This is a genomic window from Floridaenema fluviatile BLCC-F154 (assembly GCF_041929135.1).
GTDB classification, from domain to species: domain Bacteria; phylum Cyanobacteriota; class Cyanobacteriia; order Cyanobacteriales; family Aerosakkonemataceae; genus Floridanema; species Floridanema fluviatile.
Genome location: NZ_JBHFNS010000076.1, coordinates 1 through 56,623 on the forward strand (window position 1 = coordinate 1; position 56,623 = coordinate 56,623).

At 39.7% G+C, this 56,623-nt stretch carries 56 protein-coding genes, 2 pseudogenes and 1 riboswitch (1 of these 59 cut by a window edge); of the genes and pseudogenes, 38 read left to right on the forward strand and 20 right to left on the reverse strand.

What is annotated here, in order from left to right; translation table 11 throughout:
* Positions 1-625 precede the first annotated feature (625 nt).
* From ACE1B6_RS20030 to ACE1B6_RS20040, 3 genes are all read left to right on the forward strand, one after another.
* Entirely contained in the window at positions 626-1,372 is a 747-nt protein-coding gene (locus ACE1B6_RS20030) for a hypothetical protein (protein ID WP_413259029.1), read from the forward strand.
* 69 nt (positions 1,373-1,441) lie between these two features.
* Positions 1,442-2,239: a lytic transglycosylase gene (locus ACE1B6_RS20035; RefSeq protein WP_413259030.1), complete on the forward strand. Its 798-nt coding sequence runs from the start codon at positions 1,442-1,444 to the stop codon at positions 2,237-2,239.
* 69 nt (positions 2,240-2,308) lie between these two features.
* Positions 2,309-3,439: a pentapeptide repeat-containing protein gene (locus ACE1B6_RS20040; RefSeq protein ID WP_413259031.1), complete on the forward strand. Its 1,131-nt coding sequence runs from the start codon at positions 2,309-2,311 to the stop codon at positions 3,437-3,439.
* A gap of 104 nt (positions 3,440-3,543) precedes the next feature.
* Here ACE1B6_RS20040 and uvrA read toward each other — a convergent pair whose 3' ends face one another.
* The 4 genes from uvrA to ACE1B6_RS20060 form a co-directional block, all read right to left on the reverse strand.
* Positions 3,544-6,507 carry an excinuclease ABC subunit UvrA gene (uvrA, locus tag ACE1B6_RS20045; protein WP_413259032.1) on the reverse strand — a complete coding sequence of 988 codons (2,964 nt, stop codon included), beginning with the start codon at positions 6,505-6,507 and terminating at the stop codon, positions 3,544-3,546.
* Positions 6,508-6,568: 61 nt separating this feature from the next.
* Positions 6,569-6,826, reverse strand: coding sequence for a ParE family toxin-like protein (locus tag ACE1B6_RS20050; RefSeq protein ID WP_413259033.1), 258 nt, complete (start codon positions 6,824-6,826; stop codon positions 6,569-6,571).
* Complete coding sequence (locus tag ACE1B6_RS20055; RefSeq protein WP_413259034.1) at positions 6,804-7,025, reverse strand: hypothetical protein; 222 nt, start codon at positions 7,023-7,025, stop codon at positions 6,804-6,806. The genes ACE1B6_RS20050 and ACE1B6_RS20055 overlap by 23 nt, the downstream gene beginning before the upstream one ends.
* Positions 7,026-7,088: 63 nt before the next feature.
* A complete protein-coding gene (locus ACE1B6_RS20060; RefSeq protein WP_413259035.1) occupies positions 7,089-7,220 on the reverse strand; it encodes a hypothetical protein in 132 nt (43 codons plus the stop codon).
* Positions 7,221-7,591: 371 nt separating this feature from the next.
* On the opposite strand from ACE1B6_RS20060, the gene ACE1B6_RS20065 reads away from it, so the two are divergent.
* The 5 genes and pseudogenes from ACE1B6_RS20065 to ACE1B6_RS20085 all read left to right on the forward strand — a co-directional run bounded on the left by ACE1B6_RS20065 (position 7,592) and on the right by ACE1B6_RS20085 (position 9,822).
* Positions 7,592-8,512 carry a hypothetical protein gene (locus ACE1B6_RS20065; RefSeq protein ID WP_413259036.1) on the forward strand — a complete coding sequence of 307 codons (921 nt, stop codon included), beginning with the start codon at positions 7,592-7,594 and terminating at the stop codon, positions 8,510-8,512.
* 53 nt (positions 8,513-8,565) lie between these two features.
* On the forward strand, positions 8,566-9,012 hold the full coding sequence (locus ACE1B6_RS20070) for a hypothetical protein (RefSeq protein ID WP_413259037.1): 447 nt from the start codon (positions 8,566-8,568) through the stop codon (positions 9,010-9,012).
* Positions 9,013-9,095: 83 nt separating this feature from the next.
* Positions 9,096-9,300, forward strand: a pseudogene (locus tag ACE1B6_RS20075) (hypothetical protein); the annotation flags it as partial.
* A gap of 29 nt (positions 9,301-9,329) precedes the next feature.
* On the forward strand, positions 9,330-9,497 hold the full coding sequence (locus tag ACE1B6_RS20080) for a hypothetical protein (RefSeq protein WP_413259039.1): 168 nt from the start codon (positions 9,330-9,332) through the stop codon (positions 9,495-9,497).
* A gap of 95 nt (positions 9,498-9,592) precedes the next feature.
* Positions 9,593-9,822: pseudogene (locus ACE1B6_RS20085) on the forward strand (hypothetical protein).
* A 63-nt stretch (positions 9,823-9,885) separates the two neighbouring features.
* Here the strand turns inward: ACE1B6_RS20085 and ACE1B6_RS20090 are convergent.
* On the reverse strand, positions 9,886-10,131 hold the full coding sequence (locus ACE1B6_RS20090) for a hypothetical protein (protein ID WP_413259041.1): 246 nt from the start codon (positions 10,129-10,131) through the stop codon (positions 9,886-9,888).
* A 58-nt stretch (positions 10,132-10,189) separates the two neighbouring features.
* On the opposite strand from ACE1B6_RS20090, the gene ACE1B6_RS20095 reads away from it, so the two are divergent.
* The 5 genes from ACE1B6_RS20095 to ACE1B6_RS20115 are packed head-to-tail and all read left to right on the forward strand — an operon-like array spanning position 10,190 to position 12,329.
* The gene (locus tag ACE1B6_RS20095; RefSeq protein ID WP_413259042.1) at positions 10,190-10,567 is read left to right on the forward strand and encodes a DUF433 domain-containing protein; all 378 of its coding nucleotides are present in this window, start codon (positions 10,190-10,192) and stop codon (positions 10,565-10,567) included.
* The gene (locus ACE1B6_RS20100; RefSeq protein WP_413259043.1) at positions 10,564-10,956 is read left to right on the forward strand and encodes a DUF5615 family PIN-like protein; all 393 of its coding nucleotides are present in this window, start codon (positions 10,564-10,566) and stop codon (positions 10,954-10,956) included. Before ACE1B6_RS20095 ends, ACE1B6_RS20100 begins: the two co-directional genes overlap by 4 nt.
* A 57-nt stretch (positions 10,957-11,013) precedes the next feature.
* A complete protein-coding gene (locus tag ACE1B6_RS20105; protein ID WP_413259044.1) occupies positions 11,014-11,286 on the forward strand; it encodes a hypothetical protein in 273 nt (90 codons plus the stop codon).
* A complete protein-coding gene (locus ACE1B6_RS20110; protein WP_413259045.1) occupies positions 11,283-11,654 on the forward strand; it encodes a clan AA aspartic protease in 372 nt (123 codons plus the stop codon). Before ACE1B6_RS20105 ends, ACE1B6_RS20110 begins: the two co-directional genes overlap by 4 nt.
* Positions 11,655-11,711: 57 nt before the next feature.
* Complete coding sequence (locus tag ACE1B6_RS20115; RefSeq protein WP_413259046.1) at positions 11,712-12,329, forward strand: hypothetical protein; 618 nt, start codon at positions 11,712-11,714, stop codon at positions 12,327-12,329.
* A 46-nt stretch (positions 12,330-12,375) separates the two neighbouring features.
* Here the strand turns inward: ACE1B6_RS20115 and kaiC are convergent, their stop codons facing one another.
* The 3 genes from kaiC to ACE1B6_RS20130 form a co-directional block, all read right to left on the reverse strand.
* On the reverse strand, positions 12,376-13,941 hold the full coding sequence (gene kaiC, locus ACE1B6_RS20120; RefSeq protein WP_413259047.1) for a circadian clock protein KaiC: 1,566 nt from the start codon (positions 13,939-13,941) through the stop codon (positions 12,376-12,378).
* A 95-nt stretch (positions 13,942-14,036) separates the two neighbouring features.
* On the reverse strand, positions 14,037-14,354 hold the full coding sequence (gene kaiB, locus ACE1B6_RS20125) for a circadian clock protein KaiB (RefSeq protein WP_413259048.1): 318 nt from the start codon (positions 14,352-14,354) through the stop codon (positions 14,037-14,039).
* A gap of 57 nt (positions 14,355-14,411) precedes the next feature.
* A complete protein-coding gene (locus ACE1B6_RS20130; RefSeq protein ID WP_413259049.1) occupies positions 14,412-15,377 on the reverse strand; it encodes a circadian clock protein KaiA in 966 nt (321 codons plus the stop codon).
* A 366-nt stretch (positions 15,378-15,743) separates the two neighbouring features.
* On the opposite strand from ACE1B6_RS20130, the gene ACE1B6_RS20135 reads away from it, so the two are divergent.
* On the forward strand, positions 15,744-19,121 hold the full coding sequence (locus ACE1B6_RS20135; protein WP_413259050.1) for an ATP-binding protein: 3,378 nt from the start codon (positions 15,744-15,746) through the stop codon (positions 19,119-19,121).
* A gap of 164 nt (positions 19,122-19,285) precedes the next feature.
* Positions 19,286-19,915 carry a 4Fe-4S single cluster domain-containing protein gene (locus ACE1B6_RS20140; RefSeq protein ID WP_413259051.1) on the forward strand — a complete coding sequence of 210 codons (630 nt, stop codon included), beginning with the start codon at positions 19,286-19,288 and terminating at the stop codon, positions 19,913-19,915.
* Between the two features lie 91 nt (positions 19,916-20,006).
* Here ACE1B6_RS20140 and ACE1B6_RS20145 read toward each other — a convergent pair whose 3' ends face one another.
* From ACE1B6_RS20145 to ACE1B6_RS20155, 3 genes are read right to left on the reverse strand one after another with little or no spacing between them, the layout of a single operon-like run.
* A complete protein-coding gene (locus ACE1B6_RS20145) occupies positions 20,007-20,582 on the reverse strand; it encodes a Uma2 family endonuclease (RefSeq protein WP_413259052.1) in 576 nt (191 codons plus the stop codon).
* A gap of 27 nt (positions 20,583-20,609) precedes the next feature.
* Positions 20,610-20,876 carry a type II toxin-antitoxin system RelE/ParE family toxin gene (locus ACE1B6_RS20150; RefSeq protein ID WP_459563068.1) on the reverse strand — a complete coding sequence of 89 codons (267 nt, stop codon included), beginning with the start codon at positions 20,874-20,876 and terminating at the stop codon, positions 20,610-20,612.
* 2 nt (positions 20,877-20,878) lie between these two features.
* Positions 20,879-21,085 carry a hypothetical protein gene (locus ACE1B6_RS20155; RefSeq protein ID WP_413259054.1) on the reverse strand — a complete coding sequence of 69 codons (207 nt, stop codon included), beginning with the start codon at positions 21,083-21,085 and terminating at the stop codon, positions 20,879-20,881.
* A 99-nt stretch (positions 21,086-21,184) separates the two neighbouring features.
* Here ACE1B6_RS20155 and ACE1B6_RS20160 point away from each other — a divergent pair, with 99 nt between their 5' ends.
* Positions 21,185-21,529, forward strand: a complete 345-nt coding sequence (locus tag ACE1B6_RS20160; RefSeq protein ID WP_413259055.1) for a hypothetical protein — start codon at positions 21,185-21,187, stop codon at positions 21,527-21,529.
* Positions 21,526-21,711: a hypothetical protein gene (locus tag ACE1B6_RS20165; protein ID WP_413259056.1), complete on the forward strand. Its 186-nt coding sequence runs from the start codon at positions 21,526-21,528 to the stop codon at positions 21,709-21,711. The genes ACE1B6_RS20160 and ACE1B6_RS20165 overlap by 4 nt, the downstream gene beginning before the upstream one ends.
* Before the next feature lie 89 nt (positions 21,712-21,800).
* Here ACE1B6_RS20165 and ACE1B6_RS20170 read toward each other — a convergent pair whose 3' ends face one another.
* Positions 21,801-24,401 carry a dynamin family protein gene (locus ACE1B6_RS20170; RefSeq protein WP_413259057.1) on the reverse strand — a complete coding sequence of 867 codons (2,601 nt, stop codon included), beginning with the start codon at positions 24,399-24,401 and terminating at the stop codon, positions 21,801-21,803.
* Between the two features lie 138 nt (positions 24,402-24,539).
* Between ACE1B6_RS20170 and ACE1B6_RS20175 the strand changes: the two genes are divergently transcribed.
* The 4 genes from ACE1B6_RS20175 to ACE1B6_RS20190 all read left to right on the forward strand — a co-directional run bounded on the left by ACE1B6_RS20175 (position 24,540) and on the right by ACE1B6_RS20190 (position 27,116).
* Positions 24,540-24,776: an AbrB/MazE/SpoVT family DNA-binding domain-containing protein gene (locus ACE1B6_RS20175; RefSeq protein ID WP_413259058.1), complete on the forward strand. Its 237-nt coding sequence runs from the start codon at positions 24,540-24,542 to the stop codon at positions 24,774-24,776.
* Entirely contained in the window at positions 24,763-25,128 is a 366-nt protein-coding gene (gene mazF, locus ACE1B6_RS20180) for an endoribonuclease MazF (RefSeq protein WP_413259059.1), read from the forward strand. The genes ACE1B6_RS20175 and mazF overlap by 14 nt, the downstream gene beginning before the upstream one ends.
* Positions 25,129-25,183: 55 nt before the next feature.
* Positions 25,184-26,584 (forward strand): hypothetical protein, encoded by a 1,401-nt coding sequence (locus tag ACE1B6_RS20185; protein WP_413259060.1) that lies wholly within the window; start codon positions 25,184-25,186, stop codon positions 26,582-26,584.
* 301 nt (positions 26,585-26,885) lie between these two features.
* Positions 26,886-27,116 (forward strand): hypothetical protein, encoded by a 231-nt coding sequence (locus tag ACE1B6_RS20190; RefSeq protein WP_413259061.1) that lies wholly within the window; start codon positions 26,886-26,888, stop codon positions 27,114-27,116.
* 144 nt (positions 27,117-27,260) lie between these two features.
* On the opposite strand, the gene ACE1B6_RS20195 is transcribed toward ACE1B6_RS20190, so the two are convergent.
* Together ACE1B6_RS20195 and ACE1B6_RS20200 are read right to left on the reverse strand one after the other, a co-directional pair.
* On the reverse strand, positions 27,261-27,656 hold the full coding sequence (locus tag ACE1B6_RS20195; RefSeq protein ID WP_413259062.1) for a hypothetical protein: 396 nt from the start codon (positions 27,654-27,656) through the stop codon (positions 27,261-27,263).
* A 309-nt stretch (positions 27,657-27,965) separates the two neighbouring features.
* Positions 27,966-28,976, reverse strand: a complete 1,011-nt coding sequence (locus tag ACE1B6_RS20200; RefSeq protein WP_413259063.1) for a phosphoribulokinase — start codon at positions 28,974-28,976, stop codon at positions 27,966-27,968.
* Positions 28,977-29,525: 549 nt separating this feature from the next.
* On the opposite strand from ACE1B6_RS20200, the gene petH reads away from it, so the two are divergent.
* The 5 genes from petH to ACE1B6_RS20225 all read left to right on the forward strand — a co-directional run bounded on the left by petH (position 29,526) and on the right by ACE1B6_RS20225 (position 34,662).
* Positions 29,526-30,740: a ferredoxin--NADP reductase gene (gene petH / locus ACE1B6_RS20205; protein ID WP_413259064.1), complete on the forward strand. Its 1,215-nt coding sequence runs from the start codon at positions 29,526-29,528 to the stop codon at positions 30,738-30,740.
* 350 nt (positions 30,741-31,090) lie between these two features.
* Positions 31,091-32,422, forward strand: coding sequence for a homoserine dehydrogenase (locus tag ACE1B6_RS20210; RefSeq protein WP_413259065.1), 1,332 nt, complete (start codon positions 31,091-31,093; stop codon positions 32,420-32,422).
* A 173-nt stretch (positions 32,423-32,595) separates the two neighbouring features.
* Positions 32,596-32,844 carry an Asr1405/Asl0597 family protein gene (locus ACE1B6_RS20215; protein ID WP_413259066.1) on the forward strand — a complete coding sequence of 83 codons (249 nt, stop codon included), beginning with the start codon at positions 32,596-32,598 and terminating at the stop codon, positions 32,842-32,844.
* Positions 32,845-32,905: 61 nt separating this feature from the next.
* Positions 32,906-33,514: a (2Fe-2S) ferredoxin domain-containing protein gene (locus ACE1B6_RS20220; protein ID WP_413259067.1), complete on the forward strand. Its 609-nt coding sequence runs from the start codon at positions 32,906-32,908 to the stop codon at positions 33,512-33,514.
* A gap of 44 nt (positions 33,515-33,558) precedes the next feature.
* Positions 33,559-34,662: an S-layer homology domain-containing protein gene (locus ACE1B6_RS20225; protein WP_413259068.1), complete on the forward strand. Its 1,104-nt coding sequence runs from the start codon at positions 33,559-33,561 to the stop codon at positions 34,660-34,662.
* A gap of 109 nt (positions 34,663-34,771) precedes the next feature.
* Here ACE1B6_RS20225 and ACE1B6_RS20230 read toward each other — a convergent pair whose 3' ends face one another.
* Positions 34,772-35,050: a hypothetical protein gene (locus ACE1B6_RS20230; protein ID WP_413259069.1), complete on the reverse strand. Its 279-nt coding sequence runs from the start codon at positions 35,048-35,050 to the stop codon at positions 34,772-34,774.
* Positions 35,051-35,148: 98 nt separating this feature from the next.
* On the opposite strand from ACE1B6_RS20230, the gene ACE1B6_RS20235 reads away from it, so the two are divergent.
* Together ACE1B6_RS20235 and ACE1B6_RS20240 are read left to right on the forward strand one after the other, a co-directional pair.
* Entirely contained in the window at positions 35,149-35,403 is a 255-nt protein-coding gene (locus tag ACE1B6_RS20235) for a YgiT-type zinc finger protein (RefSeq protein ID WP_413259070.1), read from the forward strand.
* 243 nt (positions 35,404-35,646) lie between these two features.
* A complete protein-coding gene (locus ACE1B6_RS20240; protein WP_413259071.1) occupies positions 35,647-37,107 on the forward strand; it encodes a TIGR04222 domain-containing membrane protein in 1,461 nt (486 codons plus the stop codon).
* 80 nt (positions 37,108-37,187) lie between these two features.
* Here the strand turns inward: ACE1B6_RS20240 and ACE1B6_RS20245 are convergent, their stop codons facing one another.
* The 3 genes from ACE1B6_RS20245 to ACE1B6_RS20255 all read right to left on the reverse strand — a co-directional run bounded on the left by ACE1B6_RS20245 (position 37,188) and on the right by ACE1B6_RS20255 (position 42,491).
* On the reverse strand, positions 37,188-38,813 hold the full coding sequence (locus ACE1B6_RS20245) for a pentapeptide repeat-containing protein (RefSeq protein WP_413259072.1): 1,626 nt from the start codon (positions 38,811-38,813) through the stop codon (positions 37,188-37,190).
* A gap of 196 nt (positions 38,814-39,009) precedes the next feature.
* A complete protein-coding gene (locus ACE1B6_RS20250; RefSeq protein ID WP_413259073.1) occupies positions 39,010-40,926 on the reverse strand; it encodes a protein kinase domain-containing protein in 1,917 nt (638 codons plus the stop codon).
* Between the two features lie 155 nt (positions 40,927-41,081).
* On the reverse strand, positions 41,082-42,491 hold the full coding sequence (locus tag ACE1B6_RS20255; RefSeq protein WP_413259074.1) for a CHAT domain-containing protein: 1,410 nt from the start codon (positions 42,489-42,491) through the stop codon (positions 41,082-41,084).
* Between the two features lie 370 nt (positions 42,492-42,861).
* Between ACE1B6_RS20255 and ACE1B6_RS20260 the strand changes: the two genes are divergently transcribed.
* A complete protein-coding gene (locus tag ACE1B6_RS20260) occupies positions 42,862-44,109 on the forward strand; it encodes a protein kinase domain-containing protein (protein WP_413259075.1) in 1,248 nt (415 codons plus the stop codon).
* 372 nt (positions 44,110-44,481) lie between these two features.
* On the opposite strand, the gene codA is transcribed toward ACE1B6_RS20260, so the two are convergent.
* Positions 44,482-45,726: a cytosine deaminase gene (gene codA, locus ACE1B6_RS20265; RefSeq protein ID WP_413259076.1), complete on the reverse strand. Its 1,245-nt coding sequence runs from the start codon at positions 45,724-45,726 to the stop codon at positions 44,482-44,484.
* Between the two features lie 162 nt (positions 45,727-45,888).
* The gene (locus tag ACE1B6_RS20270) at positions 45,889-46,047 is read right to left on the reverse strand and encodes a hypothetical protein (RefSeq protein WP_413259077.1); all 159 of its coding nucleotides are present in this window, start codon (positions 46,045-46,047) and stop codon (positions 45,889-45,891) included.
* A gap of 44 nt (positions 46,048-46,091) precedes the next feature.
* Positions 46,092-46,177: riboswitch (Glutamine riboswitch) on the reverse strand.
* A gap of 124 nt (positions 46,178-46,301) precedes the next feature.
* On the opposite strand from ACE1B6_RS20270, the gene smpB reads away from it, so the two are divergent.
* From smpB to ACE1B6_RS20315, 9 genes are all read left to right on the forward strand, one after another.
* Complete coding sequence (gene smpB / locus ACE1B6_RS20275) at positions 46,302-46,769, forward strand: SsrA-binding protein SmpB (RefSeq protein ID WP_413259078.1); 468 nt, start codon at positions 46,302-46,304, stop codon at positions 46,767-46,769.
* A gap of 308 nt (positions 46,770-47,077) precedes the next feature.
* Entirely contained in the window at positions 47,078-47,446 is a 369-nt protein-coding gene (locus ACE1B6_RS20280) for a ferredoxin thioredoxin reductase catalytic beta subunit (protein ID WP_413259079.1), read from the forward strand.
* Complete coding sequence (locus ACE1B6_RS20285; protein ID WP_413259080.1) at positions 47,443-47,859, forward strand: DUF309 domain-containing protein; 417 nt, start codon at positions 47,443-47,445, stop codon at positions 47,857-47,859. The genes ACE1B6_RS20280 and ACE1B6_RS20285 overlap by 4 nt, the downstream gene beginning before the upstream one ends.
* Before the next feature lie 281 nt (positions 47,860-48,140).
* The gene (locus ACE1B6_RS20290) at positions 48,141-49,793 is read left to right on the forward strand and encodes an SBBP repeat-containing protein (protein ID WP_413259081.1); all 1,653 of its coding nucleotides are present in this window, start codon (positions 48,141-48,143) and stop codon (positions 49,791-49,793) included.
* Between the two features lie 185 nt (positions 49,794-49,978).
* A complete protein-coding gene (locus ACE1B6_RS20295) occupies positions 49,979-50,506 on the forward strand; it encodes an LptA/OstA family protein (RefSeq protein ID WP_413259082.1) in 528 nt (175 codons plus the stop codon).
* Between the two features lie 59 nt (positions 50,507-50,565).
* On the forward strand, positions 50,566-51,294 hold the full coding sequence (lptB, locus tag ACE1B6_RS20300) for an LPS export ABC transporter ATP-binding protein (RefSeq protein WP_413259083.1): 729 nt from the start codon (positions 50,566-50,568) through the stop codon (positions 51,292-51,294).
* Between the two features lie 105 nt (positions 51,295-51,399).
* On the forward strand, positions 51,400-52,512 hold the full coding sequence (locus ACE1B6_RS20305) for an LptF/LptG family permease (RefSeq protein ID WP_413259084.1): 1,113 nt from the start codon (positions 51,400-51,402) through the stop codon (positions 52,510-52,512).
* Between the two features lie 266 nt (positions 52,513-52,778).
* Positions 52,779-53,978 carry a hypothetical protein gene (locus ACE1B6_RS20310; RefSeq protein WP_413259085.1) on the forward strand — a complete coding sequence of 400 codons (1,200 nt, stop codon included), beginning with the start codon at positions 52,779-52,781 and terminating at the stop codon, positions 53,976-53,978.
* A gap of 162 nt (positions 53,979-54,140) precedes the next feature.
* Positions 54,141-56,623 carry the 5' portion of a two-partner secretion domain-containing protein gene (locus tag ACE1B6_RS20315; RefSeq protein WP_413259086.1) on the forward strand. Its footprint extends 28 nt past the window's final position, so the window shows 2,483 of its 2,511 coding nt (coding positions 1-2,483); the start codon lies at positions 54,141-54,143; its stop codon lies beyond the right edge, outside the window.

The window sequence follows — 56,623 nt, forward strand, 5'->3', positions numbered from 1 at the left end:
AATACAAATATGCTTGGGAAACAGTTCTGTAATTGAGTTTAATACTAAAACCGGGTTGATTACCCTTTTTTTGAACCACGTTCGCGTAGCGGTGCGTAGCACTTAGACACGAAGAACACGAAGAAAGAAGAAGAAAGAAGCCAGAGAAGATAAAGATTGCACTTTTCCCACCCTAACCTTCGACGCACCGAGTCAGGAATAGTTAAGTATCAATTCAGATGGAATCAGGTAATTCAGCTAAAGATTTATGATTCAACTGGGTAAAATTTACGGGTCGCTCATTTAAAAATGAGTGAAGATTTGTTAATCAATGAGAAAATTTTTAAAGTAAAGCTTTGTGTCTAAGTATATCTGTACTTTGGATAACAGAGTAATAATTAAACTAAGTTGATGCTCAGAGAAGAAAAATTAGAAACTTAACCTCTGCTAGTTGATAACGTGGGAGAGAGTGTATTTGCTTGTCAGTCTGAATCTCTAAATGAATTGCCCAATTTGATGTCCTCTGAGCAATCTTCTCACTTGAATACAGTGTAATACGATTCGCAGATTTTTTAGTGAGTATGAGGGAATCTAGCTTCCTGTTTAGATAGATGAATTGAACAGGGAAGAATCTAGGAGGTCTGCAATGTTGACTAATGATTTGACAAATAAAGAAGCTCAAACAGTTGATACTGAAAAGGTACGAGATCCAGAGGAAATTGTTCTCGATCTCTATAGAGCTTATGAGCCATTAATCGATCCCCATCTTTGGCCTTGGGAAACCAAGCGTTGGCATGAATTAGTGTTTTGCTTATTAAACACAATCGCAGAGCCAGACATTTTACCTGAAACAACTAGGGAAGTTACCAGAGCATTATCTGAGTGGCGTTTGTTAGAAGTTGACGTTCTTGGCAGCTTGAATCCAGCGAAAAACGAGCCGGATGCTTCAAATCCTATCCTGGTAACTATTATGACAATACTACAACAGTCAGGGTTTGATGCTGATAAAGCTAGCATAGCAGTGACCACAATTTGCGAAACTGCTGCTGGTTTGAAGCAAAGGTATAACGGCAAAGTGCAGAAGTATTTTCGTAAATATGGTGCGCTTATGTTGGATGAGTTAGCGGAGAATTTCTCGTTTACTCAACTAAACAATGAGGTTACTAGAAAAGCCTTTTCAATCTGGTTACAGAACACACTGAATATGCCAGTTCCAGCATCTAATCCTATTGCTGACAAGGTATGTGAAAAGCTTGGTGTTGAATACAATACTCTTGTAGATGCGGCTGACAGGCTAAATATTAATACTGCTTTGCTAGACGAGGCGTTGCGCGGTTATTGGGAAGACAAGCTTGAGGAGGAAGATTTTATACCTGCTGGAGAAGAGCAGTAAAAATAGCTGCTTACTAAGTAGCTACAAAATATAGAGAAAAAACGTTTCTGAGGCGCTAGGAGGAGATCTATGACCAACTTCCAAGGACGACTATCAAGGGAATCTAGAGGATATGTTAAGACTGCTTTAACCACAGCAGTCAAAACTGGTATCCGTAAATGGAGTACCAGCAAAGGTGTTGGATGGTTGTTAGGTAAAGCTGTGAGTGGGCCGATGGGAGTAGCGTTGGAAGTTTTCTGGCCAACTAACACTATTGTCTCAGGCGCTGAAGAGATGCGTATGCTCCGAGAGTACCGTATGCGTATGCTCCAAACTCCACATCCATTGGAAAAGTTACCTCAGTCTATCGTTAAATTTCCTGTAACTCCTGAGCCAATAATCAGAGACACTTATATTTCAGTTAAACCTGATTTTCAAGATCGTCTTAATTTATCGAATCATAGGAACTATCGGGTTCATAGCGGTGACATACTATCGAAACTCGCTCCGAAATTTGGCTATACCAATCTACGTGAGTTTGTGCGGGACTTTCAAAGACATAATCCAGGTGTTAACCCTAATCATATTTTTGTTGATAAAACTTACAAGATGCCTTTCATAACTCAACCAGGAATGGGAGGGTTGACTAGCACTTCTGGGAAACCGTCTTTGTCAGATTATGTTGGAGTACCAACTAATACTACTTACCGAGTCAATCAAGGAGATACACTGTGGAAGTTAGCTCCTCAGTTTGGATACAAAGATATAAGACGATTTGTCAAGGACTTTCAGACTCTAAATCCAGGCGTTGATCCAAATCGAATTTATGCAGGTAGAAACTATAATATGCCAAACAAAGCACAGTTTGTATTACCCATATTTCCATAGTTTATAGGAGAGTAAGCTTTTACTCTTTATTGCTGTTAAATTTGAGCCAGAAGGAGGTAAAGAAAGTCAATGAATAATTCATTTCATGATTTCCTAACTTTGCACTGGAAACCTAACCTACAAACAAATATTGTCAATTGGTTAAACAGAAAAGGAGTAAGAAACAGGCAAATAGCTGACGAAAAACACAGAGCTAAAATCAAACAAAAAACTGAAGCTGAAAAAGAATACAGAAAAAGTATTGAGAAAGAGGCTTATCTTCTTTGGGAAGCTGATGGAAAACCAGAAGGTAGAAATGATTACTATTGGACAAAAGCGATAGAGGAGATAACTCGAAAGAATCTTCCTTGTATTTATAAGTTCTATTACTGGTTGGAAAAGCGTATTCTGGAGCCTAGTGAAGCTTGGATAAGTAAACAAGCTTTATTCAGTATCCTTGAAAGGCTTGGGTATCTAGCAATTATAGTTGCTGTAATAGAATTTATAGGAGGGCAACAAGTAAGACGCAATAATGAAGTCTTTACAGCTTGGCAAACCATAACAAATGTTGATGCTGAAAAACAAAGTGGTAGTGGTGGTAGGAAAGAAGCTTTAGAATTTCTCAACTCTCGACCTTTGCGGTTTTCTTGGATTGGTTGGACTAATGAAGATTGGTATTGGGACAAACAAGAGAAAAAATGTAAGCAAAAGCGTTTACTTGGACAGAGATGGCCACGTCAAAGCTTACAAGGTTTATCTGCTCCAAATGCTTATTTACAAGGTATTGTTTTATGTGGAGCTAATTTGGTAGGAGCCAATCTGAGAGATGCCAACTTGGTACAAGCCCATCTGGAAGGTGCAGATTTGTGGAAAGCCAATCTGGGGGGTGCTGGCTTGAAGTTAGCTAATTTGAAAGATGCCAACTTGATGGAAGCCAATTTACAATATGCTTTCTTGTCTGAAGCTAACCTCAAAGAGGCTAACCTTGAAGGTGCTAACTTGTCCTACGCTCAAAGTGTAACCCGAAAGCAAATAAAGTCTGCCTGTAACTGGGAAAAAGCTATTTACAAAAGTCACTACGATAAAGATAAGTATGAATGGGTGGTTGAGGAGCCAGCTAACCAGCAATATATTGAGCAACTCAAGCAAGACAGAGTCTCAGATCCTCAAGAGCCAGTTAATTGTATTAAGTGGCAAAAGGTGGTAATTTCCGATAATTAGATGATTTTTGAGCTTTGTCTAAACTCCAGTAGACTTAGGATTGCTAATAGTAGATTTAGGTATTTTTTCGTTAGATTTCCTGATTTTAAGTGACTACTAAACACTTACCTTACACTTACCTTTGGCGGATGCTGCAACAACACCTCCTTCAAATACTGCCCCGTATAAGACCGATCGCACTCCCCCACCAATTCCGGCGTTCCCACAACAATAATTTCCCCCCCTTTATCGCCACCTTCCGGGCCTAAATCAATCACCCAATCGGCGCAACGAATTACATCTAAATTATGTTCAATCACCAAAATTGAATTACCTTTATCTACCAATCTTTGCAAAACATCCAACAATTTGTGAACGTCATAAAACGATAAACCAGTGGTAGGTTCATCGATTAAATAAAGAGTTTTCCCCGTCGCACGGCGCGAAAGTTCGGAAGCTAATTTGACTCTTTGCGCTTCCCCTCCTGAAAGGGTGGGTGCAGATTGTCCTAAACGGATGTAACCTAAACCGACATCGACTAAAGTTTGCAACCGAGTCACCGCTTTGGGGATGTTTTTAAATACCTCTAAAGCTTCTTCGATCGTCATATTCAGAACATCTGCGATCGAATAACCTTTATATTTAACTTGCAAGGTTTCTCGGTTGTAGCGATCGCCTTTGCAAACCTCACATTGCACGTAAACATCCGGCAGAAAATTCATTTCAATTACATTTACCCCTTGACCTCCGCAAGCTTCACATCTGCCACCTTTGACATTGAAGGAAAATTGACCGGGTTTATAACCTCTGGCTTTGGCTTCAATTGTTTGGGAAAAGATTTCCCGAATTGCATCGAAAACTCCGGTGTAAGTTGCGGGGTTGGAACGGGGAGTTCTGCCGATCGGAGATTGGTCGATGATGATTGCTTTATCGATCGCATTCAACCCTTTAATTCCATCCATCTCTTTTGGTAAAGGCACTTTTTTCGTGAGGTGATGTTGCAAACTTGGATAAAGCAACTCATTGATTAAAGTAGATTTTCCCGAACCAGAAACACCCGTGACGCAAACGAGTTTTCCTAACGGAATTTCCACATCTATATATTTAAGGTTGTTGCGATGGCAGTTTTTCAGAATCAAACTTTTCCCATTACCTTCTCTGCGAGTTGCGGGAGTTTCAATAACTCGTTTTCCCGACAAGTAAGCGCCAGTCAAAGACTCTTCTGCTGCCAACAAATTCTCTAAATTTCCTTGGGAAACAATCCTCCCTCCATGAATTCCCGCACCGGGTCCGATATCTATAATATAATCTGCTTCCCGAATCGTTTCTTCGTCATGTTCGACAACGATTAAAGTGTTTCCCAAATCCCGGAGTTTGGTGAGAGTTTTCAACAATCTGCTGTTATCTCTTTGATGCAAACCGATGCTTGGTTCATCTAAAACGTAGAGAACTCCGGTTAATCCCGAACCGATTTGTGTTGCTAGGCGAATCCGTTGCGCTTCTCCTCCCGAAAGTGTCATTGCTGGACGATCTAAAGTCAGATAATCCAACCCAACATCTAATAAAAATTGCAACCGGGCGCGAATTTCTCTAAGAACTAAGTCCGCGATTTGAGATTGTCTTTCGCTCAATTTTAAACTGTTGATTCGTTCTTTGCAAATGGCGATCGACACTCCGGTTAAATCCAGAATTCGATATTGCCCTAACCTCACCGCCAAAGCTTCCGGCTTTAACCTTTTCCCCTGACAAACTTCGCAAGGTCGATCGATTAAATAAGGTTCCAACTTCTGCTTTTGCAATTCCGAACCTGTCTCATCGTACTGCCTTTGCAAAATCGGAATTACTCCTTTAAAACTGCGGAAATCATCGCGGTTTTCCATCCAAATTGCCTTGTCGGAACCGTACAAAACGATCTGTTGTTGTTCCGGCGTTAACTGATTCCAAGGAGTATAAATTTTAAACCCGTGCGCTTTGGCGACACTCTGCAATAAAACCGTGTAATATGAATCTTCCTTATCCGCCCAAGGTGCGATCGCCGAAATCAAATCCGCCTCCGGGTCAGGTATCAACAACTCCGGCGCAAAAGTTCGCAAACTCCCCAAACCATGACAATGAGGACAAGCACCATAAGGCGAGTTAAAAGAAAACAATCTTGGCGATAATTCTTCCATCACCGCCCCATGTTCGGGACAAGCAAAGTTTTCCGAAAATACCAATTCTTGCGGTTGTTCCTGATAGGAATTCACCGGGTTTGTGGTATCATTTAAGTTATACATATTGTTTTCCCGCGACGCGGATACCCTACCCGATGTATTATTTAATATATCAATAACCGCAATTCCACTGGAATGACGCAAGCAAGTCGCCAGAGAATCGGTTAAACGCTCTTGAATTCCAGGTTTTTTCACTAACCTGTCAACGACAATTTCAATAGTGTGGGTATAATTTTTATCTAATTCGATATTTTCATCAAGCTGTCTGACCTCATTATTTACCCGAACTCGCGCAAATCCTTCGGAAATTAAACTGGAAAGTAGCTTGCGGTGAGTACCCTTTTTTCCCCGCACAACAGGCGCGAGAATTTGAAAACGAGTGCCATCGGGAAGGTCGAGAATGCGATCGCACATCTGATCGATCGTCTGCGGAGAAATGGAGCGATCGCAAATCGGACAATGAGGTTCACCCGCCCGACCAAACAACAACCTGAGATAATCATAAATCTCCGTCACCGTTCCCACCGTCGAACGCGGGTTGTGCGAAGTAGATTTTTGGTCGATTGAGATTGCGGGACTCAAACCTTCGATCGCATCCACATCCGGCTTATCCAACTGTCCCAAAAATTGCCGAGCATAAGCACTGAGAGATTCCACATAACGCCGTTGCCCTTCCGCGAAAATCGTATCGAAAGCCAGGGAAGATTTGCCGGAACCGGAAACGCCAGTGAAAACGATTAGGCGATCGCGCGGCAACTCCAAATCGATATTTTTCAGATTGTGCTGCCTCGCACCCCGAATGCGAATCAAACTCAGATTATTCAGATTTATTCCCGTAGAAAGATGACCGTTTTTGGTGTTGGCAGCGTGGGACATAAGACAGAGCGTAATGTTGCTTAACGATTTTAACGCTGTCGGGATTTTTGGGTGGAGTGCATCAATTCAGAAAAGCATCATATTCATCGTGAGAGCCAATCCACAGCCAGTAATAATCGTCCCCTTTTTTTAAAGCCAATGCGCGGTAGTCTTCGGTAATCCGAACCGACCATAAGTTTTTGCCCACCTTTTTGAAGTGCAAAGATGGATAAAATTGGTTCTGTTTCCAAAGCTGATAGACTTTTCGAGCTTGCTGTTTCATTTCGGGAGATAAGGCTGCATAAGCTTTCCAAAAATCAGAAGTTGTCAAGGATTTCATCAAGATCCCTCACGTTATTTTCTGCTATATCTGCTTCTGCTTTCGCAATCAGAGCATCTAATTTCCCTGCTGCCAAATCCTCTTCCATTTGTTTATCCCACTTCTCATTTAAATAGTTTTGAATCCACCCAGCCAATTGACGAACATCATTTTCTGGAAGTTGTTTAATAGCTGCTTCAATTTCTGGCAAAGCGTTCATAGAGGAAAATTTGTTTTGTTATAAGCCTAGATTTCATTTTAACTCAGGATTTGTAGTATTCCATTACCGATCTAAATCTAATTGTTTAACAACTTCCTCAAGTGGAATTCCACGTTCTCCCGCTTCTTGTCGCTTCATTTGCTCAAAATGCCGAATCTTGAGAGTTCTATTTTTACTAATAGTAATGTAATACAAATTTTACTTTAATTATGCTAAAGTTTGTAATTATTCCGGTAAAAAATCTTCGTCAAGAGATCGTTCCAATTTCAATCAACATTCTTAACTTACGCAACGTACATGATTATCTCACCTCTAGAATGGTTCTTTGGTGGAACAAAACAATACATAGACTATATCTGCAATGACGACAATGAGGACGACATATTTTAGCTTTTTGCGATCGGAAATTCAGTATAAGCTTTCCAAAAATCAGCATTGTCAAGGATTGTATCAAGATATCTCACATTATTTGTGCAGTAATCACCCGCTTGCCGGACACTAGGCACTGAGAAAGTATATCGCCTATAATGTGCTGATAGCTACCTCCTCTCACAGTCAATACTTAAATGAAAAATAAGGAAAAATCTGCTAATTCTCAATTCTCTGCTGGTGTTAGTTTTCAAGCCAATGGGGATGCTCGATTCGTATCGCAAAATGTTCGAGATATAGGTTCTCAATTCAAAGCAAAAATGTCTCGGATGGCAAATTCTCCAGCTTCTTCTAGAGAGGGATTTGCTTTTGAGTACCTTGACGCGATCGATCAGCAGTTCAACTTAGGAGGCGGATATAAGGTTGAGGTTCCTGATATTAACGGCAAAAACTCACCTGATATTCTAATTAAGTCTAGAAGTTCAGGCAATGTAGTTAAAGAACAACAGCTAAAACTTAATTCGCGGACAGCAGATAACGCTGCTAACAGTGGAGCTTACGGAAAACAGGAAATTAGAACTCCGAAAGGACAAACCCGAAAACCAACAAATTCCAAAGTTAAAGAATCCAACGTTTCCACTTCTGAAGTTAGTAAAGGGGCTAAAAATCCTCATCAAGCAAATAGCAACTATCAGTTTAAAGCTGCAATGGCTGAAATTGCTAATGCTGCTGCTATAGGTGCAATCACTGGCGCTGTTGCTGCCACGCTGATGTCAAGTTTAGTGCATTTTTTGGCGGTTGAACGTGGTGAAATGGAAATCGATCATGCCATTTCAGCAGTTTTTATAAATACTATTGAAGGCGCTGTTATAGGATCGGCGAGTGGCGGATTGTTTGCAGCTATTCCTGCATTTATTCCTGCTTTAATTCCTGTCTTAAATATCATTTCAGTACCTCTTTTAACTGTTGGTGCATTCCAACTTATTAATCAGGTTGGTGAAATTATCGATCGTCATACCTTTGCCAAGCGTAATGCACTGCTTGAAGAAGTTCATCGACAAGATGCTGCATTCTTTGAGAGTTTTGACCAGCAAGTTATGGCATATCTTCAAAGTTAGCTTTCTCTTTTAGTTCTGAAATAAACAATCTTTAAATTATTAGGTGACTTGTGATGAATATTGTACAAGCTCGTTGTCTTCTGAACGAAATTGAAGCTCTGCTTTACTCTGGTTCAAATTGGGATATATTTTGGCGAAATGTTTTGAATGAAATTCGCGGCGGAGATGTAGACGGTCTTTTTTATGAAGCTCTTGCTAAACTTCATGCTTTGGGTGCGTTAGACGTGGAACTCAATAACTTTATCAACATCTTCATCCGATCGCAAATTCAGCGATTTTACGATCGACTTTATAAAACTCGTAGATGGCATCTAATTAACGGTCATGTTTATACTTATTCAGATGTTGTACACTTCGTTAGAGAAAGTCAACCGCTAATTCAACTTCTTCGCAAAAAAATTGAGCAAATTCATGCTGAGTCTTGCAAACTTTCTGAAGAATTCTACAAGCATAAGCATATAATAATTTGTGGAACAGGACTGTTAATTCGGGATGAATAGTTTAAAGTAGCAACATAGGGTTTCTTGGGTTTTCAGGTGCGATCAAACCAGAGAAACCCAGTGTTATTTAGGAGGTTAAACTAATGGCAGCCCAGCAACCCCGCTATAGTAAAGAAGAATTTGCTGAAAGGGGCGATCGAATTTACGAAACTCAAATTCGCCCTTTAGTTGAAGCTGGCAATCATGGCAAAATAGTAGCGATTGCCTATGGCACGCTACGCGATCGACATCGAAACCGGAGCTTTTGAAGTTGATGCTAGTGAAATAGTGGCTTGCGATCGCCTAGAATTCATATAGTTAGTAAATCAAATTTAAAAATGAAATACCCACTCCATACAGTTTCCAAACCAGTTTCAGGTAGCGAAGTTGAAAAACTTGCCAATGCTATTAAAAGTGGCGGTTATGTTGCTAATGAAGCAGCTTTGGCTTTAGCTAAAAAAATTGCCGATCGTCGCCATAGTCAAAAAGCTGCCAATGCCGTCTAAAGCCATTGATCGATCTGTTGAGTATCCCAGATATTGAACCAAGCAAAGATTAACTTCGCCTCACCTTTAAAGAAATTCAAGCATCGGAGCCATCTATGTTGCTACAAGAATTGAAGGAGCAAATCTACAAGCTATCGCTGATCGATCGCCTAGCACTACTAACCGCAATTATTGAGTCCCTGCAAGAAACACCAATTTCTCAATCCGATCGTTCAGCCGCGATTAAAAGAATGCGAGGTTTGTTAAAACAGACCAAGCAGCACCAACAGATGAAGAAGTAGCTGCAATGTCAGAAGAACGACGAGTAGAGAAGTTTCTTCAGTGATAATCTTGGGACGCAAGATAGAGAATAGTTGGGACTTCTGCTTTTAATTCAACAGAGTAGTCATTACCAATCTAAACCTAATTGTTTAACAACTTCCTCAAGTGGAATTCCACGTTCTCCCGCTTCTTTTCGCTTCATTTGCTCAAGTAACTGTTGCCTGACTTCTTCTTTAATTTCCTTTCCCTTGTCAGGATCTTCAAAATATTCATCTAGACATTGTTCGACAATATGCCGAATTAGATCGCTAAGTTGTTCAACTGTCATATCTTTGACTTGCATTTCTATCTTCTTGGCTTTGTGAATATTCATATTTTATCTTTTTTGATGTAATTGGTATGATAGAAAAGAAAACTAGTAAACTATGGATATGACGATCGCATCTAATCACAATTCAAGCATTATTCGGACAGAGCGAGGATTGACGATCGCAGGTACGCGAATCACGCTTTACGATGTAATTGATTTGTTAAAAGCTGAATATCCACCTAAACTAATTCGTGATAAGTTCAACTTGACAAATGAGCAAATCAATAGTGCTTTGTCTTACCTAAAAATCAATCACGATCGAGTAGAAGCAGAGTATCAAGAAGTTTTAGCAAACAGACAAGAAATTCGCCAATATTGGGAAGAACGTAATCGAGAACATTTCACTCAAATTTCTAGTATGCCACGTAAACTAGGTAAAGAGGCTTTGTGGGCAAAACTTGAGGAACAAAAAGCAAAACGTGCCTCAGAACAACCATGATTTTCTTAGTCGATTACAATCTTGATGGTTATGCGGTTGTTTTCCTGGGAATTTTGGCAAAACTTGGTTGGTTGGAGTTGATTCCTATTCAGTTTGTTACTTTTAAAGAAGCTGGTTTATCGATGGATAGTAGCGATCGAGTAGTCTGGAATTATGCTCAAGCAAACCAAATGATGATTCTCACAGCTAATCGAAACATGAAAGGAAAGGACTCGCTAGAACAAGTAATCCGCCAAGAGAATACAGCAAATTCATTTCCTGTAGTGACAATTGGAGATCTCGATCGCCTTGACGAATTTAGCTACCGAGAACAATGTGTCGATCGTCTAATCGAAATTGTATTAGATATGGAAAACTACATGGGAGTTGGTCGTTTGTTTATTCGATAAAAGTTGCTTTGAATTATAATTGCGGCAACAGAGGACATTATTTAAGAGGTCACATTAATGGCACTCCAGCAACCTCGATATAGTAAAGAAGAATTTGCTGAAAGGGGCGATCGAATTTACGAAACTCAAATTCGCCCTTTAGTTGAAGCTGACAATCATGGCAAAATAGTAGCGATCGACATCGAAACTGGAGCTTTTGAAGTTGATGCTAGTGAAATAGTTGCTTGCGATCGTCTAGAAGCACATCACCCAGACGCTCAAATCTGGATTGTTCGCATCGGTTCCCGCTATGTACGTAGATTCGGTGGACGCAGCAAAAGATCTGTATGATAACTGGAATTGTTAATGCAGACTTTGAAGCAATTATTCCGATTTCAATCTTCGACTTAGAAGGAAAAATTTACACGCAAAATGCGATCGTAGAAACAGGTTTTAATGGTTGGCTTTCCCTGCCTCCAGAACTGATTGCTCAATTAAATCTGAGATGGAAAAGGCGAGGACGTGCCATACTTGGAGATGGTAGTGAATGTGTTTTCAATATCTACGAAGCAGTTGTAATTTGGGATGGAATTCATCTGACTATTCCCATTGATGAAGCTGATTCAGAACCCTTGATTGGAATGTTATTGATGGAAAACTATCAGCTAATAGTGCAAGTGTTTGAAGGAGGTCTTGTAGAATTACGCAAGATGCGCTAGCGATCGCGCGGCAATTGTAATATAAGACTGAAACCTAAAGCTTGGAGGTATTTTGTTGTGAAATTCGGAAAAACTTGGCATCCGTCGAATTTGATTATTGTCACCAACTTATCTCTTACCGGATTACTGACATTTAGCATTGTGTCTTCAGCGATCGCAGAACAAGCCTGTGTCAGGACAACCACAGGTAATGTTATTTGTGGAACAATAATGCCACAATCCGCCAGCCAAGATTCTTCGATACAACGACAACGAGTTGAGAAGAATGGATTAAGATTTGAATTGCAAAATTGTGTCAGAAATGGAGATGCAGTTGATTGTAATTTAATAATCACAAATATTGGGCAAAAAAATCGGGATTTGAAGCTTTACAGCAGTCAAGCCAGTGGTACAGGAAGATCTCCCTCAAGAGCTATTTCTAATTCTGGGGATGAATTTTCCACCACAATTTATGAGTTAGGTAATGAGAGAACCACATCCAGTTGGCGAGTTAGAAAAACGTTAGTTCCTGATGTACCAATGAAAGCAAAATTTACTTTTAATGATGTGACATCCCAAACGAATCAACTAGCACTAATAGAAATTGGATTTGGCGTGCTAGATCCAGGTACAATTTCTACTAATTTTTCCGGTTCAACTGCCCAATTTCGTAATGTTGTAATTCAATCTCGATAAAATTTTAATGTAGAGACGTTTCCTAAAACATCTCTACTCTAATTAATTAACTTTCTGTATCAGTAGTTGTTTTACCTTGCACTCCTTTAAGAATCCGGGAAAGTTCGCTTTTTTCATCAACACTAATTCGTGAAGGTGAACCACTAATAATTCTTTCAAAGTTGCGGAAAGTATCTTTAATTTCTGGGCCTTTCTCACTGATAGTATATTCACGAATGCCTTTATCATGCCAAGAACCACGCATTTTAAAGACGTTAATTGCACGGGACATTTCGCCGCGAATTTCTACATATTGCAGCATTAAAATTGTGTCTGTAATTGTGGAAATATGGGAATCAGTAATTGAATGTGAACCCATAAATTGATCGGTGGTATTAGTGAAAAATCCTGTTATTTCTTCTTGTTTGGCAAAACCAGTTACACCAATTACAAACTGACGAAAGGCGTTGTTACTAACACCTCTGGCTAAAGCTGATAAGGAATCAATGGCAATTCTGGAAGGTTTAAATTGAGCAATTTCTAACTTTATTATCTGTAAATGGTCTTCTAATCCGGCTGATTCTGGGTAAGCACAAATGATTTTTAATAAACCTTTTTGTTCTAAATCTTCAAAATCAATTCCCCAGGAATAAGCGTTGCGAGAAAGTTGGGCGCGAGATTCTTCATAAGCGAAAAGAATCGCTCTTTCGCCACGCATACAAGCGTCTTGTAAAAATTTGCTAACTAAAAGGGTTTTACCTGTACCTGTGGCTCCGGTGGCGAGGATAATGGAATCTTTGAAGAAACCTCCTCCACACATTTCATCTAATGTTCTCACGCCGGAAGATACTCTGGCGTTAGATGAACGTTGGGTGAGGCGCATTGCTCCTAATGGGAAGATGTTAATACCTTCGCCTGTAATGGTGAAGGGATATTCGCCTTTCATGTGAGTTGTACCGCGCAATTTGAGGATTTCAATTGTGCGGCGACGGCGTTCTCCTTCTAATACGTTGCGAACAATTACGACGTTATCGGAAACGAATTCTTCTACCCCAAAACGTGCTACTGGGCCGTATTCTTGTTCGCGTTCGGTAGTCATGATTGTGGTGACACCTACTTGTTTTAACCTGGCGACTAAGCGAAAGATTTCTCGGCGGACTACGGAGGCGGCATCATATTGTTGAAATACGGCGGTTACGGAATCAATAGAAACTCTTCTAGCTTTATATTTACGAATAGCATATTGTAGTCTTTCAATTAAGGCGGAAAGGTCAAAACTGCCGACTACATCTTGTCCTTCGGGATCGGGAGAGGCATCTAATATAAATAGTTTTCCGTCGTCGATTAGTTGTTGTAAATCCCAACCAAAACTGGAGGCGTTTTTAATAATATCTGTGGGTGATTCTTCAAAGGTGACAAATACGCCTGCTTCATCAAAATGAATGATTCCATTGTAGAGAAATTGAATTGCTAATAGGGTTTTACCCGTACCCGATGTACCGCTGACTAATGTAGTTCTACCGACTGGTAAACCTCCATGACTAATGTCATCAAATCCCTCGATCAGGGTACGAATTTTTTCGACTCCTATTTTGACTCGATTTGGTTGTTTATTTTGACTACTTTTACTCATTGTTTGGCTCGTAAGAGATAAATTTTATTACTATAAACCAAGGGCGGTATTATAGCTTACCATAAAACGGTCTCTAGAATTGAACTAAGTGTACTCTATAGTTCTAATTGTTCTTCTTCTCGCAGTTCTTCATAAAGCAAATCTAATCCAATTAATACTTTTTCTCGATCGGACAGGTCGCCAATGATTTTTCGTACTGGTGGGGGGAGGATTTTAGCCAGGGTGGGAGTAGCTAAAATTTTATCTTCTTCTGCTAGTTGAGGGTTTTTTAATACATCAATAACTTTCAGGGCGTAGACACCTTGGAATTCTTTTTCAAGAATTTCCTTTAGTGTTTTTAAAGCTCTGACAGAGTTAGGGGTATTTCCCGCAACATAAAGTTTGAGAACGTAGGTTTTTTTCAGAGGATTCATAATCAAGTTTTGATTAAAATGATACGAGGTATAGACTAAACTTAAACCAGGTGGTTTTCAAGTGTCTTTTGGTAACGATCGCCGATACATTTCACAAAGATGAGCGATGACATCGATTAAGGTGAGGCGATAATCTAGGAGTATTTCATCGCCACGCCCTTCTAGTTTTAGTTGTTTAGAAATTTCATCCATCAACTCCATGTGAATCTCTACGATATAAGTAACTGAAATATCTGCAAAAAAAGCTACATTTACGAATTCATCGATTTTCTGATTGAGGTTGCTATTATCGACAAAGTATTCTAGGACAATTTGCCGATATCCAGCTTTAAGGTTGAGGATGAACTCTTGTCTTTCTGCTGAAGGAAGGTTGCGGAAAAAGTTTTGGGGGTTTCGCTTGTAATACACACCTAAGTATCCTAATCGTTCCTTCAGTTTTTCAGCTAGTCGGCGCTGCTGCTGAATCAGAACGTTTTCTTCTTCTGGTAGGGTGTCAGCGTCGGAGTGAGTTTCACACCAAGGGGCTACGGAAGAGAGCTTGAGGAAGTTAGCGATCGCCTCATCAATATAATGAGTAATGTGGCTAAGTTGACTGTAATAGACATAGACAGCAGCAGTATGATAAAAAAAGCTCCCTTCTCCTGATGTTAGCTCTTTGGCAGGATTTTTTGGCGCTTCGGTAATTGCAGTTTCTTGGTTTTCATGACTTTGCTGATTATTTGCTGATTCTGATGTGGGTGGGGTGAGAGAGTTATTCGGAGTTGTCTGGGAATCCGGCTTTAAAATGACTAATGGCAAGAGTGTTCCCTGGGCGTATAGCTGATTTACCAATGGCAGTAAGTCAGGGCTATCCTCTAAAATTAGGCAGTCTAAGATTTGTTTTTCCTGTTCGACAAATTGTAAGAACTCCTCTGGTGATTGATATCGCGTCAGCATATAGCGTTCGCCGCTTAAATAATGCTGAAGCGATCGAGCCAGAGTTTCCGAATCAAGTAATGTACAGATAGTAAGTGACAATCGCACTCTTGTTTTGCGCTATAAAGGTAGAATTGTTGTATAATCCCGACCTGGGTTCAGGAAGACACTTGTGTGAATAATTCAACACAATATTTAACATTAAGCTAACATTTGTTGAATTGTCATTAATTGTAATTGCCCAGACATAAGTAATTCTAACGCTGGGTTCATAATTGATATAGGCTCGATCAAAACGTGCTCAACTATACTAATTGACTTTACTTCTGCTACAGTTGTGCTTCCACTCTTAAACTAGAGGCATTGCCTACCCTCGCTGTAGCCATTGAGTAGGGAAAAGAGAAACTAACCAGAAAAATTGAGTGAGGGAGGCAACTTCAGCTGTTTTACCCAGTCAGCGAGAAAGCTTACGCCATGTCAAGCCCATTCGTCAAAGAATTTATTGCTTTTGTTCCCAGTTGTACCGAAAGGACTTCACTGGGAAAGATACTGGATATTTTCCAGCAGCACGAGTGCGATCGCATAGTGGTAGTAACCGAACAAGATATTCCTTTAGGAGTATTGCATTTGTATAGTCTACTACCTTACCTGCGACAAAGAAAGGGAAAAAAAACCGCAGCGGCTTCGCCAAGAACTGCCGAAAAAAGTGAAACTCAGGAAAAAGTTGCTTCCCTTAGTTCTCAAAAGACAGGAAGTAAATGTAGTTTACTTCAGCCTTTATCGGAATTGAATTTGTCAACGATCGCTCCATTAATTACTTTACCTGCTGAATTTAGTTTGCCAGAATTTTGGCCTTATCTCCGCAGCGAAATTTCCCGGTTAGGCAAAAATCAGGACTTCGGTTTAGTTAATTTGTCGGGCAAGTTTTTGGGACTGTTAGATATTCAAAGGTTATTAGAATTTGTTGCAGCTGATTCAGGGGTATTGCAATTAAATCAAGAATCAGTTAGTTTTCCTAAAATTGCTCTGACAAATCCGAAAAATTCAGCGGATGAAATAGCAACTTTGAATTCTCTATTTCAACTTTTAGAAAGACTACCTTTACCTTTAATGTTACAAACTGGTAATGGTCAATCAGTGAAACAAAATTTGGCTTGGCGACAACATTTTGAGGCACTTCAAGATGCTGATTGGCTGAGAAAAGAAATTGCGGAATTACTCGAGTTTTTACCGACTGAGGAACAGGGAAAATTCCCTAATGAAGTTCATTATTTTACAAATAAAGTAAGTGCTTGGAAGGATAACAACCAAGAAAGATTTGCGGCACCTGTTTCTTTACCGAAGTTGTGCCAGTTGGGAAATAATCCTGATAGTTGCACTTGTGTTTGTCCTATGCAAAATGGAACAGAGAGGGTTTGGCAGTTTGTCAAAATACCTTTGGGTAATGTTTTAGCTAATCCTGATTTTTCCCAACCCGATGAACTGAGGTTAACTAACTTAATCTGGGGGGAAACAGGAGATAAGAAAACTTCAGCAACCTCAAAGAATTTACCAGGAAATGATTTGTGGTTAGTGTTGGCACAGGATGTTACGGAATCGCACCAAGTTGCTAAGGAGTTGGCAGCGAAAAATGCGGATTTAATGCAGTTAAATCGGTTGAAGGATGAGTTTTTAGCTTGTATTAGTCATGAACTAAAAACTCCGTTAACGGCAATTTTAGGTTTGTCGAGTTTGTTGAAGGATCAAGTGTTAGGCGAATTGAACGATCGCCAAGCCCGTTATACTAGATTAATTCATCAGAGTGGTCGTCATTTAATGATTATTGTTAATGATATTTTAGACTTAACTCGGATGGAAACTGGACAGCTAGAGTTAATGTTAGCACCAGTAGATATTCAGGCAGTTTGCGATCGGGCTTATCAACAATCCCGGCAAATCCATTTAAGCAGAAAAAGTGCCGATCCTGATGATTTGAACTCTAACGAACCAGAAACTAGGTTTATCTTATCAATTGAACCGCGATTAGATAGCTTAGTTGCTGATGAAATGCGTTTGCGACAAATGCTAGTTCATCTATTATCTAACGCCCTAAAATTTACCGAAGTTACCGGAGAAATTGGTTTAAAAGTAAGTTACTGGGAAGGTTGGATTGCTTTTACAGTTTGGGATACTGGGATTGGGATTCCTGAAGACAAACAACACTTAATTTTTCAGAAGTTTCAACAATTAGAAAACCCCTTAACTCGCCAGTTTGAAGGGACAGGTTTAGGATTAGTTTTAACCCAACGTTTAGCAAGGTTGCATGGGGGAGATGTTACCTTTACTTCTAAACCTGGAAGCGGTAGCGAGTTTACTTTATTATTACCTCCTAGTCCTCCGAATAGTCAGTGGGAAATAGAAACAGAAGAAAAAGGGGAAAAGTTCTCTTTTAATGCAACTGGGATTAATACTACAGCTAATTTGTCGATTACTAATGTTTCTTCTCGGTTAATTTTAGTTGTCGAGTCAATTCCGAGATTAATTGAAGATGTAAGCCAACAACTTACTAGTTTAGGTTATCGGGTGGTGATTGCGCGATCGGGAACTGAAGCCTTAGAAAAAGCCCGCAGATTACAACCCTTTGCAATTTTCTTAAATCCCTTGTTACCTTTGCTTTCTGGTTGGGATGTCTTAACCTTATTAAAAGCATCTCCCCAAACGCAACATATACCCGTTGTTGTCACTGCTAGCAGAGGAGAAAAAGAATATGCTTATGGCAAACGTGCAGATAGCTTTTTATCTTTACCAGTCCAAGAAGATAGCCTAAAACAAAGTTTAGAAAAAATCACTCAACCTGCGAAAACTCGCTCACAACAGCCAACAAGTAATAGTTTAACAATTCTCCGCTTAAATGCAGGTGAGAAAAATTTAGATTCGCGAATTCGCAGTCCTAATGCTGCGGCAAATTCCGATTCTGATTTGAGTAACTTATTACATCAACATAATTATCGGGTTCTTGAAGCAGATGATTTAGTTCAAGGAGAATTGCTGGCGAGAATTTGGCAACCTCATGTAGTTTTATTGGAAGGTAAAATTATCGAACCGCAAACTTATTTGGAACAATTAGTTGAATACCAAGCTTTAGCTAGTCTCCCCTTAGTAACGATGGATGAAATGACAACTCATGCAGCTTTACAAGTAGGGCATAAACGGGAAAATAGCTCTTTACAAGTATATCCTTGTTTGGGAGTTGATGGGGCTTTGCCGGAAGCTAATATTTTGCTTCAAGCAATTCAAGTTGCTGCGGGTATTAGCTGCAAATTAACGATTTTGGTGGTCGATATTTGTACAATGCCAGATTTAAACAATAGTTTTATTTACCAAGAAAATCAAACGGGAAATTGTAAAAAACGCCAAGAATGGTTGCACGCTTTAATTCAGTATTTACAAACGGCTGATTTGCGAGTTGTGACTGGTCAATCTTGGGCGGAAGTATTACGACAAGCACAACATTGTAGTGTGGATTTATTACTAATTGACCTGGGTAAGAGTTCACCAAATTCAGCTTTAGTAAAAGCCCTTTCTGATTTACGCCAAGTAGCCCAAAGACCGCCAACTTTAGTGTTAGTTAAACAAGGGGGAAATTCTCATAATGACGGCAATAATAGCCAAAATAGGGGCGATGAATTAAGTGTTTCTTCTGCTTTGGGTGATGTGGCAACTAGTATTTTACCTAGTTCAATTTCAATGGAGGATTTGTTACAGCAAATTAGACATACTTTGTTACAGGCAAATTCTTCTGGTTCTAATGCTCAAATATGTGTGAATAAGTTTGTAAAAACTTATCAGGAAACGCGATCGAGCGATTTATAATCGAAAGGCAGAGAGCAGAAGCTAAGATAATTTGCTTAATTCTTTTTTAACTTTTTCGGGAAATTGTTTCAGTTCATCACAAACTCACCCAATTTTTAGAATTCAATGGCACTATCTAACACAGAGGAAGTTTCTCAAGCTTCCGAGTATAAGGAGCAGGTGTTATGAAAGAACAAAAAGCTAACCAATACATGGAACTTCTGGAAATTCCCCCAGGCTATGTAAATATTATGGGCTATGTGGATGAGTCAGAAGTTAATGGCCCTGGCTGTCGGGCGGTAATTTGGGTGCAGGGATGTTTGCGGGAATGTGCGGGTTGTTTTAATCCGGCTTCTTGGTCTTTTGAAATTAATGATTTAGTTTCTATTGATAGTTTAGTTCACCGAATTTTAAGTAATCCAAAAAATACTGGGGTAACTTTTTCTGGGGGAGAACCTTTTTGGCAAGCTTCGGCTTTAGCTAGTGTAGCGAAACAAGTCCGGGCTCAAGGGTTAAATGTAATGTCTTTTACTGGCTTTACTTTAGAACAATTGCGATCGGAATATGCCCCCGCTGGTGCTCATGAATTGCTGGAACAATTAGATGTACTAATTGATGGCCCTTACGTGCAATCTTTGGCTGTGCATTCTCCTGATTGTCCGGTAGCTTCTAGTAATCAAAAAGTGTACGTTTTTAATCCGGCTTTAAAAGACAAAATTTCTTGGGCGAGTGACCAAATTGAAATTCACATTTTGAAAGATGGAAGTAGAATTGTAACTGGTTATTATGGTCAGTTGCAGTTAGATGAATCGTGAAAGGATTGTAGAGGCGAAGCATTTGGGGAAAAATTAAGGTTTTAAATCATAACTATCACCCAAATGTTTTATCCCTACAATGCAAACACATTCAATAAACATTCAACCTCAAACTAAATCCCGGTAAGAAATCTTCTCCTAACAATTCAGTTGGTAAATTTCGCACTTCTACCGCTTGTCCTAAACGATAAATTTCCACCTGTTGCTGTTGGGGATTAATCAACCAACCCAATTTTACTCCAGCATCCAAATATTCTCGCATCTTCTCTTGTAAAATTGACAAATTATCTGTTTCTGACCTTAATTCAATTACAAAATCTGGTGCAATGGGGGGAAATTTCCGCCTTTGTTCTGGTGTCAAAGCTTCCCAACGTTCGCGACTAATCCAAGCAGCATCAGGAGATCGATCGCCACCATTTGGTAACTTAAAAACAGTAGAAGAACTGAAAGTGTAACCGAGTCGAGTTTGCCGATTCCAGATCAGCAAATCACCATTCAGTTCTGATTCCCGATTACCACTTTCTCCGCCAACTGGTGGCATAATAATTAATTCTCCTTTGGCATTGCGTTCAAAATTCAACTCGCGGTTATTTTGGCAAAGTTGATAGAATTGTTCATCTGTTAAATGAACTGTATTTAGGTTTAATTTTAGGGGTGTGAGTACCATAAATTTATTGATCTTCCTCGTAGTTACCTAATACACATCATCGTGACCACCAATATCTACAAACACCGCATTGCCATCCTCTGTGAAATAAAATAGCACTCTCCGATCGTAATCCACGCTAAAACTCCATAAATCCTTGAGCTTACCCGAAAGTTTATGAGTTTTCAAACTTTGCTCAAATGGATCTGTAGTAAACAGTTCCAGCTTTTGTAAAAACCTTGTCTCTAAATCTACATTTCCTTTAATTATCTTTTTGAATGCACGTTGAAAGGAAGAACTAAAACTAACTTTCATCATCACTCCTCTAACAGTTCTCTCAGTTCATTAATACTGGAAGAAAACTTCAATTCACCATTTTGTTCTTCTTGTTGTGCTGCTTTGAAGTTGTTATATATCTCTTCCCGACGTTCTTCCCGGAGATACTGCTGTAATAGCATTTGGATTTCCCGCTTTTCTTCAGTAGAAAGTTCTTTGATTGCCTCGACAACATCACTAAATTTCATAGCTTGCAACACTCATTGATATGCTAAAGTTACCATATTAGACAATTAGTTATGATGTAGCGCAAAGGAAAATGGCTAATAAAGTTTAACAATTCAATTATGGCAAAGTTACCTATCGAAACGACGGAAACGGTATTAAACCTGAAACGACAGTTAATAGATATTCTTGATGAGGCTACAGCAACAGAGTTTGTTCTCTTTGAAAGTTTTGGAGAGACAGATGAAACTCTCCCATTCTTAGATGAGATGAAAAGTGTAGCAGAACAAGCAACATCCCGGTTTTCTCAACTCTCGGCGCTACAACTTCGGATTGGAGAAGCTCAACCCAATGCCTCTGCTGATATATTAGAATTACTAGCGCAGGGAATTGCCCAAACCCAACAGAGGATTCCTGCTTGGGAGCGTAGTATCCAAGAGGTGAAACTTGAATGGAATCTGCTATGACTAATCAACCACGCATTCCAAATCCAGAAACACGGGCACGTCTCCTTAGTTCTTTGCGTCAAACTCGCTTGGAATTGGAAGAGTTTGGTTTACAACTAGAGGAAGTTATTGCGGGATTAGAAAAACAGATTCGTGAGCAAAAGTTACGGCGGATAGAGAAAGCAAAGCAAAAACTGAAGTAAGTCAATTGAAATTACAAGATTTGACTTTTCTCTTAAGTAATTTTTCCTATGCTAATTGTAGAACTGCGATCGCTCTTTTCCCTCATTATTTAAGCAGTAGCTTGAGTTAACAATGCTGCAATTTCTTTTTGCACTTGCTCAAGTTCTTGACGTTTTTGAGCGATCGATGTTTTTTCTAATTCCCGTTCTTGTAAGTTTTGTTGGTGGGCTTTTTCTTGCTGTTCTAACAAGGTTTCATAATATGTCATAACCTTGGCAATACTGTCTGATGCTTCTGTCACTCGTTGCTCAAATAATGAATTAATCATATTTTTCATTTCAGAAAATACATTTTCTTTAGATTTTTTAAATTCCTGATAACCCAAATCAAAAGCATTGCCTTTAATCATATTTGTAACTCCACCCAGCATCATATCAGTAACTACTTTTAAAAGTGACAATTGGTAAGCAGCCATAAAAACTGGGATTACAGTTACAGCGAAACCAGTCATTCCTACACTACCAAACCATTCATCTGTGGTAGTACCTGATGCGATTTTTTCATTGAAATAAGCTAAATTTGGAGATGAATTATTAATGTTTTGATTTAATGATTGAAGTCCAGATAGAATTGTTGTTAAATGTTGATCGATCGCACTATCCAGAGTTTCTAATGGTTCCTTGAGAATCCTTGCTTGAAGTTGATGCGTAATCCAAATATCTAATTCTGCTGCTAAATCATCATTAAATTGACCAGCAAAATCTCTAGCTAATGCGTCTCTACTCCAAATAGGCGAATTTTCCGAAGTCCATTTGTCAGACTTTTTCCTTAACCTATCCTCTAAAGAATTAACCCATTGATTCCAAGATTTATCAACTGGTTGCCTCACTTCATCTAATAGTTTATCAGCCAGCAACCGAATTTTTACATCTCTACCGCTAGCTTCACCAATTTGTTCTAATATTTTCCGCCTTTCAGCTTCCGAAAGGTTAATTTTTCCATCTAACGCAGCTTCAGCTTGTTGTAAAGTTGTTAAGCTTTCTTGAATCACTAACTGAATCGCTTCTACAGATTGCTTAATTTTCAGATTTCCCTTGTCCACTGTTAGGAAATTTTCCACAGATTGAGTAAACTTTTGGAAATTTATTAAGTGTTCATCTTCAGTTTTATGCAAAATTGACTTCAGAGTAGCTTTAGCCGAAATGTAGTGAATGCGGCTATCATTTGCAGTTAGTAAACTATTATCTTTAACAAAACTTTCGAGCCGATGTTTCACATCTTGACGATCTTCTTCCTCTTCCAATAAATCCATGAAATTAACTAACACAAAAAGATTTTCCGCAGGCTGATTTTCCTTACCACCATTTAATTGATTTCTGACATCTTGAATCAATTCTTTTTCTTTTTCTGGAAGCAGACGACTAGCATTGGTGAGGAAAATAGCTGCGTCGGTATCTTGGAGAAGTTTTTGAGTAATTGCAGTCCGAGCAGGGTGTTCATTTAATCCCGGAGAATCAAGAATTTCTACACCACTTCGGCATAAATCTAAATCGGGATGTTCAAAAATAATTTCATCAATATCAGAACAAAAATGTTCATCATTGCGATGTTCTTGAGCAGCTTTTTTCGGAATAGCTGCTTTTTCTTTATATTGCTCAAATGGAATTTCTTCTTCACGTCCATCTTTATAACGACAAACAACCCGCTTTTGCGTTCCATATTTCAAAACGGTGATTGTACCGCTACAAGGAATTGCTCTCACAGGTTGAATTTCTTCTCGCAATAAAGCATTTAATAAGGTTGATTTACCTTGGCTAAATTCTCCGACTACTGCTAATCTAAAACGCTGCGATCGAAGTTTTTTAGAAATGTTTTCTATTTCTGTGGTTAGAGTTGGGGGTAGGAGATTGCGATCGCAACAATCCCGAATTACATTATATACTTGACCGCAAAGATTATCTAATTTTCGCTTCTGCTGATTAAACTTAGCTAACTCTTGATAAGAAGTCGTTTGATTTTTTTGATTTTCTAGCAGTTGAGATGGTGCAGAAACAGCCTTTTCTTCACTAATATTAGTTTGAGCAACTTCCTGTTGTTGAGGTTTTTGATTTTCAGATTGGGGAGATAGAGATTGTAAAATATCATTAGCCGCCTTAACAAAAATAGTATCCAAATCACGAAAATGAGCCGGATCGAGTAAAGATTGAATTTCTAACAATGCTGCTTCATTCACATTTCCCTGACGACTAAAACCAGCTTCTAATACTGCCAAATGAGCAGTTTTAACACCTAACCAATCAGCAATTACTTCTAAATAACGCTTTTCCCGTGCATCAATTGTCCCATCTGCGGCTGACATTTCATAGCCAAAGCTGAGTAACAGAAGCTTTTGGGATTTAGAAAAAGAATTTGTTAACTTTAATAAGTTAGTAGACTTAGTATAATCTAAATTTTCCTTCACTCCCTTAACCATCAATTTAGTTAGTTCACGCACGCCACCTTCAGCCGGAATAAATTTATTCAGCGTCTTTTGTAACCTTTGCTTTTCCTCTTCTGTCACCTGGCTATCAGCATATATTACACCTAGCAGTAATGTTACTAAAGCAGCGAGAAAAATTACGGAAGGTGTCACATCTTCTTTACTTAGCTTCTGTCCAGTAATATTAGATAACAAGTCAACAGCCTGAGAATCAACCAGTTTAGTATCCATAAACTTTTCAATCAAATAGATTTCCCGTAATTAGTATTCCCTGTCTCAGCCGAAAATAAACATAGGGTAAATACGGTTATTTTTCTTGACAATGTGAGTTACCCTCAAAAACAGGGGAATAATTAAGGCAGGTGAAAGATGAACACCAAAAAGCTGACTTTAGAAATTTCGGAATCGGTTTATGAACAATTAGCTCACTTAGCCGAATTGAACGAAGAGTCTATTGAACGAACTGCGATATGGGGCATTCTTGTCAGTCTTCCTAGCTTGACGAGAAAAGCGGAAGAACTTCATGAAATGCTCGAAGGAGTTACGCCGGAAAATCTGCATGGTGAAATCGATTTTGGGGAACCTGTAGGACGTGAAATCTGGTAGTTCTGACTTATACATCCCTGAACAAGGGGATATTATATGGACAAATTTCACGCCGCAAGCGGGGCGCGAACAAGCGGGTCGCCGTCCTGCTTTGGTACTAACACCAATTATGTACAATCGTCGGGTTGGATTAGCTTTAGTTTGTCCAATTACTAGCAGAGCAAAGGGTTATCCTGGTGAAGTGATAATCCCGGAAGGATTAGCAGTATCGGGAGTGATTCTGGCAGATCAAATTAAATCTTTAGATTGGCAAGCTAGAGGTGCAGAATTTGCCGATAGAATGCCTCTCTCAGTAATAGCTGAAGTAGTTGCTGTGCTAACAAACTTACTTCCCCCAGCACCCCGACGATGATTTTAGTTTGTCTAAATATCAATAAATTTGTAACTTTCAATGTGAATGAGGTAATATGTTACAGTTTGTTTTTACTCCTGCTATTCAAGCTGGTATCGCTTCGGGTGTTTACGAGGTTGTCAGAAACAAAGCTACAGGTGAATTGATTGGGCTTGTTAGGAACAAAGTTACCGGAAAATTTGTTGCTCATGCGGTTGGTGTTGTAGTTAGAAACTCACCTTTATCTCCTTTTATAATGGCTGCTCAGCTTGCTCTACCACTGGTACAAATCGTTCAAACGCATCTGAATTCTCAAGAAACCAATAGAAGAGACGAACGAGTTAGTCAACAAGTTAAAGGAGTTAGTCAACAAGTCGAAGGAGTCAGTCTGCAAGTTGAAGAAGTTAATCAACAAGTTCAACAATTAAACCAATTTATCTTCCAATCTCTTCCAGCAACGCTAGGAGTTTTACAAGCTTCTACAGCTGTGATTGGTGTAGGAGTAGTTGCTGTTGCGGCACTTTCAGCAGTGAATTTATACCAAACAATAAAGCTGAGAGAAGATGTAAAACAGTTGCGCCTTGAAGTTAAAGACGGTTTTATTGACTTAAAAGAAGCATTAAAAGACCAAGGTAAAGAAATTCTCGAAAGAATTGATCAGGTTGCTCAAGATATTGAATTCAAGCATCATCGCACAATTTTAGTTCAGGCTTACGGGCGTTTTCTACAAGCAACTAAGCTCATCGAAAAAGCGATTTTATGTGAAGATTTAAGTATTAGAAATGATACTCTGCAAACTGCACAAGCAATGTTAGCGAACGCTTTAGCAGATTATAACAATCCTCAACTATTATCAGATACTTGTGCGGCTGGATTACTTCGCAGATATGAGTGTGCTTGGGCGATCGAACAAACAATGGCTATGGTTTTTCAAATGCAAGAACAACCAGCTGTTGTAAGTCAAAGCCTTTCCGATCTAAAAAACAGAATTCGTAAAGATACTCTCACCGTAATTAACAAATGCGAAACCGAAGCAGAATTAGATTTTCTCTTCCCAGAAATCACCCGCATTCACGACCACGATTTAGCCGTATTAGAATCTTGGCAAAATCATATTGATTGGCTACGCACCTTACCAGAATCAGAACTAAAACTGCTGGAAAGTGCCGAATTCAACCCTACAGAAATCGCCCAAATTTCCAACACTAATTCAACCACAGCTTTAGAAATTCCCCCAGAAATCCAACTCTATGAAAGCCTAAAACAAAAATCTCATCCTGAATCTTTATTAGACCAAATGAGATTAATGATGCAGCCAGAATTACGGCGACAATATGAATTATATGTGAGTCAGCAAAGTGCGATCGCTCAACACAAAACCCTCACCCAACCCAACTTACAACAAGCCTCAAATTTAGCCGTAGCAAATCTCTATTGGTACTTCAAACACAGAGAACAAACACCAGCACAAGTATAAGCATAACCAACCACTAATCCAATAGATCTTCCAGGGTGCTTTGCCAACACCCCTGACTCGTTCGATCGATCAGCAATCATATCTTTTTTCCATGACCCTGTAGAGACGTTATATATAACGTCTCTACAGAGTGGGTAATCGACCGGACATGATATTACTCGTTCGATCGATCGGGTTCAGTTTAGATTTCTTCATCTTTTTATGCTTATATTTGCATAAAGTTACAAAACATACAGTTTTGTTAAGAGTTTAATGAGTTAATAACTGTAGTCCATCTTTTCCCCCAACCCGGAACTCACTTATGTTTGACTTAACTGCTGCCGACTACTCCCTCTTATCCTGGATTCAACAGTCTGGAGTAGCTGCTCACTCGCTGTCCATCGGCTTTCGTCCGGGATGTTTAATGGTGCAGTGTCAAACTCTTGAAGACGCAACTAAGTTGTGGGAACTCCGCTCCATCCTCCAACAAACTGACATTGAGTTGTGCTTTCGAGTCAATGGCGTTTTCTACATGGCTACAGCCATTAGATAATTGCAGAATTAATCAAAACCAAACCTGAATGAGCTTTTGGCTTTGTCCATTCCTATTCATTGGCGTGAATAGTCAAAAAAGCGATCGTGTAGCGTGCAATTAAGCGCATCGCTGATAGACAAAGCCTCAGTTCAGCAATTATGGCTATTGTGGGGTATCCACTTGAGTTTTAATCGTTTGCCAAACAGATAACACACCATCCATCCATCCCTGTGCAAAGGTAATTCTGCTAGCGGGATCTACTTCTAGTAAGTAAGCAAAATCCGCATCCAAATGGCGTGCTTGTTCAGGACAGTCTTTTTGATCTAGATAAGAAAATAGATAGTCGAGCACATCTTCATCAAGTGCCGTTGCGAGAGACTCAACTCGTTCAAAATGGCGGAAATCTTTGTAGGACAACTTAGCACTGGAACGAATTCCTAATTCAAAACCTTCTTGACGAACTTTGTTGAGGAGTACTTTTTTTTCTGTTTGAAGGCGTTGGACTAAATTTTCGTCTTCAGCGGTTTGGGTTTTGAGTTCTTCGATTGTAATAGCCATCTCTAATGCCTCCTGGCATACAGCGGAAATATTGAAGCGTTGTTTAACGGGTTGAAGTCGGGCAAACAGTGACTCTGGAACTGCTATGGTGACTCTTTGACTCACAACTCTCTCCCGCCTTTCTGTGTACTCTTATACAGTAGCAGAGCTAATTGCATAATTGTTGCCAATTAAATAATTTGTTACATAACATACAGAATGACCTGGGAAAGTATGCAACAGAGAGACACGAGCATAAGAATGTTAAAGATAGCCAAAAAAAATGGGGACAATTCTGCCCCCCCAAAACCTGTAACTAGTTCTACATCCTTACCGATTAGCAGTAGCGGCAATTTTCGCTTCTTGAGCAGTCAACCGTTCGTATGTAGCACGCATTTTTAAACCTGTCAAGACTTGGAACAAACCAGTTCCATTATTAGAACCTGGATATTCCTTGTGTTGTAATAACAAGTGGGTTAACTCACCCTGATACTTGGTGGAAGTCTTACTCAGATGGCTTTCGATGTAGATTACCTGTTCCAAATTCTCGAATTGTCCATCAACTTCCAGAATTTCTGCCTCATGACCATAATAAGCATCAGGTCCATAGTGCATTCTAATTCCGGGATAGGAACAAGTCAGCTTATTGCCACAGGGAATCCAATCAATAGTCGAACCTTCATCAAATAGGTAAGCAGGCTCAAAACCTTCTACACCAACTTTTTGAATCAAGCGCACCCGCAGAATTTTGCCTTCCTTATCGTCTTTAATCAACTGAGTAGGCAACACCTGAATTACCACATCAGCAAACTCTCTTTGTGGTTCGATGTATGCCGTAAAATCAGGGCGACGAGAATTGATTGCAGCGAGTACGTCATCATAAGTGTGACCCCGTTCCGACATATCGCGCTGAATCTTCCAAGCAATCTTGACTTCTTCGCTAATGTCGAGGTATACACTGAAGTCGATTAGCGATCGCACCCGTTCATCATACAAAGGATGCAGTCCCTCAATCACCACAACATGATTTGGCTCAACTAACTCCGGTGGATCAATCATGCCGGTTTCGTGATTATAAATCGGCTTATTGATTGTTTCGCCACTCTTGAGCGCCTTGATCTGTTCATACATCAGATCGAAATTATTGGCTCTCGGATCGAGTGCAGTAATCCCCGTTTCCTTGCGCTGCTTTCTATCCAGACAATGATAATCATCCAGACAGATCACCGTGACAAACTCCTTGCCAAACAAATCAGTGATCCGGCGCAAAAATGTTGACTTTCCACACCCGGAGTCCCCGGCGACACCAATTAGCACCACGCGATCCGGCTTTTTGGTCATAGCTTCCCTCTTTCGATTAAGATTCTTTACTAACTGGGTCAAAACTTCGAGCTAAATCATAGCCTATTAAGTCATCCCCCTTGACTGATAAAACTACTTAAAAAAAAGCAGCCCTTACCAATCCTGAGCAGCAGTCTGGCTTCTGCCCTCAAGGGAAGACTCAAGCCTTCAAGTGAGTATTTAATACTACTATTACTGGAATATCTTACCAGAGTGGGATTACCTCTACAAGGCATAAACAAAGTGAAATCATCTAGCTCAGTATTTATGCTAATGTTAGTTGTGCATTTTTTCTAAAAAAAATGTGAAACTGATTCGCTAGTCACATTCTCTGTGAGACTTACCTTGTAGGGTGGAGGAGAATCTGGAGCCGGATTTTTCCATTCCTTCGGTCTGAGAACTGTGATCTTATAGCTTTAAACTATAAATTACTGCAATTTCTTAAGATCTAGTTCAACATCCCAAAATTGGGCGTTTGAACTGTCATGTGGTGCGAGGGCACGTTGCAGCAGCAGCAAATTTAATTTTCAGTTCGGAGAGATCGAAGCAATGTACAATCGAAGCGCAGTTGGTGGTGCTGCCAACACACAATCTGGTAACCGCGTCTTTGTTTACGAAGTAGTAGGTTTAAAACAGAACGAAGCAACTGACCAAACCAACTACCCAATTCGTCGCAGTGGCAGCGTGTTTATCACTGTGCCCTACAACCGCATGAATGAAGAAATGCGGCGGATCGCACGCTTGGGGGGGCAAATTGTTAGCATCCGACCACTGGGCGCTGAGAATCAAGGGAATGGAACTTCCGCGCCGGAGACAAGTAATAGACTCCAGCAAGAGAAGAAAGAAGAAGCCAAGCCAATGACTCAAGCGAAGGAAAAAGAGAAAAAGGACATTCCGGTTAATATTTACCGTCCTAATGCTCCTTTTGTGGGCAAATGTATGTCCAATGAAGAGTTAGTGCGTGAGGGCGGAGAAGGTACTGTTCGTCACGTCAAATTTGACCTGTCAGGAGGCGATTTGCGCTATCTTGAAGGTCAAAGTATCGGTATTATCCCAGAGGGAACCGATCAAAACGGCAAACCTCACAAGCTTAGACTTTACTCGATCGCATCTACTCGTCACGGCGATGACTTGGACGATAAAACTGTCTCTCTCTGCGTGCGTCAATTAGTTTATAAGCACCCAGAAACCGGAGAAGAAGTGAAGGGCGTTTGCTCTACCTTTCTCACTCAAATGAATGTGGGCGATCAGGTGAAAATTACTGGCCCGGTGGGTAAGGAAATGCTCTTACCTGACGATCCAGAAGCCAATGTAATTATGATGGCTACTGGTACAGGTATTGCTCCTTTCCGCGCTTTCTTGTGGCGGATGTTTAAGGAACAACACGAAGATTACAAATTCAAAGGTCTAGCTTGGTTGTTCTTTGGTGTTGCTTATACTCCCAACATTCTGTACAAGGAAGAATTGGAAGAATTAGCCGCTAAGTTCCCAGATAATTTCCGTTTAACTTATGCCATTAGCCGGGAACAAAAGAATGCCAAAGGTGGCAAAATGTACATCCAAGATCGGATTGCGGAAAACGCTGATGAACTTTGGAATTTGGTGCAAAAATCCAATACTCACACCTACATTTGTGGTTTGAAAGGTATGGAAGGTGGCATCGATGAAGGTATGTCTGGTGCTGCTGGTAAGTTCGATGTAAATTGGGCAGATTACCAAAAGCAATTGAAGAAAGAACACCGCTGGCACGTAGAAACCTACTAATTTTTAGTTTTTTACTCTCAGCTTTTTCTGGGGTAGGCAAAGCCTACCCTATTTTTTTTGGCTTGAGGTTGTGAATTTTTGTTTTTGGTATTGCGATCGCTCTAGTAATACCAATTAGCAATATATGATTCTCTTTATATCGCTTTAGCATTAAACTTAAATTGTCCTTTAATTACGGTGGACGATCGTCAATTAAATGCCGCAAGATCTAGCGGTGCAATTATTAAACTTATTACTGATTTTTCAATTTGGTGATAGTAAGATAGAGAAATTTTTCTCAAAGTGTCTCGGTTAACACGACAAATGTCACAATGGTTTTGGAAAGGTTTAGTCAGAATAGGTTAGAAAGCGTGAGTTTTAAAATTGGTTTACTGGGACTAGGAACTGTGGGAACGGGAACGGCGGAAATTTTGCTCTCTCCAGAAGGTCGTCACCCGTTGGTGCAAGAATTGGAAATCTATCGGGTGGGAGTGCGCGATCTATCGAAACCTCGTGATGTGCAAATATCTAAGGAGATTCTGACTACTGATTTGGAATCGATCGCGACTGACCCAGAAGTTGATATTGTGGTAGAACTGTTGGGTGGGCTGGAACCTGCGCGATCGCTAATCCTGAAAGCTATTGCTCACGGGAAGCACGTCGTTACTGCTAACAAAGCCGTAATTTCCCGTTTCGCTGAAGAAATCTACGATGCTGCTAACGAAAAAGGCGTTTATGTCATGTTAGAAGCAGCAGTCGGCGGCGGTATCCCCATTATTCAACCTTTAAAACAAACTCTAGGCGTTAACCGCATTCAAGCAATCACAGGCATTGTCAACGGTACGACTAACTATATCCTCACCCGGATGCAAAATGAAGGTGCTGATTTTGCTGATGTTTTAGCCGATGCTCAAAAGTTGGGTTACGCTGAAGCCGATCCCACAGCTGATGTGGAAGGGTTGGATGCTGCTGATAAAATTGCCATTCTCGCTTCTTTGGCTTATGGCGGACGCATCAAGTTAGAAGAAGTTTATCACGAAGGAATTTCTAAAGTTGGTGCGGCAGATATTGCTTACGCGGAAAAGTTGGGTTTTGTAATTAAGTTACTCGCCGTTGCCAAACAAATGACTGTTGCACCGAATGAACCAGAACTTCTACAAGTAAGAGTTCATCCGACTTTAGTCCCGAAACAACATCCTTTAGCCAGTGTCAGCGGCGTTTATAATGCCATTTTTGTGGAAGGCGATCCGATCGGTCAAGTCATGTTCTACGGCAGAGGCGCAGGTGCAGGCCCAACCGCCAGCGCCGTAGTTTCCGATATTCTAAACATAGCCTCTATCCTCAAAATAATTTCCCAGTCCCCAGTCCCCAGTCCCCAGTCCCCAGTCCCCAACCTCCATCCCCTCTTAGCTTGCACCCATCAGCATTATTGCCAAATTGCGCCGATGGAAGAACTCGTTACTCGATTTTATGCTCGCTTCTTGACAAATGACTCGCCTGGTGTTATTGGGCATTTGGGAACTTCTTTCGGAAATTATGGTGTTAGTTTGGAATCAGTTGTGCAAACAGGTTTTCGCGGTGATTTGGCGGAAATTGTTGTAGTAACTCACGATGTCCGCGAAGGCAATTTCCGTCAGGCTTTGGCAGAAATTCGCGCTCTGGAAGCTGTAGATAGTATTGCCAGCTTGCTCCGTGTTTTATAAAGGCTGTGTGAAGCTTCCCCAATCCCTAGTCCCCAGTCCCTAGTCCCCTGTTCCCATTCTTTAAAGATTATTTGAAAATTTCTGTCAATTAGGTGACAAAAATGCTGAAACAGGTTATAAGTAGAATCAGGTTTCAATATTGAGAATTTATTTCATTTAGGTTGGTAGCTCTGATGGAGCAATCGAGTATAAATCCTACAGATTCACAGGTAGTGGCGGTGTGCCGTAGCGATCGCTGGCAAGTCTACCGCCGACTACAAGCTTTAGAGATTCCCTGCTGCTGTAACGGTAACGGTGGCTTAGAAGTCGAAATAAACAGCCCGTTAGCGGCAATTCAACTGAGGTCTGTGATTAAGCAATTGACAGCACCTCGCAGCGAGTTAGTAGCGGAATTGAACCGTTGCTGGGAGCTAAAATCATAATTAAAAAATGAGATTGATTAGCAATTGTGTTGTTGTTGAAGTTAGAGGTTAATCAAAACAAATGGGTAAGAAAACTTGTCAAGTAACTGAATTTTGCCTCCAAGGACGGTTTGTTGGCTTTGTGCTGGAGGATGATTACAAAATTAAATTGTTGCGACTGGATACAGCAGAGGGCGAATCTTGGATTAAACTTTCTAAAGAGGCTAGGGCTGGGTTAGGACAAGTTTTACTACCTGGAGATTGGATCGAAGTTTGTGGCGATCGAAAACTCAACACAGAAACAGGTGCAGTGAAGCTGAAAGCTTCTAGAATTAGGGTGAAGGCAGGGATACAAAGGCAAGTATTACCTCCAGAAGCAAAAGCTTCCCAACCAAAGAAAAAGCCAGCTTGTATTTTAGTTTGTCAGAAGTCTGATTGCTGCAAGCGGGGGGCGATGGAAGTTAGTCAGGCGTTGGCGGAGGGGTTGCGCGATCGCAATTTGTCACAAGAAGTTATGATTAAAGGCACAGGCTGTATGAAACATTGTAAAGCTGGGCCTAATATTGTCATGCCAGATAAAAGTGCTTATCGGCGCATTGATGCTAGCGAAGTGCCAGAAATTTTAGACAAACATTTTGTTACACAAAATCAATCTAAAGATGCGGTTCCAGTATTAGCAAGTGTGGTTTAATCTAAATATCAAAGTTGCCTGTTGCCGTTTAGAGGGTAATCAAGATGACAGAATCACGCCGCCCAGAACCTCAAACATCGAAAAAAGAGCCTTTAGGGTTTGATGAATTTGTTGCTGTCTTGGTTGCCTTATTATCGATCGGCAGTATTTTCTTTTGGATATTAAGCAGAAATCCAGTTAGTTGGAATTTAACAAGTACAACACCTGCTCAAGTTGCGCCTAGTCCTAGAAGTTCTTTACTAACACCAAGAATCATTTTACCTTGGTTGGCAAATCGTAGAGTCGATCGGGAAAGGAGACAAGTTAGAGAAGGTACTAATACGGAAACTGAAACAAGAAGAGTTGTACCTGTCGATCCGCAAAGAAATGTCAATCAATTAGGCGTAGTTCCTGAAGTTAATCAACCTGTGAGAAGGGGAGTAATTGCGATCGTGCCTGTACCTCTAGCCAGAGTAGAAACACCAGCTACAAACGCAGTTCCAGTTATTCCATTACAACCAAAAGCTGTACCTGATGTTCCAATACCAGCAACACCAGTAGCAAAAGCACCCCAAGCGATTAAAATAGTAGATGTTCCAGGTAACTATTGGGCGGCTCCTTATATTTTCGGATTGCAAAAACAAGGAGTAGTTAGTGCTTTTCCTGGCGGATATTTTCGACCAGATCAAGAAGTAAATCGGGCAGAATTCGCCGCAGTTTTAGAAAAAGGTTTAGGTACAAAAATTACTGACGAAACCACAGAATTTAAAGATGTTAGTAATAGTTTCTGGGCGGCTCCAGCGATAAAAAAAGCAACCGGAAGCGAGTATTTAGCAGGCTATCCAGACCAGAGTTTTCGACCAAAAGTACAAATTCCCAGAGTGCAAGTTATTGTTGCTTTAGCTAGCGGTTTGAATTTACCAGAACCAGCTAATGCAGAAGAAATCTTAAAGCAAAAATATAAAGATGCAGCCCAAATTCCGAACTACGCGAAGAAGAAAGTTGCCGCTGCTACCCAAGCAGGTATTGTGGTAAATCATCCCCAGACAGATGTATTAAATCCAAATCAAAACGCCACTCGCGCCGAAATAGCAGCTTTGGTTTATCAAGCAAGAGTGAAGCAAGGTAAAGCACAGAATATTAATGGTAAGTATGTAGTAAAGCCTTAAAATTTATTGATTACTAATTGAATTCCTCTCAAATGGGATTAATGATTTTAATTTGAGAGGATTAGTAGTTTTTGTAAAAAGGTTTTACCAGCTTGTTCGAGATCGCCATCTAGAGAGAAAGTCCATACAATATATCGTCTACATTTTCACCATAGTTAGTGATGATTTTACCTTGTTCATCTTGACCAACAATATACTCTGCTTCTGGCTCAACAACTTGAAAAGTGCCACACAATTCCCAAGTCCGAGTTTTGGTAATATTAAAAGTAGAATCCTCAGACTCAACGTAACGTTCTAGAGCCTTGAGAACAATATCTTGCAATGGGTATCCTGTACCCTCTAACTGAGAGATTAACTGCTCAGGAATTTCAATAGTAACTTTGGTCATGGAAAATCCCAATTGTTAATTAACATAATTTTAAAATAGCATAATCCTTATGAATTAAATTAAAGATGGATTAATTGGAAAATCGGGAGATATTGATCATGAAACCAAAACAATGTCCTAATTGCCAAGGGGAATTAACCACAGAACAGGTTGAAAAAATCCTCAAAGGTGACGTACATACTGCAATTATTCAAGTTGAAGCAGAGGTTTGTTTAAATTGTGGTGAACGGTTATATAAACCTGAAGTTGTTAGACAATTTGCTCAGATTCGAGCCAAACTTAAAAATAAAGAAACAACAGACTTTGAGTTAATTGGACAGTCTTTTAGAGTGCGATCGCCCAATCGAGCATAAAAGCATAAAACCAGAATATGAGCTTATTTCTTTTTAATGTGCTGAATTTTTTCGCTAATAACTTGCCCAATGTCTTGGATAGACATATCGGCATTAGTTTATGATCTCCCATTACAGCGTCAGCTTGATGGGAGATTGTTATTTGTAAAGAAATCTAAACTACACGCATAAGTTAACTGTCTCCAGCAATATAACTAACTAAAAGCAGCCTTTCTTTAGTCTATGGAACGCCAATTGACGAAAATGAACGCGCAACAAACAGAGTTATATCAACGAATACAGACATTTTCCTTCGATCGACCAGATACGCAATTAACTTTTAGCAAGAAGTTAGCAAAGGATAATGGCTGGTCGTTACGCTATGCTCAAAAAGTGATTTCTGAATACAAGAAATTTGCATTTTTAGCTGTTGTTGCAGGTCATCCAGTTGCACCATCGGATCAAGTCGATCAAGTTTGGCATTTACATTTGAGTTATACGCGATCGTACTGGCAAGAATTCTGTCTGAAAGTTTTACAATTTCCCTTACACCATGAACCAAGTCGCGGAGGTTTATCTGAACAATTAAAGCTTGATGATTGGTATAACAGAACATTAGAAAGCTACGAAAAGTTTTTTGGTGAGACTCCACCGATCGATATTTGGCCTAAATCAAAAGATCGATTCGGGCGAGATTTAAAATTTGTGCGAGTAAACACCCAACAAAATTGGATTTTCCCCAAGCCATCTTTACCAACAAAAATTCCCCATCAACAAATCCTTAGCCTAATTCTGTTATTTACTTTGGCATCTGCGATCGCTGGCTGTCAAATAGTTTCTAGCGTTCCCAATCCCTTAGATTTGACAGGCGGGGAATTTTTAACCTTCTACTTTCTGCTATCAATTATTACTTTTTTTCTCGCGTTTCATCTCCGAAATTCTTTACGATTGCCAGATGAAAATTTTGGACAACGAACCGTACCTCTTAATACTTACGAAACAGCCTACCTTGCTGGAGGGAAAGATCGAGTTGTAGATACGGCGATCGCTAGTCTAGTGCAGAAAGAATATGTCATCATTCAGCCAGACAAACGAACCTTAACATTAAACAAATCAGGAGAAGACTTGTTTAATGCTGTAGAAAAAGAACTAGCAAAAGTCATTGCCTTAAACGGACATATTAACAGCATTCGGAAAGCGTTTATCAGTCATCCAATAATCGAAACGATTGGCGATCGATTACGTGAAATAGGTCTTTTAGTGACTCAAAATCAATCCGCCAAAGTCCAAACTTACCCAACAATTTTAATCGCTTCCTTATTAGGATTAGGTATTGCCAAAATTGTTGTAGGAATTTCTCGCGAAAAGCCTGTTGGTTATTTAATAATAATGTGTTTTATTATCGCCATCATTGGGTTAGGTTTTTGGCTGAGTCCAGCACATCGCAGTCGGTATGGCGATCGAATTTTCCAAGATCTTCGTACCCATATTCGTTTAACAGTCTTCAGCCATACAGATCCACAACTTCCCCTAGCATTTGCACTTTTAGGTGCAACAATTTTACCAAGCGAAATGTTTTCTGACTTAAAACAACTATTTATTCCCACATCTAGTAGCGGTGGTGGAGATGGTGGCGGTGGTTGTGGTGGAGATGGTGGTGGAGATGGTGGCGGTGGTTGTGGTGGTGGTGGTTGTGGCGGTTGCGGTGGCGGTTGTGGTGGTTAATTGAGTAAAAAAATGGTGATTGGGAAATTCTCACATTACAAACTTTTTCTAATCCCAATCACCAACTACCAACTAACAAATTACTGTTGTTTATTACCATCAGGCATCGTCGCACCACGTAGATAAGCACCTTCTAAATCAGCACCTTGCAAATCAGCACCCCGAAGATTAGCATCTTGCAAATAAGCACCTTTCAAATAAGCGCCTTTCAAATAAGCACCTTCCAATTTAGCACCTTGCAAATCAGCATCTCCCAAATTTGCACTTCCTAAATTAGCATCCCAAAGTTTAGCATCTTGCAACTTAGCATTTCGCAAATTCGCACCTACCAAACTCGCACTTTCTAAATTAGCATTTCGCAAATTTGCCCCTGACAAATTCGCATTTTCCAAATTAGCATCCCAAAGTTTGGCATCCCAAAGTTTAGCATTTCCCAAATTAGCACCCCCTAAACTAGCGCCTTCCAAATTAGCATTTCCCAAATTAGCGCCTTCTAAATTAGCGCCTTCTAAATTAGCATCTCCCAAATTAGCACCTACCAAATTAGTGCCTTCCATACTGGCACTTTCTAAATTTGTGCCCCACAAATTAGCACCACCTAAATAAGCACCTTCCAACTTTGCTTCGCGTAAGTCTGCACCACCTAAATTTGCTCCCCGTAAATCAGCACCTCGCAAATCACACCTGGGACATTTACGAGTAAAAAACAATCGTCGCACTGTATTTTCGCTGTTGGAAATCGATCGCTCACTATTCATCTGCAACGTTCTTTCATGATTAAAATGTCCTAAACTAGCATACAGAAAGCTGATAGTTCCTAAAGTAGCTAAACCCATCACTGGTGCTGTCAGAGAACCCTTAATTTTCGCTGGTAACTTTTGCAATTTAATCAGATATTCAGGTGGCTGCATAGTCTTCTGCAAAACTGTTAAAGCCACAGTTGCATCAGAGTAGCGAAATTTCAAATTTGGTTCCACCATTTTCGTTAACCATTGCTCAAAACGAAATGGTAATCGGGGAAATAAATTTTGGAAATTAAACCGATAATTGTCATCAATTAATTTACCAACTGCCACAGAACGAGTACCTGTTACCAAGCAAATTAAAGTTGCACCCAAACTATAAAGATCGGAAGCAGCAGTTAAAGAACGACCAAACTGTTCTTCAGGAGGCATAAAGCCAATTGTTCCCGCAGCAACACTGCTTAAAGCTAATTCTCCACCGCGAATTCTGGCAAAACCAAAATCCACCAAATAAGCATTTAAATCTTCATCCACCAAAATATTTTCCGGTTTAATATCGCGGTGAATCACTGGTGGAGTACGCTGTTGCAAATAAACCAAAATTTCCAAAACAGAAACCGCAATTTTTTGCACTTCTTCTAAAGTAAAACTGTATCTTTCCGCTAAAGATGGCGCTTTTTTATACTCTTGGACTAAACAAAACCCGGAGGGAGTTTCAAAAGAGTTTAAATAACGCGGAATGCGGGGATGATGCAGCTGTTGTAAAACTTCAATTTCTCTTTGGTAAGCTTTAAAGCCAGACCAATCAACACCCGAATTGGCAAAACGGAATTCTTTAATTACCACTTGTTGTTCTGAATTCAGGACGTTAGCCAAATAGGTAATACGTCCTGCTTCCCGGTTAAGTCCTAGTTCTTGGACAACCTCGTAGCCGTGGCTGGAGAAGTTCGGATAATTGCTCATAGTTTCTCCCCGCAAGAGATGTGTGCAGATTGCGGCATTTAGCTTGCTTGAAAGATCCTAACTGTTGCAGGGAATTTTGTCACAAATTTGAGTGCTTAATTAACGAGATCTATTTTCTCTAGGTAAAATTGCCCCTGTTTTTTTGGCATTCATTAAGTCAGAACCCCGCCAATTAGTACCTCTAAGCTGAGTACTGCTAAGGTCTAATTTGTCTGTAATAAAATTTCCACCATTCACTTTTAGGGCTTTCTTTACCGTTAGCATCAACTGCCCAAACGCGCCACCTTCCTAATCGATCGCCTCCGAAATTAAAAGTATAACGGTTAGTAGTGATGTTCTCTGTAATTTTTGTTTTGCAGCTTTCTTGTTCGGAACACCATCCGACACCAGGCATATTAAAATCAACTTCCACTATGTAACTTTTTGCACCAGATACATTTTTCCAAGCTAAGGTTGTATTTCTTAATTCAGTTGGATAGTAATAAAGTACGGTGTTATTCAAAGGACAAAGCGGTGTTGGTGTATTAAGAATTCCTCTGTAATTTGAATGAGAATTAGCTGGTACAGGTGGTTGAATTCTTCTTAAGCACAGGTCAAATTTATTGTTTTCTAACCTACCTAATTTCTTTAGTAATTTGTAACTACTACTAATACTTCTTAAGTAGTTTGGCTGAAATTGCAGTGCTTTTCTGTAAGAACTGAGAGCTTGTTCGTTATGTCCTAAACCTTCTAGTGCTACACCTTGATTATGCCAAGCTGAATATAATTTGGGGTGAATTTGGAGAGCTTGTCCGCAATTTGACAAGGCTTGTTTGTATTGTCTTAAAAAATTGAAGGTATTGCAGCGACCACTCCAAGCATAGCTATAGTTAGGATTAATTTCAATTGCTCGATCGTAAGCAGCAATTGATTCTTCGTATTTCCCCATGCCAGCAAGTGCATGACCTTTTAACATCCACACTCTACTATTCTTGGGGGAGATTTCTATCGCTTGGTTACAATCAACTAAAGCTTCTTTATAGCTGAATATTTCGTTAAATGTGGCACAACGTCCAATCAAAGCATTGTAGTGATTGGGATTAATTCTTAAAGCTTGATTGTAAGCTGAGAGTGCTGAGGAATAATTACCTTGCTGAAATAAGCGATCGCCCTTATTCATAGAGTTGGATTTTGATTGATTCATGCTATTGTCTAAGCTGCTATTTACCTGACTTATCAAAAATCCAGGAAACCAAATCATCCAAAATAATATTAATACTTTGAGATTTACCAACTTGAAATTTACCCATTTCCGCTTTTGGGAATATTTCAATTTATTCGGTTCCATTAATGCAGATAACGCCACTTCCGCATTAGCAAAGCGTTTTCTCACATTTGGTTCCACCATTTCAGTCAACCAATCCACAAAAGAATGACTAAGTTGCGGAACTAAAGGCTTAAAACTAAAGCGATATTCCTCATTAATTAACCTACCAATATTTACCGAACGAGTACCAGTAACTAAACAAATTAAAGTAGCACCCAAACTGTAAAGGTCCGATGCTGAAGATAACGGACGACCAAATTGTTCTTCTGGTGGCATAAAACCGGGAGTTCCTACGGCTACGCTGCTTAAAGCTACATCTGCACTACCAATTCTCGCCAAACCAAAATCAACTAAATAAGCATTCAACCGCTCGTCAACTAAAATATTTTCTGGTTTAATATCCCGATGAATTACTGGTGGAATTCGCTTTTGCAAATAAACCAAAATCTCCAATACAGAGATAGTAATCTTTCTAACTTCTCCGGGAGTAAAGCTGCGTTTTTTCGCTAAAGAAGGTGCGTTTTTATACTCCTGCACCAAACAAAAACCCATCGGAGTTTCAAAGGAAGCTAAGTAACGAGGGATACGAGGATGATCTAACTGTTGTAAGATTTCAATTTCCCGTTCATAAGCTTTAAAACCAGACCAATTAGTACCTTCAGAAGCGAAACGAAATTCTTTAATAGTAACTTTCTGGTTTAGATTTAAGTAGGTAGCCAAATAAGTAATTCTTCCTGCTTCTCGGTTACGTGCGAGTTCGTGAATTACCTGATAACCATGACTAGAAAAATCGGGAAAGTTGCTCATGTCCTTGTCCGTTTAAGCGGTTTTTAAAACGCTATACTTGACATCAATTTTGGCACAAACTTTTCCAGGTATTCAGTAGCAACCCGACTAGAAACGACTCGGTTCAAACTATTTATTTATCTACATTTCAGCCAATTAGTACTTGTTAGAAATCTTTACCAAGCGTTACCAATCATTGTAAAACCTGACCAAAAGAAGGGATGTTTGAAATTACGATTTCCCAAAGCTACTAATGAAGGAGGTAAATTTACACCAGCGCCTAAATTGGGCCCAAGTAATTTTCCTTTTTCTAATCGCACTTGTCCCCGTAACATTGCTGCTTGTGCTTGTCGTAAAGCTTCGCTTCTAGTGGGTGCAGTTTTCAAGTAACGGTAAAACTCACTCATTAAAGCCAAAGTTCCCACATCGCTAACATTCCATAAACTAGCTAATGCTGATTTAGTTCCACTTTGAATTGCTAATCCAGCAAATCCCATTTCTGCATCTTCGTTACCGATTGCGGTACGACAAGCACTTAAAACCAACAAATCTACTTGTGGGTTACTCCACTGTAGTTGGCGCATTTGATCTAATGTTAATCTCTTGTCCCAAAATTGAATGAAGGAATTTGCTGGTGCGCCGGAATTAAATTGAGCGTGAGTAGCTAAATGTACAATCTGAAAAGGTTGGGTGGTGCGTTGCGATCGTAAATTATTTATCGTAAACTCTTGATTTAAAAAGTGTTTATGTTGTCGAGAAACATTCGGAACAATAGTAGCCAATTCCACAGGAACCGCAATTAAAGGAGGTAACTCCTTAAACTGAGATGCTCCCATTGCTAAAACAGGCGAATTTTTCAGACTGCGAGGATTTAAATCAGTCATATTAAAAGCCGGAATTAGCCCAATACTATACTTCTCCACCAAAAACTTTTGTCCATCATGTAAACTAGCTAAAGGTAGACTGCGTAAAGTAGGCCCCATACAAAAAATCAGCGTATCAATCCGATTATTTTTTAGTTCCGTTTCTAAAGGACCAACTATCCATTGATACAGCTTTCTTGCTGGAGGTAAATAACTAGTAGTATCAATTTTGGTAATATCAGTAACTTCCAACACCAACTGTTTCGCGGTATTAACCAAATTTTCCCTAGCCGCTGCTGGTACACTTTTCCGAATCGGCGCTCTTTGTGGCAAAACTAAAACTAACTCCAGTTTTTTTGGAGTTGGTACTGCATAAATTAACGCAGTTCTTTTCCCCGTCTGACTCGCCAACCTCCCTAAAGTAGCCGATATCTGTTGCGCCTTCAGTGAGGACCGGGAAAGGTCAGCTTTAAAATAAGTTTCGTAATCACTTTCCCAAGAATTTTCGATCGTATTAACCGTATCAACTGGGTTTAAATTTTGAATCCGTTCTCCCAGCGCCGGAGGATTAGCTTTAGTGGCACTACTTAAAGTTACATTATTAACAGTTACATTTCTTTCTTCACTTACTGTAGCAACACCTTGTCTACTATTAATAGCTGTGCTACTTAACGCCAGAATCAAGCCAGTAACGAATGTAACAAATGATGGGAAATTCTTCATAATGACTCACCACCAGTTTAAACTACAATAATATTAAAATTCCAACCATAACATCTGTCGGAGGTAATATTCTCAACAGCTTTACCCACATATTTTCCTGAAAATCTCATTAACTTAAGAACCTATGTATTTTCCGGTAACGTTAATCGTCAGGAACTATAATACCCTCTTCCCAACACCTAAGCACATTTTCCAATTTCATCCTGAACAACCAATAAGATGCTGAAAAACCATCATAGAGAAGTCTACTCTCAACATAATCATTTAGTGAGTCCCTACTCCTTAGTGTTGCTTTATTAGCAGACTATTTATTCAACCTATGCCACATTTGATTTAAAACATTTTGTCGTCAAGTTGTGATTAATTAACTATGAATAGAGTCCTATTAGATATTCAAGCAACTCGTCCCATACTAGGCGACTTGCTAGACAACCGCTATCAAATAATTCAAGTTCTTAGTATTGGCGCTTTTGGCAGAACCTATATTGCCGAAGACACATTATTACCAAGTTCTCCAAAAAGAATTATTAGGCATTTAAAACCATCAAAAAACGACCCTCAGTTCTTGTTATTTATTCAGCAAATCTTTTGCCAAGAAACCAAAGTTTTAGAAACCTTGGGACAGCACGATCAAATTCCCGAAGTACTAGCTTTTTTTGCCGATGACCAAGGATTTTACTTAGTACAAGAACTTTTTTCGGGACAACTACTTAGTAACTTAGTAACAAGTAACCAAAACCGTAGCAAGCATTGGACAGAAACCCAAGTTATTCAGTTACTAAGAGAAGTTCTGGATATCCTAGATTTCATTCATACTCAAGGTATTATCCATTGCGACATTAAGCCAAATAACTTAATTAAACGCGCCGACAGCGGCAAAATATGTTTACTTGATTTTGGCGCAGTTCAACCAATTTATCGAACTGAAAACAATTCAAATCAACAAATAAACTTTGATATTCAACCAGCAGGGTATATCCCAGCCGAACAACTTGCATATCAACCCCAACCAAATAGCGATATTTATGCACTGGGAATGATTGCCATTCAAGCATTAACCGGAATCCATCCCACCAAATTAAAAATTGACTCAATTAGTCAGGAAATTAGCTGGCAACACTTAGCTTATGTCAGCGATGAACTTGCTAAGATTTTAAATCAAATGGTGCGCTCTTCTTATCATGAACGCTACCAAAGTGCAGCTGAAGTGTTGCAATCCATTGATAAATTAACTAACCCAGAAACTTTACCCATTACTCCTCAAGAGTTAACTTCTCCCTCTTGTTCCATAGAAGACTTAGAAGATGCCTTAGACTTTCCTGAAAACTTCTTAGAAGAACTGCAAGCTTCTCTTAATCAGACAAGTCAAAACATCATTAACACCATTAATTTTCAGCAACGACGATTTTTAAAACTCCCTGGACTATCGCCTTTAATAGTAGTATTTGTCATTGGCACAAGTATCAATTCCTTGTTAATAACAACGGGAGTTTTTTATATTATTCAACCTGACCCAGCACAAATGCGACAAATGGAACAAATGGTTCAAGAACCCTTGGAAGAACTCAGTAAAAAAGTTTGCCAAATTCCTTTTATTTGCTTTTGGTTAGGTAAATAAAATCAGGACGGCGTGTGGTGAGAAGAAAACTTATAAAAATGTAGGGTGCGTCAGAGGGTAAAGCCTTAATAGAAAGGAAAATATCTAAATCTGACACACCCTACAATATGACTTTCAAATGCGTAAGCTGTTACGCATTTAAATCACTTATTAACGAGTAGGGTGCGTCAGACGGTAAAGCCTATGTAGAAAGGAAAATATCTAAATCTGACACACCTTACAATATGACTTTCAAATGCGTAAGCTGTTACGCATTTAAATCACTTATTAACGAGTAGGGTGCGTCAGATGGTAAAGCCTATGTAGAAAGGAAAATATCTAAATCTGACGCACCCTACAATATGACTTTTAAATGCGTAACAGCTTAACAGCTTAAACTCTCTTCCATTCAGTTTGTGGTGCTTCCGTATGTGCTAACAATTTGCCGTGAGAAATCACATAGGTAACAGTTGCTCTTTTCCGAATTGCATCATAGCGACTTTCGGCATTTAATACAATTAAATTAGCTGGTTTTCCTACAGCAATTCCATAACTATCAGCTACATTTAAAGTTTTTGCTCCATTAACTGTAACCATATCATAACAAGCATCAATTTCCGCCATTCCCGTCATTTGACAAACATGAACTGTCATGTGCGCCACATCTAGCATATTTCCGGTTCCTAAACTATACCAAGGGTCTTGAACACAATCATGTCCTAAACTTACATTTAATCCGGCTTGCCATAATTCTTTGACTCGCGTTACCCCTCGCCGTTTGGGATAAGTATCTGTTCTGCCTTGCAAGGTAATATTAATTAAAGGATTGGCAATAAAATTGATTTCTGTTCTTGGCAAAAATCCCATTAATTTATTAGCATAAGCGTTATTGTAAGAACCAAAAGCTGTGGTGTGACTAGCAGTTACTTTCGCACCTAAATTACTCCGAATTGCTTCAGCGGCTACTACTTCTAAAAATCTGGATTGTTCATCATCTATTTCATCGCAGTGGATATCAATTAGGCGATTATATTGTTGTGCTAATTCAAAAATTCGCTGTACTGAACGAACGCCGTCTTCTCTGGTTAATTCGTAATGGGGAATTCCGCCAACTACATCCGCACCTAACTTTAAGGCTTCTTCGATTAATTCAGCATTTTTCGGACTACTATAAATTCCATCTTGGGGAAATGCTACTACTTGTACTGTTATCCAATCTTTGACTTCTTCTCTGACTTCTAAAAGTGCTTGCAGTGCGGTTAAAGTAGATTCGCTGACATCGGCGTGAGTGCGAACAAATAATACTCCTTGAGATGCTTGCAATTTTAAGGTTTCTTTGGCTCTTCTTTTCACATCTTCTAAGGAGAGATTTTGTTTCCGTTCTCGCCAAATTTCAATTCCTTCAAATAAAGTACCACTTTGATTCCAGCGGGGTTCACCTGCTGTTAATGCTGAGTCTAAATGGATGTGAGATTCGACAAAAGGAGGACTAACGAGTTGATGTTGAATATTTAGTTCTAATTGTCCTAATTCCTGAATTCCTGGGGAAATGGTAGTAATTAAACCGTCGCTAATTCCAATATCAACTATTTCGTTGTTGAGTAAACGACATTGGCGCAAGAGTAAATCGTATGGCATTGTAACTTTCTGAGTAGCAATGTTTTAAATTTAATAAAAAAATACACCTCCAACAATTAGAGGTGTAGTCATTATTTAACTAGCCTGCGACTGGCTGAAAAACTTCTGCAATCTAACTAAATGATTGCTAATAATTAGAGATTAGTTGCCATAAATGGTGATTTATTCAGAAATTTCGGGGTTCAGGCCGATTTCTGCCGCAGAACGGCTGAATACTGTTTGTTGACGGTTTCTTGCGGCGCGTTGCTTGTTAACCATTAAGGAACGTGCTTTGTTTTCAACGGTATCAGAATTTTGGTTGATGTTATGGATATTTCTCATGGTTTTCGCCTCAAAGAGTAATAGGTTTGCAGTGATGAATCTGAGGCGCGTTCCTTCGGGATTTCTCCCTACTTCCGTCTCTTTTTCGCTGTAAACTGATTTGCTCAGAGGCTTTAAAGAGATGAACGATTTAATTTCTGTATCTATTGTTACGGTTTTTCTAAAAGAATGTCAAGTCGGGTTCTGTGTTCTTAAACAAACTTTATGTTGGGGAGAGTACCCCAGTGCTGGGTTGACGCGCTAAAGTGGCAATTATGAGTGAGAAAAGTGGAAATATAAAAGTTGTTAGCGATAATCGCCAAGCTCGGTTTCTCTATGAGATTCTAGAGACTTATGAGGCGGGAATTGAGCTAAAGGGGACGGAGGTTAAGTCGATTCGCGAGGGGAGATGTAACCTGCGAGATGGGTATGTCTTGATTCGCAATGGTGAGGCTTGGCTGTTGAATGTCCATGTTTCGCCTTATCAGGGAAGTGGGGCATATTTTAATCATGACCCGCTACGGACGCGGAAATTGTTGCTGCATAAGCAGGAGATTCGTAAGTTGATTGGTAAGGTGGAGCAAAAGGGTTTAACTTTGGTGCCTTTGAAGATGTATCTGAAGAAGGGTTTGGTTAAACTTACTGTGGGTCTTGGTCGAGGGAAGAAACTGCATGATAAGCGGGAAGATTTGAAGAAACGCCAAGATAAGCGGGAGATGGAACGGGCGATGAAGAGTTATTAATTGGGGATTGGGGATTGGGGATTGGGGATTGGGGATTGGGATTGGGGATTGGGGAGAGGAAAATTCAAAGTTCTCTTACTCCCGAAACTCTTGGTAACTTAAAACTTAAAACTTTTCCATCTTCCCACTTCCTAGTCCCTAGTCCCTAGTCCCCAGTCCCTAGTTCCTGATTTCAATCGTTACCATAGAAATTTTTTATGGTAAGTAATTAATTTTCTTTGGATTTGTAGCAGGTGTAAGCCCTACGATAAAATCAAACAGTCCTGATGACGAAAAGTAAAGTAAAGTAAAGTAAATTTTGCGATCGCATGACTAACCCAACTGAAAACCAAACTATATCCAGTGACAATAGCTTAGAAGCTATGCGGCATTTTTCGGAACAATATGCCAAACGCACTGGTACTTACTTCTGCGTTGACCCTTCTGTTACCGCTGTTGTCATTGAGGGACTAGCCAAGCATAAAGATGATTATGGTTCTCCGCTTTGTCCTTGTCGTCACTACGAAGACAAAGAAGCAGAGGTTAATGCTACTTTCTGGAACTGTCCTTGCGTCCCCATGCGGGAACGCAAAGAGTGTCACTGTATGCTGTTTTTAACTCCAGATAATGATTTTGCTGGTGAACAACAAGAGATTTCTTTAGCAGAAATAAAATCTGTGCGAGATGCGATGGCATGACCGAAGTCGTTCCTGACGATTTTTGGCAAGGTGTAGCACAATTTAATTCGGGAGATTACTACACCTGCCATGATACTTTGGAGGCTCTGTGGATGGATGCAACAGAGCCTCAAAAAACTTTTTATCAAGGGATTTTACAAATTGCGGTTGCTCTTTATCATCTGAGTAACAAAAATTGGCGTGGGGCGGTAATTTTGTTAGGTGAAGGTACTAATCGATTAGGTTACTATCAGCCAGATTATGCTGAGATTAATGTGGAAAAGTTAATTGCTGAGAGTCGGGAGTTGTTAAAAGCTTTGCAAGGGGCTGGGGAAGAAAATGTGGGCGAGTTTGCCGAAAGTATTAAAAATACTGCTACTTATTTGTTAGATGGTCAGAGTTTTGCTGTACCGATAATCGCAAAAATTGTATAAATCTTGCTCTCTCTTACTGAGGATTATTCCTAATATTAAATAGACTTTTAAGCAAATTCCATTCGAGCAGTTCAAACCTTTGAATTGGAAAATCTTGTAATTATTTAGTGATAAAATTTTAATTGCTGAATTTTATTGAGTAGGCTATCTTGGTATTTGATTGGTTCGTAGCATCATTATTTTGATTCTGATTTAAAAATCGATCGGGGAGAAAGCTTTAACGAGCAGTATCTACAATTTGAGCATCTCTCTTTAGGTAAATATTACATCGAGAAAAAACAGTGTTAGCTGAACAATTACCCATTCAACCTTTACCTCCCTTAAATATAGAAAATAATTCATGTTTTCCTGGCAATGTAATCTGTGACGAGTTAGATATACCTATTAGCAGCGGCATGGGTGGAGCAAACATTAGTGATGAAATAAGCAACTACGAGACTATTATTAATGCCGCTACTAATAGTACTTGCACTAATATTGTAGAAGGCGATTTTCTCTGGGCGAATGCTGTAACCGGAAATGCTTTTGCTTCCTTTGGTGGTCTTGGGATTGTCACAGATAGCGAGGGAAATGTCTACACTACTGGCGTTTTTGGGGGGACGACTGACTTTGATCCTGGAGATGAAGTCTTTAACCTGACATCTACTGGTGAGGATGATATATTCATCTCAAAATTCAACGGTGATGGTAGTTTTGCTTGGGCTACGAGCTTGGGGAGTGAGGCTCCTATTTCTCAGAACAATGACATGGGCTTTGATATCGCTCTGGATGATGCCGGAAATGTTTATATCACTGGTATTACCAAAGGTAATTATTACAATATCTCGACGGGTAACTTTGGAAACAGTGATGTATTTGTGGCTAAACTGAGTAATGATGGCAACCCGCTTTGGTCTAAGTCGATGGGTGGTAGTGGTTCTGATGCTGGGAGTGGTGTTGCTGTTGATGATGCAGGGAATGTTTACACTATAGGATATTTTTCTGGTATTGCCGATCTTGACCCTGGAGAGGGAACTTTTAATGTTGTTTCCAAGGGAGAGCAGGATATATTCATTTCCAAACTGGATAGTGATGGGAATTTTGTTTGGGCTCAAGTTATAGACGATAGCGATCGCTGGTATGGTAATGACGGAGGTAGCCTGAACATTGCTGTTGATAGCGTAGGTAATGTTTATACCACAGACTTTTTCCGTGGTACTGTGGACTTTGACCCAGGAGAGGGTATATTTAACCTCACTTCGGCTGGAGAAAGTGACATATTTATCAGCAAGCTTAATAGTGATGGTAGCTTTGGTTGGGCGAAAGCGATCGGTAGCAGTGGTGAAGATGGTGGCTCTAGCTCTAACTTGACAGATAAAACCATCTACTCCAACACTAGTAGCAGCATCAGCATTGATAACACAGACACACTCTACGTCACTGGCAGATTTAGTGGGACGGTTGACTTCGACCCTGGAGAAGGCATTTTTAATCTAACTTCTCAGGGAACTTCTGAAAGATTTGTTAGCAAATTTAATAGTGATGGCACTTTTGTTTGGGTTAAAGGTATAGGTGCTCAAATATACGAAACAAACACCGTTTTTGACAGTGCTGGTAATATTTACACCACTGGCGGATTTAGTGGCACGGTTGACTTTGATCCGGGAGAGGGAGTCTTTAATCTTAGTTCTCAGGGAAGAAACCCTAATTTCTTCGTGACTAAGCTCAATAGCGATGGCAGTTTTGCTTGGGCTAAGGCTGCGGAGGGCGGTTTTCAGCACCAAGGTAAAGATGTTGCCGTTGATAATGCAGGTAATGTGTTGACCACAGGCTATTATTGGGGAACCACAGATTTCGATCCAGGTAGCGGTGTCTATAATCTCCTTCCTGGGAGTATCGGCCCTAGTATATTTACCCTAAAATTGGCTAGTGGATCTGGGATAACAGAGTATTAAGTAATGGCTGGGAACTTTTGTATCAGTCATCAAGTCTGAGATGAAGAGGATGAAGAAGGAAAGAAAGCTTTTTCATCCTTTATGTTTTCTGGTCTGCTGTTATTTCTGGCGATCGCCTGCAATAGCTGTATGAAATGTTATGATTAACCAGCATCCAGCTTAATGTTCCTAAGCTTGCGTGAATTATGATGCCTGCTGTTAAATTTTTTCCATATAATCTGCGTCGCCTGGGGTTAACTTTGATGTTACCCTCTATGTTTATGGGTGCGATCGCACTGAGTACCAATAAAATTTCGCTCGCCCAAACCTCTCCACCAACTGCTGACAGTCGCCCCTTAACAGTGCGTTCTGATATTCAAGAAGCAGACCAAAAAACCGGAGTGATTACCGCTAGAGGTAATGTCCAGTTATTTTACCCAGCCCGCCAAATTCAAGCTACAGCTGCTCAAGCTCAATACTTTAGCAGGGAACGGCGGATTATTCTTACGGGTAATGTTTACGTTTTACAAAATGGTAATAGTATTCGCGGCGAACAAGTGGTTTATCTGATTGATGAAGGGCGATTTATCGCTGTGCCCCAAGCTAATCGTCAGGTAGAATCAATTTACTTGGTTTCTGACCCTAATTTAAATCCTCAAGCTACTCCACCACCCAAGGTTCCCACTACTACTAACCGTCCTCAATCTAATAATCGTTCCCCCAGAGGACGTTAAGCAGTGGTAGAATCAAACACAATTTTCTAGTATGGCTGCCATTAGGCGGAGAAAGCAGTGTGAAAATTGTTTTACAGAACATTCATAAGTCTTACGGCAAACGGCAGATTGTGAATCGGGTAAATCTTTCGGTTGGGCAAGGGGAAGTGGTGGGTTTACTTGGGCCAAATGGCGCTGGTAAAACTACTACTTTTTATATTGCTACTGGTTTAGAACGTCCCGATTCTGGTACGGTTTGGCTTGACGATCGCGATGTGACTAATTTACCCATGCACCAAAGGGCAAAATTAGGCATTGGATATCTAGCTCAAGAAGCTAGCATTTTTCGCCATCTTAATGTCCAAGAAAATATTCTCTTAGTTTTGCAACAAACACAAGTCCCTCGTTGGGAACGACAAGCACGTTTAGAGGCTTTGTTGCGCGAGTTTCGCTTAGAAAAAGTAGCTCGTACTAAAGGAATTCAAGTTTCTGGGGGAGAAAGACGGAGGACGGAGTTAGCTAGGGCTTTAGCTGCTGGTAAACAGGGGCCGAATTTTTTGTTTTTGGATGAACCTTTTGCTGGTGTCGATCCGATCGCTGTGGCAGAAATTCAAGAAATTGTGCAAAAGTTGCGCGAAAGGCAAATTGGGATTTTAATTACAGATCATAACGTCAGAGAAACTTTGGCGATTACCGATCGAGCTTATATTATGCGCGATGGACAAATCTTAGCTTCTGGTAGTGCCGATGAACTTTATAATAATCCCTTAGTGAGACAGTACTATTTAGGAGAAAATTTCCAAAAATAATTACTTTTATTCTTGGCAAATCCCCACTACCAACTACTAACTAACAACTGCCTAATGCCCAAATTTAAATCTAGATTCTTCAATTTTCCAGGTGGAATTTCGGTGATGGATCGTTATTTGATCGCCGAACTAATACCGCCTTTTTTGTTTGGAGTCGGGCTATTTTCATCAGTAGCAGTCACTATCGGTACTTTATTTGATTTAATGCGGAAAATTAGCGATGCGGGATTATCACCTGCGATCGCGATGAAGATTTTCTTATTGCAATTACCTTATTTTATTGCTTTTGCTTTACCAGCATCGATGCTGTTAGCGACTTTAATTACTTATAGTCGGTTGAGTAGTGATAGTGAATTAATCGCTTTACGTAGTTTTGGCATTCATATTTATCGCTTATTAATGCCAGCAGTTTTTCTGGGAATAGTGGTAACGGGAGTTTGTTTTTGGTTGAATGAATTTGTTGTGCCAGCAGCGAAATATGAAGCTACGCAAACTTTACAAGTCGCTTTAAATCGACAACAAAAAGACTTTCAAGAAAATAACATTATTTATCCCGAATTTAACAAGGTAACTCAACCAGATGGTAGCAGAAGAGAGGTGATGACTCGGTTATTTTATGCCGAAGAGTTTGACGGAGAGAGAATGAAAGGTTTAACGGTGTTGGAGCGATCGCGATCGGGAGTTAACGGCATTGTTGTATCAGAATCAGCAGTTTGGAATCAAGTCCAAAATACCTGGGATTTTTACAATGGCACAACTTATTTAGTAGCGCCCGATGGTACATATCAGCATATTATGCGCTTTGAACATCAACAATTACAATTACCTCGCGCCCCCTTAGATTTTGCCAGAAAAGGGCGAGACTATGCAGAAATGAACATTGCCCAAGCTACAGAACAACTAAAGTTAATTCGCTTAAGTAACGACAGCAAAAAAATTCGGAAACTGGAAATTCGGATTCACCAAAAAGTCGCTTTACCTTTTTCTTGTTTAATATTTGGTTTAGTGGGTTCAATTTTAGGCATTCGACCTCAACGCACTAGTAAAGCTACTGGTTTTGGGATCAGCGTTTTAATTATTTTTGCCTATTATTTATTAATGACTTTGGGCGACGTTTTTGGCTTAGGTGGCATTCTTCCGCCTGAAATTGCGGCTTGGCTGCCCAATATATTTGGTGTAACTATGGGTAGTTGGCTATTGTGGCGACTTGCTCGTTAATTTGGGGGCTGGTGATTGGGGATTAGGGACTAGGGAATTACACTGATTAATTGCTTTTGTTTTTTCTGGGAGAAAGCTTGACTTCTCAGTTCTGATTGCTAATTTTCTGATATAATCTTTATAAAAAAAACAACAAAAGATTGAGGAATAAAGTTATCCTGGGAATAGATACCAATGTGAGATCTTGTCTGGCGGAAAAGTATTACGGAAAATGAAGCTTCACCGGGCATGAAATCACTACCTGCTAGCTTATTTGGATTCCTGTCATGTCATCTCATCAACCTCCCGCCCATCTCCGTTATCTGAAAGCAAGGCTACGCCCTTTGCTACGCCCTCAAGTTTGGGGAACCATTATATTTTTAATGGTGGTGAGTACTTTCGCTGGGATTTACTTTGCTAATTTAGAAGAGTTTATTGCTGACGAAAATCAAGGCGATCCTACTGTTAGTAATGAGAGTAACAGTAATTACGCTGAAGATAATCAAGCTTCTGAATCGAAGATTAGTCCAGAAGATAGAGCGATCGCAGCTGATATAGACATATCTACTGTACTGGAAAATGATTTAGCTGCTAGTGCCGAAACCTTCGATGCTGCACCAGAAAAACCAAAGCAAAATATATTTGAACAATACATGAGGCAAAGGCAAGAGAAAAATAAGGCGGCTAATTCTTCTCAAGAACAAACAAATCAGCAACCAGCAGCAGCAAATACAGATGATAATCCCTTTACAATTAAATTTCCCACTGTCAATAATGCTGGGAGAAATAATGCTGCAAGTTCTCCAAATCCTTTCCTTTACAATCTGCCAAGTGGTAACTCTAGCGGTCTAAATTCACCGGATACTACAACAAATTTGAATAACAAAAATGCCTTACAAACCGCTTTAGATCGGGCTAATGGTTATAATAATCAAAGAAATATTGACGCTAATGGTAACGAAATAAATCCATTGCAATCAGCACTCGATCGCCAACAAAACTCCACTAATAACCCTAGCAATTCTACATCTACGACCAACCAACCAGGACAAAGCAACGTTAATTTAATTGCACAACCTAATCAAATAAGACCTTTATTAGGGACAACTCCTTATAACAATTCAGGAGCAACTACAACTACTAATAATGGACTGCCGATACAAGGATCGGTTCCTCTCACGCCTTATTCTAATGTTACTGGTAACACTACTTTACCAACACAAATTCCGACAACTGGTGTACCATCTAACATACCTAATACTGCCAATCCTGGGTTGACAAATAATGTGCCTAATTCCTATACTTACATCAACCAACCCCAAGTACCAACTACCACAACAACTGTGCCTAGTACCAGTGGAGTAAATTCGGGAATTCAAACGGCACCGACGCAAGTCCAAAATACACCAGCACCGTTTTCAGTTCCCAGAACACCTCCCGGAAGAACTATTGGTGGTGGACAAATTAATACTTTCTCTAATCCTTAAACTTAGGATTTGGTGAAGTATGACTAAACAGTAAGCTAAAGTAAAGTAGGCAATAAGAAATAAGGAAAAATTTGCCTGGGGAAGGGGATCGTTTAGTGAGATTTCTTTCCTTTTTTGTTGTCTATTTTAACCGCAAAGAACGTAAAGGACGCAAAGAAAGAAATGAAGTTTTTTCCTTTATCTTGCTGTATTTTTTCTGTATTCTGCTTTTCTGATTCTACCTTAGCTCAAATTATGCCCGATCGCACTTTGGGAACAGAAAGTTCGATCGTGACTCCGAATGTTACTATTAAGGATAATTTAGCCGATCGGATTGATGGTGGAGCAATTCGCGGTAGTAATTTATTTCATAGTTTCGAGCAATTTAATATTGGCGAAAATCAAAGAGTTTATTTTGCCAATCCTAACGGCATAAAAAATATTTTCAGTCGCATCACCAGCAACAATCCATCTAATATTTTAGGAACTTTAGGAGTAGATGGAGCAGCGAATTTATTTTTACTTAATCCGAACGGAATTATATTTGGAAAAAATGCCACTCTTGATTTAAGAAGTTCCTTTGTAGCCAGTACAGCTAATAGCATTCAATTTGGCAATCAAGGTTTTTTCAGTGCCACAAATCCCACAAATCCGCCCTTACTTACAGTAAATCCTTCAGCTTTTTTATTTAATCAACAAACATCGGGAAGAATAGAAAATCGATCGACAGTAGAACTTTCCCGCCGACCAGAAAGAACATTTGGCTTACAAGTTCCCGAAAGTCAAAGTTTATTATTAATAGGTGGAGAAATCCTGATCGATAAAGGTGGATTGAACGCTAGAGATGGCAGAATCGAATTAGCAGCAGTCACCGGAGAAGCAACAGTAGGATTGAATATTGACGGTAATAACTTAAGTTTAACTTTACCTGATTATATCACTAAAAATAATATTTTCCTCGATAACAATGCTAGAATAAATGTTAATGGTGAAGGCGGCGGATTGATTCAAATCCAAGCAGCAAACCTTTCCTTAACCAACCTTTCCGAAATTAGTGCCGACACATTAGGAGAAGGAAACGGTCAAGGAATTTCCATTCAAACATCACAATTAAATATCCGCGACGGGTCGCAAATCTCCGCAACAGCAAGAGAAAATAGTCAAGGAAATAGCGGCGGAATTACTATTAACGCCGAGAGAATTGAACTGCTAGGAACAGGAAACAATCAAGGAGGTAATTCTAACAATTCTCGTGGCGGTAGTTCTAGAAATAATAATAGACCAAGTAAAATAGCTAGTGATGCTCAAGGTGCGGGACAAGCGGGAGATTTAATTATTAATACTAGACAGTTAATTTTGCAAGATGGAGCAAAAATTTCTGCTTCCACAATTGACCGTCCAGGTGGTGGTAGTATTACAGTTAATGCCTCCGAATTTATCGAATTAATTGGTACTTCTCCCACTGAAGAACGTTCGAGTGGAATATCTGTACAAACGAGAGGAATTGGAAAAGCGGGAGATTTAACTATTAATACTCGACGCTTAATTGTGCGAGATGGTGCGGAATTATCGGCTTCTACTTATGGTGATGGTGCTGGGGGTAATATTAATATTAATGCTCTAGAAGAAGTGATTGCGATCGGCATTTCCGAAAACGGTCAACAGTTTAGTAGAATAATTGCTGATACAGGCAATTCTTTAGATACAAACGATGCCGGAATTCGCATTGGTACAGGTGACGGCGGAAATTTAACTATTACAACTAGACGTTTAATTGTTCAAGATGGCGCAAAAGTTAGTGTTAGTAGTTTGAGTAATGAAGCAAATCCCGGAGATGCGGGAAATTTGTTAATTAAAGCTGCCAATATTGACTTAGAATCTGGCGCAATCACCGCTAACACAACATCAGGAAATGGAGGAAACATTCGACTAGAAGTAGCTAATTTATTACTCTTACGTCGCAATGGTCAAATTTCCACTTCTGCGGGTACAAATCGTCAAGGCGGAGACGGTGGCAATGTGAATATCAATGCTGATTTAATAGTAGCAATGCCTGGGGAAAACAGCGATATTACTGCTAACGCTTTTTCGGGAAGAGGAGGTCAAGTTAGTATTATCACTCAAGGTTTGTTTGGTCTACAACTCCGTAGCTTAGAAGATTTACAAGCAACTCTTGGTACTACTGATTTAAGCCAATTTGATTCTAGCGAACTTGCTAGTAATGATATTTCTGCTATTTCCCAAACTTCTCCCCAACTGAGTGGCGAAATTCTAGTAGTATTGCAAGGAATTGACCCTGCTCAAGGTTTGGTAGAATTGCCAACAGAAGTAGTAGATGTCACAGGATTAATCGACCAAAATTTCTGTATTGCTTCCGAAGGTAGTGAGTTTACAATTACCGGACGTGGAGGTTTGCCAACGCCACCTTCTGAAGCTCTTAATGCTCGTGCTACCTGGGAAGATTGGCGGATTGGAGAAGAAAATAATTCGGGAAATAGCAGAGTTGAAACAAGCTCAAATCCCAGAGAAACTAGAAGTAATTTACCAGAAATTAACGAAGCTCAAGGATGGTACAAAAATGCTAATGGTCATATAGTTTTGGTAGCAGAAGTAAGGGAAGTAACCCCGAATGGCAATTGGTTAACTAATCCTAATTGTCGGCAATT

What these genes read in the sequence shown, in the direction of transcription:
- ACE1B6_RS20165 (WP_413259056.1), top strand. Translation starts at nt 21,526, where the DNA reads ATGACTAATCAACCACGCATTCCAAATCCAGAAACACGGGCACGTCTC.
- ACE1B6_RS20100 (WP_413259043.1), top strand. Translation starts at nt 10,564, where the DNA reads ATGATTTTCTTAGTCGATTACAATCTTGATGGTTATGCGGTTGTTTTC.
- ACE1B6_RS20035 (WP_413259030.1), top strand. Translation starts at nt 1,442, where the DNA reads ATGACCAACTTCCAAGGACGACTATCAAGGGAATCTAGAGGATATGTT.
- ACE1B6_RS20175 (WP_413259058.1), top strand. Translation starts at nt 24,540, where the DNA reads ATGAACACCAAAAAGCTGACTTTAGAAATTTCGGAATCGGTTTATGAA.
- ACE1B6_RS20065 (WP_413259036.1), top strand. Translation starts at nt 7,592, where the DNA reads ATGAAAAATAAGGAAAAATCTGCTAATTCTCAATTCTCTGCTGGTGTT.
- kaiC (WP_413259047.1), bottom strand. Translation starts at nt 13,941, where the DNA reads ATGAGTAAAAGTAGTCAAAATAAACAACCAAATCGAGTCAAAATAGGA.
- ACE1B6_RS20070 (WP_413259037.1), top strand. Translation starts at nt 8,566, where the DNA reads ATGAATATTGTACAAGCTCGTTGTCTTCTGAACGAAATTGAAGCTCTG.
- ACE1B6_RS20090 (WP_413259041.1), bottom strand. Translation starts at nt 10,131, where the DNA reads ATGAATATTCACAAAGCCAAGAAGATAGAAATGCAAGTCAAAGATATG.
- ACE1B6_RS20225 (WP_413259068.1), top strand. Translation starts at nt 33,559, where the DNA reads ATGACAGAATCACGCCGCCCAGAACCTCAAACATCGAAAAAAGAGCCT.
- ACE1B6_RS20220 (WP_413259067.1), top strand. Translation starts at nt 32,906, where the DNA reads ATGGGTAAGAAAACTTGTCAAGTAACTGAATTTTGCCTCCAAGGACGG.
- ACE1B6_RS20095 (WP_413259042.1), top strand. Translation starts at nt 10,190, where the DNA reads ATGACGATCGCATCTAATCACAATTCAAGCATTATTCGGACAGAGCGA.
- petH (WP_413259064.1), top strand. Translation starts at nt 29,526, where the DNA reads ATGTACAATCGAAGCGCAGTTGGTGGTGCTGCCAACACACAATCTGGT.
- codA (WP_413259076.1), bottom strand. Translation starts at nt 45,726, where the DNA reads ATGCCATACGATTTACTCTTGCGCCAATGTCGTTTACTCAACAACGAA.
- ACE1B6_RS20080 (WP_413259039.1), top strand. Translation starts at nt 9,330, where the DNA reads ATGAAATACCCACTCCATACAGTTTCCAAACCAGTTTCAGGTAGCGAA.
- ACE1B6_RS20145 (WP_413259052.1), bottom strand. Translation starts at nt 20,582, where the DNA reads ATGGTACTCACACCCCTAAAATTAAACCTAAATACAGTTCATTTAACA.
- ACE1B6_RS20310 (WP_413259085.1), top strand. Translation starts at nt 52,779, where the DNA reads ATGTCATCTCATCAACCTCCCGCCCATCTCCGTTATCTGAAAGCAAGG.
- smpB (WP_413259078.1), top strand. Translation starts at nt 46,302, where the DNA reads ATGAGTGAGAAAAGTGGAAATATAAAAGTTGTTAGCGATAATCGCCAA.
- ACE1B6_RS20040 (WP_413259031.1), top strand. Translation starts at nt 2,309, where the DNA reads ATGAATAATTCATTTCATGATTTCCTAACTTTGCACTGGAAACCTAAC.
- ACE1B6_RS20280 (WP_413259079.1), top strand. Translation starts at nt 47,078, where the DNA reads ATGACTAACCCAACTGAAAACCAAACTATATCCAGTGACAATAGCTTA.
- ACE1B6_RS20190 (WP_413259061.1), top strand. Translation starts at nt 26,886, where the DNA reads ATGTTTGACTTAACTGCTGCCGACTACTCCCTCTTATCCTGGATTCAA.
- ACE1B6_RS20235 (WP_413259070.1), top strand. Translation starts at nt 35,149, where the DNA reads ATGAAACCAAAACAATGTCCTAATTGCCAAGGGGAATTAACCACAGAA.
- ACE1B6_RS20140 (WP_413259051.1), top strand. Translation starts at nt 19,286, where the DNA reads ATGAAAGAACAAAAAGCTAACCAATACATGGAACTTCTGGAAATTCCC.
- ACE1B6_RS20155 (WP_413259054.1), bottom strand. Translation starts at nt 21,085, where the DNA reads ATGAAATTTAGTGATGTTGTCGAGGCAATCAAAGAACTTTCTACTGAA.
- kaiB (WP_413259048.1), bottom strand. Translation starts at nt 14,354, where the DNA reads ATGAATCCTCTGAAAAAAACCTACGTTCTCAAACTTTATGTTGCGGGA.
- uvrA (WP_413259032.1), bottom strand. Translation starts at nt 6,507, where the DNA reads ATGTCCCACGCTGCCAACACCAAAAACGGTCATCTTTCTACGGGAATA.
- ACE1B6_RS20295 (WP_413259082.1), top strand. Translation starts at nt 49,979, where the DNA reads ATGATGCCTGCTGTTAAATTTTTTCCATATAATCTGCGTCGCCTGGGG.
- ACE1B6_RS20305 (WP_413259084.1), top strand. Translation starts at nt 51,400, where the DNA reads ATGGATCGTTATTTGATCGCCGAACTAATACCGCCTTTTTTGTTTGGA.
- ACE1B6_RS20055 (WP_413259034.1), bottom strand. Translation starts at nt 7,025, where the DNA reads ATGAACGCTTTGCCAGAAATTGAAGCAGCTATTAAACAACTTCCAGAA.
- ACE1B6_RS20260 (WP_413259075.1), top strand. Translation starts at nt 42,862, where the DNA reads ATGAATAGAGTCCTATTAGATATTCAAGCAACTCGTCCCATACTAGGC.
- ACE1B6_RS20215 (WP_413259066.1), top strand. Translation starts at nt 32,596, where the DNA reads ATGGAGCAATCGAGTATAAATCCTACAGATTCACAGGTAGTGGCGGTG.
- ACE1B6_RS20150 (WP_459563068.1), bottom strand. Translation starts at nt 20,876, where the DNA reads ATGAAAGTTAGTTTTAGTTCTTCCTTTCAACGTGCATTCAAAAAGATA.
- ACE1B6_RS20195 (WP_413259062.1), bottom strand. Translation starts at nt 27,656, where the DNA reads ATGGCTATTACAATCGAAGAACTCAAAACCCAAACCGCTGAAGACGAA.
- ACE1B6_RS20240 (WP_413259071.1), top strand. Translation starts at nt 35,647, where the DNA reads ATGAACGCGCAACAAACAGAGTTATATCAACGAATACAGACATTTTCC.
- ACE1B6_RS20255 (WP_413259074.1), bottom strand. Translation starts at nt 42,491, where the DNA reads ATGAAGAATTTCCCATCATTTGTTACATTCGTTACTGGCTTGATTCTG.
- ACE1B6_RS20110 (WP_413259045.1), top strand. Translation starts at nt 11,283, where the DNA reads ATGATAACTGGAATTGTTAATGCAGACTTTGAAGCAATTATTCCGATT.
- ACE1B6_RS20245 (WP_413259072.1), bottom strand. Translation starts at nt 38,813, where the DNA reads ATGAGCAATTATCCGAACTTCTCCAGCCACGGCTACGAGGTTGTCCAA.
- ACE1B6_RS20285 (WP_413259080.1), top strand. Translation starts at nt 47,443, where the DNA reads ATGACCGAAGTCGTTCCTGACGATTTTTGGCAAGGTGTAGCACAATTT.
- ACE1B6_RS20030 (WP_413259029.1), top strand. Translation starts at nt 626, where the DNA reads ATGTTGACTAATGATTTGACAAATAAAGAAGCTCAAACAGTTGATACT.
- ACE1B6_RS20170 (WP_413259057.1), bottom strand. Translation starts at nt 24,401, where the DNA reads ATGGATACTAAACTGGTTGATTCTCAGGCTGTTGACTTGTTATCTAAT.
- ACE1B6_RS20230 (WP_413259069.1), bottom strand. Translation starts at nt 35,050, where the DNA reads ATGACCAAAGTTACTATTGAAATTCCTGAGCAGTTAATCTCTCAGTTA.
- ACE1B6_RS20250 (WP_413259073.1), bottom strand. Translation starts at nt 40,926, where the DNA reads ATGAGCAACTTTCCCGATTTTTCTAGTCATGGTTATCAGGTAATTCAC.
- ACE1B6_RS20160 (WP_413259055.1), top strand. Translation starts at nt 21,185, where the DNA reads ATGGCAAAGTTACCTATCGAAACGACGGAAACGGTATTAAACCTGAAA.
- ACE1B6_RS20185 (WP_413259060.1), top strand. Translation starts at nt 25,184, where the DNA reads ATGTTACAGTTTGTTTTTACTCCTGCTATTCAAGCTGGTATCGCTTCG.
- ACE1B6_RS20105 (WP_413259044.1), top strand. Translation starts at nt 11,014, where the DNA reads ATGGCACTCCAGCAACCTCGATATAGTAAAGAAGAATTTGCTGAAAGG.
- ACE1B6_RS20050 (WP_413259033.1), bottom strand. Translation starts at nt 6,826, where the DNA reads ATGAAATCCTTGACAACTTCTGATTTTTGGAAAGCTTATGCAGCCTTA.
- ACE1B6_RS20270 (WP_413259077.1), bottom strand. Translation starts at nt 46,047, where the DNA reads ATGAGAAATATCCATAACATCAACCAAAATTCTGATACCGTTGAAAAC.
- ACE1B6_RS20135 (WP_413259050.1), top strand. Translation starts at nt 15,744, where the DNA reads ATGTCAAGCCCATTCGTCAAAGAATTTATTGCTTTTGTTCCCAGTTGT.
- ACE1B6_RS20200 (WP_413259063.1), bottom strand. Translation starts at nt 28,976, where the DNA reads ATGACCAAAAAGCCGGATCGCGTGGTGCTAATTGGTGTCGCCGGGGAC.